The organism is Streptomyces sp. NPDC059443 (assembly GCF_042750105.1).
Taxonomy (GTDB): Bacteria; Actinomycetota; Actinomycetes; order Streptomycetales; family Streptomycetaceae; genus Streptomyces.
Map to the genome: position 1 here is coordinate 1 of NZ_JBHYVM010000006.1, position 52,518 is coordinate 52,518.

The 52,518-nt window shown below is 73.3% G+C and carries 47 protein-coding genes and 1 tRNA gene; 20 read left to right on the forward strand and 28 right to left on the reverse strand.

The window, feature by feature from the left end:
• Positions 1-255: 255 nt before the first annotated feature.
• From ACFXDJ_RS07490 to ACFXDJ_RS07505, 4 genes are all read right to left on the reverse strand, one after another.
• Positions 256-684, reverse strand: coding sequence for a GNAT family N-acetyltransferase (locus tag ACFXDJ_RS07490; protein ID WP_384662963.1), 429 nt, complete (start codon positions 682-684; stop codon positions 256-258).
• Between the two features lie 85 nt (positions 685-769).
• Positions 770-1,507, reverse strand: a complete 738-nt coding sequence (locus tag ACFXDJ_RS07495) for a 4'-phosphopantetheinyl transferase family protein (RefSeq protein WP_384848343.1) — start codon at positions 1,505-1,507, stop codon at positions 770-772.
• 129 nt (positions 1,508-1,636) lie between these two features.
• Entirely contained in the window at positions 1,637-2,161 is a 525-nt protein-coding gene (locus ACFXDJ_RS07500; protein WP_384649433.1) for a hypothetical protein, read from the reverse strand.
• Positions 2,162-2,359: 198 nt separating this feature from the next.
• A tRNA-Arg gene (locus ACFXDJ_RS07505) sits at positions 2,360-2,432 on the reverse strand.
• Positions 2,433-2,755: 323 nt separating this feature from the next.
• Between ACFXDJ_RS07505 and ACFXDJ_RS07510 the strand changes: the two genes are divergently transcribed.
• The 5 genes from ACFXDJ_RS07510 (at position 2,756) to ACFXDJ_RS07530 (ending at position 9,656) form a co-directional block, all read left to right on the forward strand.
• The gene (locus ACFXDJ_RS07510) at positions 2,756-4,381 is read left to right on the forward strand and encodes a dynamin family protein (RefSeq protein ID WP_384848346.1); all 1,626 of its coding nucleotides are present in this window, start codon (positions 2,756-2,758) and stop codon (positions 4,379-4,381) included.
• Positions 4,382-4,385: 4 nt separating this feature from the next.
• Entirely contained in the window at positions 4,386-6,212 is a 1,827-nt protein-coding gene (locus ACFXDJ_RS07515; RefSeq protein WP_384848349.1) for a GTPase, read from the forward strand.
• A gap of 137 nt (positions 6,213-6,349) precedes the next feature.
• Entirely contained in the window at positions 6,350-6,757 is a 408-nt protein-coding gene (locus ACFXDJ_RS07520; protein WP_384649427.1) for a single-stranded DNA-binding protein, read from the forward strand.
• Between the two features lie 248 nt (positions 6,758-7,005).
• Positions 7,006-8,220 (forward strand): thioester domain-containing protein, encoded by a 1,215-nt coding sequence (locus tag ACFXDJ_RS07525; protein WP_384848352.1) that lies wholly within the window; start codon positions 7,006-7,008, stop codon positions 8,218-8,220.
• A gap of 221 nt (positions 8,221-8,441) precedes the next feature.
• Positions 8,442-9,656: an ALF repeat-containing protein gene (locus ACFXDJ_RS07530; RefSeq protein ID WP_384848355.1), complete on the forward strand. Its 1,215-nt coding sequence runs from the start codon at positions 8,442-8,444 to the stop codon at positions 9,654-9,656.
• Positions 9,657-9,728: 72 nt separating this feature from the next.
• On the opposite strand, the gene ACFXDJ_RS07535 is transcribed toward ACFXDJ_RS07530, so the two are convergent.
• Both ACFXDJ_RS07535 and ACFXDJ_RS07540 read right to left on the reverse strand, forming a co-directional pair.
• Entirely contained in the window at positions 9,729-10,376 is a 648-nt protein-coding gene (locus tag ACFXDJ_RS07535) for a hypothetical protein (RefSeq protein WP_384848358.1), read from the reverse strand.
• Positions 10,377-10,446: 70 nt separating this feature from the next.
• Positions 10,447-10,893 (reverse strand): hypothetical protein, encoded by a 447-nt coding sequence (locus tag ACFXDJ_RS07540; protein ID WP_384649419.1) that lies wholly within the window; start codon positions 10,891-10,893, stop codon positions 10,447-10,449.
• Positions 10,894-11,108: 215 nt separating this feature from the next.
• Here ACFXDJ_RS07540 and ettA point away from each other — a divergent pair, with 215 nt between their 5' ends.
• From ettA to ACFXDJ_RS07555, 3 genes are read left to right on the forward strand one after another with little or no spacing between them, the layout of a single operon-like run.
• Positions 11,109-12,773: an energy-dependent translational throttle protein EttA gene (ettA, locus tag ACFXDJ_RS07545; protein WP_384649418.1), complete on the forward strand. Its 1,665-nt coding sequence runs from the start codon at positions 11,109-11,111 to the stop codon at positions 12,771-12,773.
• An 18-nt stretch (positions 12,774-12,791) separates the two neighbouring features.
• Positions 12,792-13,271 (forward strand): acyl-CoA thioesterase, encoded by a 480-nt coding sequence (locus tag ACFXDJ_RS07550; RefSeq protein ID WP_384848361.1) that lies wholly within the window; start codon positions 12,792-12,794, stop codon positions 13,269-13,271.
• Entirely contained in the window at positions 13,268-13,978 is a 711-nt protein-coding gene (locus ACFXDJ_RS07555) for a hypothetical protein (protein WP_384848364.1), read from the forward strand. Before ACFXDJ_RS07550 ends, ACFXDJ_RS07555 begins: the two co-directional genes overlap by 4 nt.
• Before the next feature lie 222 nt (positions 13,979-14,200).
• Here the strand turns inward: ACFXDJ_RS07555 and ACFXDJ_RS07560 are convergent, their stop codons facing one another.
• Complete coding sequence (locus ACFXDJ_RS07560; protein ID WP_384848367.1) at positions 14,201-14,605, reverse strand: globin; 405 nt, start codon at positions 14,603-14,605, stop codon at positions 14,201-14,203.
• Positions 14,606-14,719: 114 nt separating this feature from the next.
• Here ACFXDJ_RS07560 and ACFXDJ_RS07565 point away from each other — a divergent pair, with 114 nt between their 5' ends.
• A complete protein-coding gene (locus ACFXDJ_RS07565; RefSeq protein ID WP_384656485.1) occupies positions 14,720-15,700 on the forward strand; it encodes a methyltransferase domain-containing protein in 981 nt (326 codons plus the stop codon).
• A gap of 8 nt (positions 15,701-15,708) precedes the next feature.
• Here the strand turns inward: ACFXDJ_RS07565 and ACFXDJ_RS07570 are convergent, their stop codons facing one another.
• From ACFXDJ_RS07570 to ACFXDJ_RS07580, 3 genes are read right to left on the reverse strand one after another with little or no spacing between them, the layout of a single operon-like run.
• Positions 15,709-16,779, reverse strand: a complete 1,071-nt coding sequence (locus tag ACFXDJ_RS07570; protein WP_384848492.1) for an FHA domain-containing protein — start codon at positions 16,777-16,779, stop codon at positions 15,709-15,711.
• A 59-nt stretch (positions 16,780-16,838) separates the two neighbouring features.
• A complete protein-coding gene (locus ACFXDJ_RS07575; RefSeq protein ID WP_384656482.1) occupies positions 16,839-18,158 on the reverse strand; it encodes a VWA domain-containing protein in 1,320 nt (439 codons plus the stop codon).
• Between the two features lie 26 nt (positions 18,159-18,184).
• On the reverse strand, positions 18,185-19,567 hold the full coding sequence (locus ACFXDJ_RS07580; protein ID WP_384848495.1) for a protein phosphatase 2C domain-containing protein: 1,383 nt from the start codon (positions 19,565-19,567) through the stop codon (positions 18,185-18,187).
• 145 nt (positions 19,568-19,712) lie between these two features.
• Here ACFXDJ_RS07580 and ACFXDJ_RS07585 point away from each other — a divergent pair, with 145 nt between their 5' ends.
• Positions 19,713-20,066 (forward strand): hypothetical protein, encoded by a 354-nt coding sequence (locus ACFXDJ_RS07585; protein ID WP_384848370.1) that lies wholly within the window; start codon positions 19,713-19,715, stop codon positions 20,064-20,066.
• Positions 20,067-20,149: 83 nt separating this feature from the next.
• Here the strand turns inward: ACFXDJ_RS07585 and ACFXDJ_RS07590 are convergent, their stop codons facing one another.
• From ACFXDJ_RS07590 to ACFXDJ_RS07640, 11 genes are all read right to left on the reverse strand, one after another.
• Entirely contained in the window at positions 20,150-22,906 is a 2,757-nt protein-coding gene (locus ACFXDJ_RS07590; protein WP_384848498.1) for a tetratricopeptide repeat protein, read from the reverse strand.
• A gap of 5 nt (positions 22,907-22,911) precedes the next feature.
• Positions 22,912-24,246, reverse strand: a complete 1,335-nt coding sequence (locus tag ACFXDJ_RS07595) for a hypothetical protein (RefSeq protein WP_384656497.1) — start codon at positions 24,244-24,246, stop codon at positions 22,912-22,914.
• 98 nt (positions 24,247-24,344) lie between these two features.
• Entirely contained in the window at positions 24,345-25,277 is a 933-nt protein-coding gene (locus ACFXDJ_RS07600; protein WP_384656494.1) for a glutamate ABC transporter substrate-binding protein, read from the reverse strand.
• A gap of 104 nt (positions 25,278-25,381) precedes the next feature.
• Positions 25,382-26,788, reverse strand: a complete 1,407-nt coding sequence (locus tag ACFXDJ_RS07605; RefSeq protein ID WP_384656479.1) for a hypothetical protein — start codon at positions 26,786-26,788, stop codon at positions 25,382-25,384.
• Between the two features lie 227 nt (positions 26,789-27,015).
• On the reverse strand, positions 27,016-28,038 hold the full coding sequence (locus tag ACFXDJ_RS07610; protein WP_384656477.1) for an N-acetylglucosamine kinase: 1,023 nt from the start codon (positions 28,036-28,038) through the stop codon (positions 27,016-27,018).
• A complete protein-coding gene (locus ACFXDJ_RS07615) occupies positions 28,029-29,294 on the reverse strand; it encodes a 6-phospho-beta-glucosidase (RefSeq protein ID WP_384656474.1) in 1,266 nt (421 codons plus the stop codon). The genes ACFXDJ_RS07610 and ACFXDJ_RS07615 overlap by 10 nt, the downstream gene beginning before the upstream one ends.
• A gap of 5 nt (positions 29,295-29,299) precedes the next feature.
• Positions 29,300-30,223, reverse strand: coding sequence for a carbohydrate ABC transporter permease (locus ACFXDJ_RS07620; protein WP_384656472.1), 924 nt, complete (start codon positions 30,221-30,223; stop codon positions 29,300-29,302).
• A 5-nt stretch (positions 30,224-30,228) separates the two neighbouring features.
• A complete protein-coding gene (locus ACFXDJ_RS07625; RefSeq protein ID WP_384656491.1) occupies positions 30,229-31,110 on the reverse strand; it encodes a carbohydrate ABC transporter permease in 882 nt (293 codons plus the stop codon).
• Between the two features lie 121 nt (positions 31,111-31,231).
• Positions 31,232-32,566, reverse strand: coding sequence for an extracellular solute-binding protein (locus ACFXDJ_RS07630; protein ID WP_384656470.1), 1,335 nt, complete (start codon positions 32,564-32,566; stop codon positions 31,232-31,234).
• A gap of 92 nt (positions 32,567-32,658) precedes the next feature.
• The gene (locus ACFXDJ_RS07635; protein WP_384848373.1) at positions 32,659-33,900 is read right to left on the reverse strand and encodes an ROK family transcriptional regulator; all 1,242 of its coding nucleotides are present in this window, start codon (positions 33,898-33,900) and stop codon (positions 32,659-32,661) included.
• 185 nt (positions 33,901-34,085) lie between these two features.
• Positions 34,086-35,165: a mechanosensitive ion channel family protein gene (locus tag ACFXDJ_RS07640; protein WP_384659815.1), complete on the reverse strand. Its 1,080-nt coding sequence runs from the start codon at positions 35,163-35,165 to the stop codon at positions 34,086-34,088.
• A 276-nt stretch (positions 35,166-35,441) separates the two neighbouring features.
• Between ACFXDJ_RS07640 and ACFXDJ_RS07645 the strand changes: the two genes are divergently transcribed.
• Positions 35,442-35,984 (forward strand): HNH endonuclease, encoded by a 543-nt coding sequence (locus ACFXDJ_RS07645; protein WP_384659812.1) that lies wholly within the window; start codon positions 35,442-35,444, stop codon positions 35,982-35,984.
• A gap of 70 nt (positions 35,985-36,054) precedes the next feature.
• Here the strand turns inward: ACFXDJ_RS07645 and ACFXDJ_RS07650 are convergent, their stop codons facing one another.
• A complete protein-coding gene (locus ACFXDJ_RS07650; protein ID WP_384659809.1) occupies positions 36,055-39,108 on the reverse strand; it encodes a beta-N-acetylglucosaminidase domain-containing protein in 3,054 nt (1,017 codons plus the stop codon).
• A gap of 201 nt (positions 39,109-39,309) precedes the next feature.
• Between ACFXDJ_RS07650 and ACFXDJ_RS07655 the strand changes: the two genes are divergently transcribed.
• Genes ACFXDJ_RS07655 through ACFXDJ_RS07665 form a run of 3 tightly spaced genes read left to right on the forward strand, consistent with a single transcriptional unit; the run spans position 39,310 to position 41,846 of the window.
• Complete coding sequence (locus ACFXDJ_RS07655) at positions 39,310-39,534, forward strand: hypothetical protein (RefSeq protein WP_384659806.1); 225 nt, start codon at positions 39,310-39,312, stop codon at positions 39,532-39,534.
• 12 nt (positions 39,535-39,546) lie between these two features.
• Positions 39,547-41,586 carry a 4-alpha-glucanotransferase gene (locus ACFXDJ_RS07660; RefSeq protein ID WP_384659804.1) on the forward strand — a complete coding sequence of 680 codons (2,040 nt, stop codon included), beginning with the start codon at positions 39,547-39,549 and terminating at the stop codon, positions 41,584-41,586.
• A 20-nt stretch (positions 41,587-41,606) separates the two neighbouring features.
• Positions 41,607-41,846, forward strand: a complete 240-nt coding sequence (locus ACFXDJ_RS07665; RefSeq protein WP_384659801.1) for a hypothetical protein — start codon at positions 41,607-41,609, stop codon at positions 41,844-41,846.
• A gap of 123 nt (positions 41,847-41,969) precedes the next feature.
• On the opposite strand, the gene ACFXDJ_RS07670 is transcribed toward ACFXDJ_RS07665, so the two are convergent.
• Positions 41,970-42,491: a MarR family winged helix-turn-helix transcriptional regulator gene (locus ACFXDJ_RS07670; protein WP_384659799.1), complete on the reverse strand. Its 522-nt coding sequence runs from the start codon at positions 42,489-42,491 to the stop codon at positions 41,970-41,972.
• A 106-nt stretch (positions 42,492-42,597) separates the two neighbouring features.
• On the opposite strand from ACFXDJ_RS07670, the gene ACFXDJ_RS07675 reads away from it, so the two are divergent.
• The 3 genes from ACFXDJ_RS07675 to ACFXDJ_RS07685 are packed head-to-tail and all read left to right on the forward strand — an operon-like array spanning position 42,598 to position 45,484.
• Positions 42,598-43,539 carry an EamA family transporter gene (locus ACFXDJ_RS07675; protein ID WP_384659795.1) on the forward strand — a complete coding sequence of 314 codons (942 nt, stop codon included), beginning with the start codon at positions 42,598-42,600 and terminating at the stop codon, positions 43,537-43,539.
• A gap of 51 nt (positions 43,540-43,590) precedes the next feature.
• Positions 43,591-44,565, forward strand: coding sequence for a DMT family transporter (locus tag ACFXDJ_RS07680; RefSeq protein ID WP_384659820.1), 975 nt, complete (start codon positions 43,591-43,593; stop codon positions 44,563-44,565).
• Positions 44,566-44,575: 10 nt separating this feature from the next.
• Complete coding sequence (locus ACFXDJ_RS07685) at positions 44,576-45,484, forward strand: LysR family transcriptional regulator (protein WP_384659793.1); 909 nt, start codon at positions 44,576-44,578, stop codon at positions 45,482-45,484.
• Positions 45,485-45,615: 131 nt separating this feature from the next.
• Here the strand turns inward: ACFXDJ_RS07685 and ACFXDJ_RS07690 are convergent, their stop codons facing one another.
• Together ACFXDJ_RS07690 and ACFXDJ_RS07695 are read right to left on the reverse strand one after the other, a co-directional pair.
• The gene (locus ACFXDJ_RS07690; protein WP_384663352.1) at positions 45,616-46,197 is read right to left on the reverse strand and encodes a DNA-3-methyladenine glycosylase I; all 582 of its coding nucleotides are present in this window, start codon (positions 46,195-46,197) and stop codon (positions 45,616-45,618) included.
• Complete coding sequence (locus ACFXDJ_RS07695) at positions 46,194-46,535, reverse strand: DivIVA domain-containing protein (RefSeq protein WP_384663355.1); 342 nt, start codon at positions 46,533-46,535, stop codon at positions 46,194-46,196. The genes ACFXDJ_RS07690 and ACFXDJ_RS07695 overlap by 4 nt, the downstream gene beginning before the upstream one ends.
• Before the next feature lie 77 nt (positions 46,536-46,612).
• Between ACFXDJ_RS07695 and folP the strand changes: the two genes are divergently transcribed.
• Positions 46,613-47,473 carry a dihydropteroate synthase gene (folP, locus tag ACFXDJ_RS07700; RefSeq protein WP_384663351.1) on the forward strand — a complete coding sequence of 287 codons (861 nt, stop codon included), beginning with the start codon at positions 46,613-46,615 and terminating at the stop codon, positions 47,471-47,473.
• A 25-nt stretch (positions 47,474-47,498) separates the two neighbouring features.
• Here folP and ACFXDJ_RS07705 read toward each other — a convergent pair whose 3' ends face one another.
• Positions 47,499-48,257, reverse strand: coding sequence for a TIGR00730 family Rossman fold protein (locus tag ACFXDJ_RS07705; RefSeq protein ID WP_384663349.1), 759 nt, complete (start codon positions 48,255-48,257; stop codon positions 47,499-47,501).
• Between the two features lie 64 nt (positions 48,258-48,321).
• Positions 48,322-49,401 carry a succinyl-diaminopimelate desuccinylase gene (gene dapE / locus ACFXDJ_RS07710; protein ID WP_384663347.1) on the reverse strand — a complete coding sequence of 360 codons (1,080 nt, stop codon included), beginning with the start codon at positions 49,399-49,401 and terminating at the stop codon, positions 48,322-48,324.
• Between the two features lie 78 nt (positions 49,402-49,479).
• On the opposite strand from dapE, the gene ACFXDJ_RS07715 reads away from it, so the two are divergent.
• Entirely contained in the window at positions 49,480-50,472 is a 993-nt protein-coding gene (locus ACFXDJ_RS07715; protein WP_384663354.1) for a hypothetical protein, read from the forward strand.
• Positions 50,473-50,738: 266 nt separating this feature from the next.
• A complete protein-coding gene (locus tag ACFXDJ_RS07720; protein WP_384663345.1) occupies positions 50,739-51,095 on the forward strand; it encodes an ATP-binding protein in 357 nt (118 codons plus the stop codon).
• A gap of 87 nt (positions 51,096-51,182) precedes the next feature.
• Here the strand turns inward: ACFXDJ_RS07720 and dapC are convergent, their stop codons facing one another.
• Positions 51,183-52,283: a succinyldiaminopimelate transaminase gene (dapC, locus tag ACFXDJ_RS07725; RefSeq protein WP_384656774.1), complete on the reverse strand. Its 1,101-nt coding sequence runs from the start codon at positions 52,281-52,283 to the stop codon at positions 51,183-51,185.
• Positions 52,284-52,518: the final 235 nt, after the last annotated feature.

The following is a 52,518-nucleotide window of genomic DNA, read 5'->3' on the forward strand; positions in this document are numbered from 1 at the left end:
GGGGCGCGGCGCCGGACCACCCGCCCTCGGCCCCCGCGCGGGGGGGGGGGGGGGGGGGCGGCGGGGCGGGGCGCGCGGGGGGGCGGGGGGGGGGCCCCGGGGGGGGGGCCCCCCGCCAGCAGGGCGGCGGCCGGGAGGATCGCGGAGATCGGTCTCATGCGGCCGATGCTCGGCGAGGCACGGGCCGCCCGCGCGGAGGGTGCGCCGACTGGCCCCACGACACGCCGCCGCGGGAGCTAGGCCGTCTCTTTGGCGCTAGGCCGGAGTGTCCGACGGGGCGATGGGCCAGCCGCGCATGGCGAAGACGCCCTCGTCTACGGCGCCGGTCGCGGCGTAGGTGGCCAGCGCGGCCTCGTTGTCGGTGTCGACGGCCACCCACATGCCGTAACAGCCGCGCGCCTCGGCCTCGGCGGCGAGCGCCTGGATCAGGGCGCGGCCGATGCCGCGCCGCCGGTAGCCCTCGTCCACGGAGAGCTCGTACAGGCACATCTCGGTGCCCTTGTCGGGGTGGCTCATCTCGATGCCGGAGACCGTTCCGGCGGGCACGCCGTCCACGTAGGCGATGAGCATCAGGTGCCCGGGGGCGGCGAGGAAGCGCTCCGACCAGTCCGGGCGGACGGGCCCGTCGAAGAGGGGTTCTGCGGCTTGGAGTTCGGCGGGGGTGCGGGCGGCTCGGATGTCCATGGCGGTGACGATAATGGCCCGTACCCGGGTCCGAGGGGGAGCCGGATCCCGGTACGGCGTGGCGTGGCGCCGGAGCCGGTCCGGGTCAGGCGGAGGCGGGGTCCGCCGCGCGCAGCGCGAGGGCGGCGGCGAAGCCGGGCGGGGCGGGGAGATCCGCCAGGGTCCAGCCGGGGAACGGGGCCGGGGCGGTGGCGGAGCCGACGTAGGGCTCCACCAGACCGAGCGCGAGGCCCGTCCCGATGGCCTTGAGGCAGGCCTCCTTGCGGGACCACACCCGGGCCAGCGCCCGCGGCCGGTCCGGCTCGGCGAGCGCGGTGAGCTCGGCGGTCTCCGCCGGGTGCAGGGTGCCCACCACGTCGGCCACCGCGTCCGCGCCCGGGACGGCCTCCACGTCCACGCCGACGGGTACCCGCGCGAAGGCGAGGTAGGCCACGTCGCCGCTGTGCGAGAGGGAGAAGTGCGGTGCGCCGCCGTCGTCTTGGCGCTGGCCGTCGGCGAGCGCGGGCCGGCCGTGCGGGCCGCCGCAGCACGGGCACTCCTCACGGGTCAGGGCCACGTCCGCCGGAGCCAGCCCCAGGTAGGCGCCGAGCAGCGCCCGCAGGCCCAGGTGCGAGGCCACGTACCGGTGTCGGGCTTCCGGCCTCAGGAACCGCCCGGCGCGATCGAGCTCGGCCGCGTCCAGCACCGGCGAGGCCTCGTCGACACGGAGCCCGCCGACCATGTCCAGCGTGGTGTCCAGGGACCACACCGCGGGCAGCGCGCCGACGCGCGGCGCGTCGGCGCCGAGCCGGTTCACGCCGAGTTGGTTCGCATGCGTGGTCACCGCGAAATCCTAACCGCAAGCGGCTCCCACCTGGACTTCTCAACCGGGTCCAGGGGCCCAGGACTCGGCGTTGCGCGGACCGCGGCCCGGAGCGTGCGGTGTACGGAGGGCTGCGGTGCGGCGTGCGGATCAGTGGGTGCGGCTCGACGCCGGTTGGACCGGGGTGCCGTCGTGCGTCTTCGCGTCGGGGGACGGGGTGCCGTCGGTCCACGCGTAGACCTTCTTGCCGCGTACCGCGACCTGGTACTGGTAGTAGTCACGGCATTCGGGCCGCTCCTCGGCCCGGGTGTCGCCCGGCCACCACCTGGCCGCCAGCGCCGTCCGCGCGTGCTTCTTCGGCTTGCCCGCCGAGCACTGCGGGCCGTCGAGCGGGGTCGAGCCCAGCGTGAACCGGATCAGCCGGGCCCCGCCGTCGGTCCGTGCCTTTATTCGGACGTCGGTGGCGTCCTTCGGAACCCAACCGGGCAGCACCCACGTCGGCTCCCCGCGCGTGGGGGCATCGGCGGCCGTCGCGAAGCGCTTGCCCTTCTCCTTGAACACGTGGTCGTTGATCGTGTCGGTCAGGGGGTTGTTGGGGAGGTTGGGCAGGGCGATGGCGGCGGTGGCGAGTACTCCGACGGTTGCTGCGGCGATGACGAGAGGACGGCGGCTCATGTCTACGAGTATTCGCGGCGGGGCCCGTAACCCGCGTCCCTCCCGAGGACGAACCGGATCTATGCCGAAAGAGTGACATCGAGTCATACCTGAGTCCTGCCCCGGGGCTTACGCCGTCGCTACGGGGCTCTGGGTAAAGTGCGCTGACCTGCACGAAAGCCCTCCCCGGAGGGAGGGCTCGATGTGGGACGCGGGAAGTGCCCCCGGCAGGACTCGAACCTGCGGCCAAGTGCTTAGAAGGCACCTGCTCTATCCACTGAGCTACGGGGGCCGGAAGGTGGCCGTGTTGGCCTGGAGCCCCGGGGTGGGGGTGGGACTGTGGTCCGTGCCGGGTCAAGGATAGGGCTCCGGTTGCCTTGTCCCGGTTGCTTCACCCGCGTGCCACGATGTGTAGGTTCGGTGAAGCGGTCCCGATAATCGCAGGCAGGTGCGATTCTCGCATCGGTTTTGCGCCGTGGCGCCCTGGGTGTTGTGCACTCGTTATGCCTGCGCCCCACTAGTCCGCACTGTCCAGGATGTCCCACTGGAGTAGCGGTCGGCGCGCAGAGGACGTATAAGCTTCAAAAATGGTCCCAAATTGGGCATTCTTCGCATGTGGTGACCTTGGATGTTCGGCCTCAGCTGCTCGATGCCCTGTCCGCCCTGCGCGACCGGGTCGCGTCCGTGCGTCTGCCGCTGCCCCTGCCCGGCGCTCCGCGCGCCCGCCAGACCAGAGCCGAGCTGCTCGCGCAGCTCGACGACTACCTCGTACCCCGGCTGAAGGCGCCGGAGGCGCCGCTGCTCGCCGTCGTCGGCGGGTCCACCGGAGCCGGTAAGTCCACCCTCGTCAACTCCCTCGTAGGGCGCCAGGTGAGTGAAGCCGGAGTGCTCCGGCCCACGACCCGCACCCCCGTGCTCGTCTGCCATCCGGAGGACCATCACTGGTTCGCCGGGATGCGGGTGCTCCCCGACCTGATGCGGGTCTGGGCTCCGCAGACCGACGACGACCCCCTTCCGGCCATCCGGAAGACCCCCCACCGGCCGGGCGACAGGCACGGGCACGCCACCCGGGAAGTACGCATCGAGACCGTCTCCACCCTGCCCCGCGGTCTCGCCATCCTCGACGCCCCCGACATCGACTCCCTCGTGGTCGACAACCGGACGCTCGCCGCCGAACTCATCTGCGCCGCCGACGTCTGGGTCATGGTCACCACCGCCTCGCGCTACGCCGACGCCGTGCCCTGGCACCTGCTGCGCACCGCCAAGCAGTACAAGGCCACCCTGGTCACCGTCCTCGACCGGGTCCCGCACCAGGTGCTCACCGAGGTCTCCCGGCAGTACGGGGCCCTGCTCACCCGGGCCGGGCTGGGCGACGTACCGCGGTTCACCGTTCCCGAGCTGCCCGAATCGGCCGGCGGGGGCGGGCTGCTGCCCGCCAGCGCCGTCGCGCCGCTGTTCGCCTGGCTCGCCCACCACGCGCAGGATCCGGCCGCCCGGCAGTACGCCGTCGGGCGCACCGCGCTCGGCGCGCTCGACTCCCTCGCGCGCCGGATGCCCGAGCTCGCGTCGGCCGTCGCGGCCCAGCACGCCGCCGCCGTACGGCTGACCTCCGCCGTCGAGGACGCGTACAAGAGGGAGGGCAAGCGGGTCCGCAACCGGCTCGACCGGGGCGCCGTACTGGCCGGGGACGCGCTGACCCGGTGGCGCGGCTACCCGCTCGACACGAGCGCCGACGAACTCCTCGACTCGCTCGCGGAATCCCTCGCCGCGCTCCTCCAGTGCGCCGTCGCCGCCGCCGACGAGCGGATCGCCGACGCCTGGCGGCGCGAGCCCGCGGCCGGCGCCGTGGCGCTGCCGGCCCCCGACCACGAGGCGGCGGAACGTATCGGCATGGCCGTACGGCGCTGGCGGCGCGTGCTGGAGGAGCTCGCCGAGGAAGAAGTCGCCCGGCTCGACAAGCAGCCCGCGCCCGACCCCGACGGGATCGCCGCCCTGCTGGTCGCCGCCCTCCTCGGCGGCAAGCGGGCCCGCCCGGCGGGGGAGAAGCTCGCCGAACGGATCGGCGTACAGGCCGCCGTACGCCTGCGCGACCGGGGCGGGGAACTGGTCGGCGAACACCTCGACCAGGTGCTGCGCGCCGAACGCGACCGCCGCCTCGCCCCGATCGAGGCGCTCGAAGTGAGTCCCGAACCCCAGGCCGAGCTGATCGCCGCACTGTCCGTACTGCAGAAGGAGAGGTGACGCGGTGACCGCCTTGACCGACCGGACCGACGACCGCTGGGACGACGGACTCATCGCACGCTCGCGCCCCCGGGTCGCCGACGACGACTGGCCCGGGACCGGCGACGACGAGGGTGACGAAGCACTCGTACGGGCGGTTTCCGGCGCCGGAAGCGACGGCGGCAAGGCCCCCGCGCCCCCGCTCAGCCCCGAGGCGCAGGCGCTGCGCGTCCGCCTCGACGCGCTGCGCCAGCTCATCGGGCTGTCCCGGACCCGGATCCTCGACGGCAAGACCCTCGCCGAGGCCGGACGGATCCTGGACGAGGCGGCGGCGCGGCGCGGGCTCTCCCCGCAGCACACCGTCGTCGCCATCGCCGGGGCCACCGGAAGCGGCAAGTCGACTCTCTTCAATTCACTCGCCGGAGTGCAGATCTCCGAGACCGGGCTGCGCAGGCCGACCACCGCCGCACCCATCGCGTGCAGCTGGTCGGACGGCGCCGCCGGCCTGCTGGACCGCCTCGAAATCCCCGGCCGGCTGCGCCGCCGGCCCCGCGAGACCTCGGAGGCCGAGGCGCTGCGCGGCATGGTCCTCGTCGACCTCCCCGACCTGGACTCGGCGGTCGGCGCGCACCGCGACCACGTGGACCGGGTACTGGCCCTGGTCGACGCGGTGGTGTGGGTGGTGGACCCGGAGAAGTACGCGGACGCGGTGCTGCACGAGCGGTACCTGCGCCCGCTGGCCGGCCACGCCGAGGTGACGTTCGTCGTGCTCAACCAGGTGGACCGGCTGCCCGGCGAGTCCGCAGATCTCGTCCTGGACGACCTGCGCAGGCTGCTCGACGACGACGGGATCGCGCTCGGCGAGCACGGGGAGCCCGGGGCCACCGTCCTAGGGCTTTCCGCCCTTACGGGTGAAGGCGTGGGGGAACTGAGGGAGATGCTCGGACAGTTCACCCAGGAGAAGGGCGCCGCGACCCGGCGGATCTCCGCGGACGTCGATCGGGCCGCGGCACGCCTGCGGCCCCTCTACATCGCCGACGGCCACTCCGGGCCGGAGATCGGTGAGACGGCGCGCGCCGAGTTCGAGGACCGGCTCGCCGAGGCGGTCGGGGCCTATGCGGCCGGCCTCGCCGCCGAGCGGGCCTGGCGGCGCAATGCCGGAAGGGCGTGCGGAACCCCGTGGCTGCGGCTGTGGAGGTGGTACGAGAACCGGCGCGCCCCGCGCTCGCTGGTCGGCCTCGCCGCCCTGGCGGCGATCGGCCGCTCACCGGCGGGCCCCGAGGTGCCGGCCGAGGAGGAGGTGACGGCCCGCCAACGAGTGGAACAGGCCGTACGGACCGTCGCGGACGAGGCGGTCCGAGGCCTGCCCGACCCGTGGGCGCAGGCCGTACGGGAGACCGCGGTCCGCGGCGCCGAACGGCTCCCGGAGGCGCTGGACGAGATCGCGGTGACCCTCGGCGCGGCGGTCGCGGTGCCCAGCGCCAAGCCGCCGCGGCCCTCGTGGTGGCCGGCGGCGGTGCTCGCGCAGGCGGCCATGTCCCTGCTCCAGATCTACGGCGGGCTGTGGCTGGTCGGGCAGATCGTCGGAGTCCTGGAACCGCGGCTGATGCCGCCGGTGCTGCTGATGGTGGCGGGCATCATCGGCGGGCCGCTGGTGGAGTGGGCCTGCTCGATCGGGGCCCGGGGCCCGGCCAGGCGGTACGGGCAGGACGCGGAGCGCCGGCTGCGGCAGGCGGCGGCCGGCTGCGGACGGGCCCGGGTGCTGGAGCCGGTGGCGGCGGAGCTGCTGCGCTACCGGGAGGTGCGCGAGCAGTACGCGACGGTGGCGAAGTTTTCCACAGCGCGTCAGTAATCCACAGGCTCAAGCGGGTTCCGGCGGACCGGGCCAGCATGGTCGTACCTCGTGCGGATGGTCCGGGCGGGTACGGAATGCGGATCGGGGCGGCGCGTTGCCGAGCGCGCGGCCGCGACCCCGGGAGGACGGCCGGGATGAACGACACCCAGGTGACGCTGGTGGGCTATGTGGCCACCCAGATCGACTACAAGGAGACGGCGAGCGGTCCGGCGGCCAGGTTCCGCTTCGCCGTCACCCCCAGGTACTACGACCGGAAGAAGGAGGCCTGGGCGGACGCGCCCACCAGCTTCTACACGGTGTGGGCCCGGCGCGGGCTCGCCGTGAACCTCGCCGGATCCGTTTCCGTGGGAGAACCGCTGGTGGTCCACGGGCGGCTGAGGGTGCGCGACGCCCCGCCCGACGGGGAGGGGAACAGGTGGTTCTCGGCGGAGATCGACGCGACCGCCATCGGGCACGACCTGAACCGGGGCACGGCGGCTTTCCGGCGGGTGGTCAGGACGGACACACCGCTGATGGGTGCTCAGAAGGCGGCGGTGGTCTGAGTGTTCGAGACGGCTAGGATTCCCCGGTACTCACGGGCACCTGGGCCTTCGGCCCGAAGGGGAAGACTGTGTCGATTGCCGTTCCCGCATCCTCCACTCCTGCTGCTGCTCACGCTGTCGCTCCGCGATCCGCTCCGGAACCTGGTCCGGAACCTGGTCTGGAATCCGCTTCGGCCTCCGGTCCCGCCTCCGGTCGGGCTTCCGGTCGGGCTTCCGCCGTTCCTCCGGTTCCCGGTCCGGCCCGGGCCGTGGTCGGCGCGGCCAGACGGGGCTCCGCACGGCTGCCCATCGCGGGGGCGCTGCTCGCCGCGGCGCTGGCCGCGGCCCCGGGTGCACAGGCGGCCGCCGACACCGGCCCGCTCCCACCCAGGGCGCCGGAGGGCGCGAGCGCCGTGCTGGACGGGCTGAAGACCTACGGGCAGGCCGTGCTGCGCGGGGCGGACGGCTCGGTGCGGCAGATCCCGGCCGGACTGTACGAGATGCGGGTCGACGGCGGCGGAATGCTCCAGACGTACGGAGTCGGCATCGCTGGCAACGCGCAGCCCCAGGCCCGGTACACGGAGAGCGGCTGGAACGGCACCCCCCTCGCCGGAAGTGGAGAGGGGGGCCGGGTCCGCTGGGTCCTGGAGCACTCCTACCCCCAGTTGAACGATCTCGCCGGGCTGGCCAAGGCGGCCGGAGCGGCCGGGCTCACCGCGGAGAGCGCGGCGGCCGGGACCCAGGTGGCCATCTGGCGACTGGCCGACGGCGTGCGGGTGGAGGCAGCGGATCCGCAGGCACAGAAGCTGGCCGACTACCTCCAACGGGAGGCGGGGCGGCTGCCGGAGCCCCCGGCCTCGCTGGGGCTGGACCCCGGTGAGGTGTCGGGGCCGGCGGGCAGCAGGATCGGGCCCGTCACCGTGCGGACGGGTGCGCAGAGCGTGAGCGTGACTCCCGACGCGGCGGCCCTGGCCATGGGGGTGCGGGTTCTGGACGCCGAGGGGCGGCAGGTCGACACCGCCGCCAACGGGACGAAGCTGTTCTTCGAGGTGCCGGCGGGGACCCCGGACGGCAGCGCCTCGGTCACCGTGCACGGGTCCACCCGGGTTCCGGTGGGGCGGGTCTTCACCAGCGGGGTGCCCGCGCAGGCACAGATCGTGGCCGGCTCCAGCGAGTCCGCTCTCGGGGCCACGGCCACGGCGAAGTGGCCGCGGCCCACGGCGGTCCAGGCTGCGGACGCGGCGGCTTCGGGCGCCTCGGGCGCGGCGGTGGCGGCGCTGGGCACGCTGTCCGCGCCCGCCTCGGCGGCCATGTCGGACACCTCGGAGGAGCGGCTGGCCACGAGCGGCAGCTCGACGGCGACCCCGGTCATCGCCTCCCTGGCGGTCGGCCTGGTGGTCCTCGGCGGCCTCGTCGTCCTGCTCGTGCGCAAGCGGCCCCTGGAAGAGGGCCACGGCCCGGACCGGGAGACGGGCCGGGAGTAGGTGCTCCGGCGGGTGCTCGGGCAAATGCTCCGCTCGCTCGCGGCAGCGAACGCGGGTGGCCGCGAGGGGCCTCGCGCGGGGCGGGGTCCGCGCGGTGTGCGCGGAATGTCCGGTGCTTCGACGGTCATAACCGGACGAATTCCATCCACTTCAAACGGAGTGGATCATGCGGTTCTTCGTGGCTAAGGTGAACCGGCAAACATGATCGTTCCAATGTTGAGGTGCTGCTTGTGAAGTTGTCCCGGATAGCCGCGTCGGTCGTCACGGCGGCCATCGCCCCGGCCGTTCTGTTCGCCTCGCCGGCCTTCGCAGCCGACTCGGCGACTCCGGCACCCGCGTCCGCCCCGGACGAGGCCCCGGCCGGTGTCGCCAAGGGCGGCGAGCAGGCCGGGAAGAAGGCCGACGGCGATGGGAAGCGGGCCGAGGGCGACCGGGAGGCCATCCTGCGCCTGATGGCGGCGACGCCGGTGGGCTCCTCCATGCGCCTGCAGGGCAGCAAGGCCATCGACGGCGGCCCGGCGGCCATGCGCGCCTTCCTGGAGACCGGCCAGTACGTGGCCCGGGACCAGGACAACCGGGTGATGATCGTGCGGATCATGGACCAGGCCCAGATGGACTCCGAGGTCAGCGCCGGCGTGGTCGAAGCGGGTCAGGCTGCCCTCAAGGGCTCGGCGGCCGACCGCGTGGCCTTCCTGGAAATGGGCCAGTACGAGGCCCGGGACGACGACAACCGGGTCTGGATCTCGCGGATCATCGGCAAGGCCCAGGCGGGCACCGGCGTCAACCGAGGCGTGATCGAGGCGGGGAAGGCCGCCCTCAAGGGCTCGGCGGCCGACCGCGAGGCCTTCCTGAAGACCGGCCGTTTCAAGGCCCGCGCCGATGACATCAGGGTCGAGCTGGCCCGGATGGAGGGCGCGGCGGGCCCGATCCTCGCCAAGGGGATCGACAAGATGTTCAGTACCAGCCCGACCCTGGCCGAGCTGGAGCACTTCCTCGCGGTGACCCAGTTCGAGCTGCGCGACGAGGACAACCGCCTCGCCATCTCGAAGATCATCAACGCTGGTGGTCCCGAGGTGCAGAAGGCCGGCAAGGCCGCGCTCCAGGGCACCCCCGCCGACCGCGAGACCTTCCTGAAGACCGGGCAGGCCGAGGCCCGCGCGAAGGACGAGAAGGCCGCCGAAACCAAGCCGGGCACCGGCACCGGCACCGGAACGGGAACCGGTACCTCGGGGGTCGTGACCGCCGGCGCGAAGAGCGGCACCGGCTCCGGCACGGGCAACGTCAACGCGAGCCCGGCCGGTTCCACCGGAACCAGCGTGCTCGCCTCCACCGGTACCGACCCGCTGTGGGTGTCCACCGGAGCGGGCGCCGCGCTGGTCGCGGGCGCGGGCTTCGTGTTCGCCGCCCGCACGCGCCGCCAGGGCCCCAAGGCCTGACCCGGACCGGGCGCCGCCCTACGCGGCGGCGCCCGCTCCTCAGCCCGCCGCGGGCCCCGCGCCACCCGCTCCTCAGCCGGCCCCGCCCGGGCCGACCGCACCCGTACCCGGACCCGGGCCGACCGGACCAGGGCCGACGCCGCCCGGGCCGACGCCGCCAGGGCCGGCCGCACCCGGGCCGGCCACGCCGAGATCCGCGCGCATCGCGTCCCGCATGTTCTCCCAGAGCTCCCAGAGGCCGACCAGCTCGGCGTGGATCTCCTCGAAGGACCCGTCAGGCGCGGGATCGCCCTCCTCCAGCCGCAGCGTCCGGCGGTAGGTCTCGGCGAGGGTCCTCGTCATCAGGTCCAGTTCCCCGAGCACCGCCGCGGAAGCGATCATCTGGGCCTCCGCGAAGGCGGCGTGGTGCGCGTTGCGGGACTCCTCCAGCGCCGCCCGGTCCTCCGCGGTGGCCCGCGCCCTGTGGACGAGCCACAGGAAGGACATGAGGGCGATCCGGTACCTCCGGTACGCGGCGTTGGCCGCCGTATAGCAGTCGCGCCTGCGGGCCTGCTCCGCCAGCTCCTGTTCCCGCAGCCACCGCGCCTGCGCGACCCGCTGCTCGCGCTCGAACTGCGCCGCCTGCACCCCCGCCACCATCCGCTGCGACAGCACGGTCGCCAGCAGCGTCCCGGCCACGCCGACCACGGCGGCGCCCAGCGCGATCAGCCCGTTGTCCACGGTTCCACCGTTCCCCCCAACCTCGGCCGCGGCCCCCCGGCCGCCGCCCGTTCCGCGCCATCCTGCCGTGTTACCAGGCCGGGCGCGGGTCCCTCAGCTCCTCCGGGGTCTGCTCGGGCAGCCATGTGTGCCCGACGTCCGTGCGCCACAGGGAACCGGGGCTCGGGGCGTACTCCTGCGTCGGCGGGGCCGGCTCGTGGAAGCGCTCGGTGCCCGGCAGCGGCAGCTCCACCAGCTTCCCCTCGCGGAACATCCACAGACCGAAGCAGTCGTCGTCCTCGTCGTGGAGCATGACCTGCACGCACTCCGGCCTGTTCCACGGCAGCGCCTCCAGGTCCTTAAGGACCCCCGCGCGCTGCCCCTCCCGGAAGAACTCCAGGTGCCACCCGCCGACGAACCATCCGGGTATCGGCTCGAACCGGCCGAGCCACGTGCGCGACTCGTCGTCCCGCGTCAGCGGCTCCATCACCTCGTCCTCGTACCGGGCCAGCACCAGGACCTGCGCCATTCTGCTCATGACCGAAGGCCACCGCATGCGGTGGCCGGAGGCAAGCCGATTACCGGGGCAGCGGCGCCGGCCCGGCCCGTCGGACGCGCGGAAACAGCCGCCGGGGCCCCCTCCGCCCCGTGCCCAGGTCAGGGCCCCGGGACCATACGCGTTTCCCCCGGGGGATGGACGTCAGGCAAGATGGGGTGTATCTGCCCACCCATCGATCTGCCGGACGGTTTCTCTTGGCTGAGTTCATCTACACCATGCGCAAGACGCGCAAGGCGCACGGCGACAAGGTGATTCTTGATGACGTCACCCTGAACTTCCTGCCCGGCGCGAAGATCGGTGTGGTCGGCCCCAACGGCGCCGGTAAGTCCACCGTCCTCAAGATCATGGCGGGGCTGGAGCAGCCGTCCAACGGCGAGGCGTACCTGTCTCCCGGCTTCACCGTCGGCATCCTCATGCAGGAGCCCAAGCTCGACGAGGCCAAGACGGTCCTGGAGAACGTCCAGGACGGCGCGGCCGACATCATGGCCAAGCTGAAGCGCTTCAACGAGGTCGCCGAGGAAATGGCGACCGACTACACCGACGCGCTGCTGGACGAGATGGGCAAGCTCCAGGAAGTCCTGGACCACGCCAACGCCTGGGACCTCGACGCCCAGCTGGAGCAGGCCATGGACGCCCTGGGCTGCCCGCCCGGCGACTGGCCCGTCACCAACCTCTCCGGTGGCGAGAAGCGCCGCGTCGCGCTCTGCAAGCTGCTGATCGAGGCCCCGGACCTGCTCCTCCTCGACGAGCCCACCAACCACCTCGACGCCGAGTCGGTGAACTGGCTGGAGCAGCACCTTTCGCAGTACAAGGGTGCCGTCGTGGCCGTCACCCACGACCGTTACTTCCTGAACAACGTCGCCGAGTGGATCCTCGAACTCGACCGCGGCCGCGCCCACCCGTACGAGGGCAACTACTCCACCTACCTGGAGAAGAAGGCCACCCGTCTCAAGGTCGAGGGCCGCAAGGACGAGAAGCGCCAGAAGCGCCTCAAGGAAGAGCTGGAGTGGGTCCGCTCCAACGCCAAGGGCCGCCAGACCAAGTCCAAGGCCCGTCTCGCCCGCTACGAGGAGATGGCGGCCGAAGCGGACAAGATGCGGAAGCTGGACTTCGAGGAGATCCAGATCCCGCCGGGCCCGCGTCTGGGCTCGATCGTGGTCGAGGTCAACAACCTCTCCAAGGCGTTCGGTGACAAGGTCCTGGTCGACGACCTGTCCTTCACGCTGCCGCGCAACGGCATCGTCGGCATCATCGGCCCGAACGGCGCCGGCAAGACCACGCTCTTCAAGATGCTCCTGGGCCTGGAGGCGCCGGACTCCGGCTCCGTCAAGATCGGCGAGACCGTCAAGATCTCGTACGTCGACCAGAGCCGCGCCAACATCGACCCCAAGAAGTCCCTCTGGGCCGTCGTGTCGGACGAGCTGGACTACATCAACGTCGGCCAGGTCGAGATGCCGTCGCGCGCGTACGTCAGCGCCTTCGGCTTCAAGGGCCCGGACCAGCAGAAGGCAGCCGGCATCCTGTCCGGTGGTGAGCGCAACCGCCTGAACCTGGCGCTGACGCTCAAGGAGGGCGGCAACCTGCTGCTCCTCGACGAGCCCACCAACGACCTCGACGTCGAGACCCTGTCCTCGCTGGAGAACGCGCTCCTGGAGTTCCCGGGTGCGGCCGTGGTCATCTCCCACGACCGCTGGTTCCTGGACCGGGTCGCCACGCACATCCTGGCGTACGAGGGCGAGTCCAAGTGGTACTGGTTCGAGGGCAACTTCGAGTCGTACGAGAAGAACAAGGTCGAGCGGCTCGGCGCGGACGCCACCCGTCCGCACCGCGCCACCTACAAGAAGCTCACCCGAGGCTGAGGGCTGAGGTCACAGACCATGGCCAGACACCACTACCGGTGCCCCCTGCGCTGGGCAGACATGGACGCCTTCGGGCACGTCAACAACGTCGTCTTCCTCCGCTATCTGGAGGAGGCGCGGATCGACTTCATGTTCCGCCTCGCGCCGGGGGAGGGCAGTGAGTCCTTCACGGGCGGTTCCGTCGTGGCCCGCCACGAGATCGACTACAAGCTGCCCCTCGTGCACCGTCACGAGCCGGTCCTCATCGAGTCCTGGGTGACCCGGATAGGCGCCGCGTCCCTGACCATCCGCTACGAGGTCAAGGACGAGGCGACCGAGGACGCGCCCGAGACGGTCTACGTGCGCGCCGAGACCGTGGTCGTGCCCTACAACCTCGCCGAGGGGCGGCCCCGCCGCATCACGGCCGAGGAGAAGCTCTTCCTCCAGGAGTACCTGGACGAGCCGAAGGCGCAGCCGCAGACCGGCGCCGCTGCCGCTGCCGGGAGCATCGCGGCATGAACGAGCAGCTGCACTTCGCCGACTCCGGGGAGGCGGCCGACCTCGCCGCCTTCCTGGGCCGGCTGGTGCACTACGACCGCGCCGCCGCCGTCCGCCTGCAGGCGCAGGCCGGCGGCGGCGCGCTCGCCGTCTTCGGGCGGCCGCCGTCCTTCGACGTGCTGGCCATCCGTACGGTGCGCCTCGCCGCGCCCGTCGGGGCGCCGCTGGACGTCACCGTCTCGGCCGGCGAACTGCTGGAGTCGGTGGACGAGACCTCGGGCGGCGCCGTCGTGCCCGCGGCCGTCACCGGACCGCCCTGGGCCGGGGTGCTTCCGCCCCGCGGCGGCTGGACCCCGGTCGCCGGGCTGCCCGGCCCCGAGGCGATCCGCGCGGTCCTGGCGGCCTCCGTCGCCGAGTTCCGGGCCCGAGACGAGGCCCTGCCCCCGCAGCACCGGACCCGGTCCGAGCGCGACCGCATCGGCCGCGAGATCTGGTCCCGCACGCTGGGGGACACCGAACTTCCGCTGCGCGCCGTCCACGCCGCGCAGTCCCTGGGCTTCCTGCGGCCGGTGCGGTCCACCGTGCCCGCCGGACCCACCCCGCCCGGAGCCCCCGAACCGGTGGCCCTGCTGGCGTCCGGGGGCTGGCTGCGGCTGCGCACCCCGTACGGGTCGATCGCCACGCGCCGCCCCGGCGGCCTCGGCGCGCTGCTGGTGCGTCCGGTCTAGGCCGTCTCTTTCGGATCTTGCCTGGCCCGCGCCGCCCGGCACCGCACCTCGCCGCGCTGCCGGGGCACCCGAGTACGTCCAGTACGCGGGAGCCCCGGCAGCGCACCGAGGCACGGCACCGGACGACGCGGGCCTGACCGGCAAGATCCGAAAGAGACGGCCTAGCTCCGGCGCGGGCCGCACGAGGCCTCGTAGACGAGCTCGTACGGGTCCCCGCGCGGGCTAACCCGCCGTGTTGATCATCGACGCGGCGGCGTACGTCAGGTACCGCCACAGCTGCGCCTCGTGCTCCGGGGCGAGGGCGAGCTCGTCCACCGCCACCCGCATGTGCTTCAGCCACGCGTCGTGCGCCGTCGAGTCCACCTGGAACGGGGCGTGCCGCATGCGCAGGCGCGGGTGGCCGCGGTTCTCGCTGTAGGTGTTCGGGCCGCCCCAGTACTGCATCAGGAAGAGCGCGAACCGGTCCTCGGCGGGACCCAGGTCACCCTCCGGGTACATCGGCCGCAGCAGCGGGTCCTCGGCCACCCCCTGGTAGAAGCGGTGCACCAAGCGGCGGAAGGTGTCCTCGCCGCCCACCAGTTCGTAGAAGGTCTGCTCCTGGACCGTACCCCGCGGAATCTCGTTCACCCGACCATCGTCTCAGACGCCCGGACGGAGGACCCCGGTCCTAGGACTTCCGAGACGGACCGGCATGGACCTCCAGAGGTCGCCCGCGGGCCGCGTCCGCAGGAGAGTGGAGGCATGGGCGCACAAGCCGGTGTACGTGACATGCGGGAGACCGCGCACGCCGCCCAGGTACGGGAACTCACCGCCGCCGGGGTGCTGGGCGACCCGGCCTGGCGGGCGGCCTTCGCCGCCGTACCGCGGCACGTCTTCGTCCCGTACTACTTCACCGGCCGCGGGGCCGGCCACGAGCGGCTCTGGGCCGAGGACCCCGATCCCGAGCGGCGGGCCCGCTGGCTGCGCGGGGTCTACGCGGACGCCCCGCTCGCCACCCGGCTGCGAGACGGCGAGCTCGTCTCCTCCAGCAGCCAGCCCTCGCTGATGGCGAACATGCTGGAGGCCCTGGACGTGCGCGACGGGAACAACGTGCTGGAGATCGGCGCGGGCACCGGCTACAACGCGGCCCTGCTCTGCCACCGGCTCGGCGACGGCCTCGTCACCACCGTGGACCTGGACGAGGAGATCACCGAGTCGGCGCGCTCGCACCTGGCCCTGCTCGGCTACCGGCCCGAGGTGGTCACCGGCGACGGGGCGCGCGGCTGCCCCTCCCGCGGCCCCTTCGACCGGATCCTGGTGACCTGCACGCTCCCGCTGATCCCGCCCGCCTGGCTCGGCCAGTGCCGTCCCGGGGCGCGGATCCTGGCCCCGCTGTCCACCGGGCTGATCGCGCTGACGGTGCGGGACGAGGGGTTCGCGGAGGGCCGTTTCCTGCACACCCCGGCCTACTTCGTACCGCTGCGCGGGGCCACGGCGGCGCCGCCGGGCACCTACGGGACCCCGCAGGGGATCCCGTACGAGCTGGTGGAGAACGAGCGCTTCCAGTTCATGCTGGTGCTGACCTCCGGCGCGCTGCACCCGAGGGAGGCCCTGGACCTGTGGCGGCGCGAGGACCGGCCGGCGCGCGAGCGCTTCGGGGTGACGGTCACCGCCGAGGGGCAGTGGTCGTGGCTCGACGATCCCCAGGGGCCCTACGTGTGGCCCCTGGGGGAGGCGGCCTAGCGGCTGGCTCAGCCCTGGCGGATGGTGATCGTGGTCCAGGCGCCGACGTGGACGCGGTCGCCGTCACCGAGCGGGACCGGCACGTAGGGCTGGATCGATTCCTCGCCGCCGTTGATGGTGGTGCCGTTGGTGGAGTTCTGGTCCACCACGGCCCAGCTGCCGTCGGGCTGCTGCACGAGCACCGCGTGCTGGTGCGAGACGCCCGGGTCCTCCGGGGGCACCGAAAGGTCGATGTCGGGGGACTCGCCCGTCGAGGCGCGGCGGCGGCCGATGGTGATCTGGCCGCCGGAGAGCGGGAGGTGCTGCTCGGGGGAGTACGCGGGCAGGTTGAGGCCCGCCGCCTCGGGGCCGCTGCGGTGCATCATCGCCATGAAGTACGAGCGGTCCGGGCCGATGGTGGCGGTCCAGGGGCCGCCGCCCTGCCGGGTGGGCGGGAAGGGCTGCGGCGGCGACTGCTGCTCGTGGTGCTGCTGCGGCGGCTGGTACTGGCCCGTCGGGGGCTGCTGGTACTGCTGCTGCTGCGGGGGCGGCGGAGGCTGCTGCTGGTACTGGGGCTGCTGGTACTCCTGGTGCGCCGGAGGCGGCAGCATCCAGTCGTCGTCGCGCTGCAGCGGCTCGGCCGGGCGGTTGACCCGGGAGGGGCGCGAGCCCTGGTACTCGAAGTGGTCCTGGGAGTACGCGGGCGGGGCCGACGGCGCGCCCGGAGACGGGAGCGGGGGCGGCGGCAGCGGCGGACCGGGCGGGCCCTGGCGCTGCTGATCCTGGCCCTGGCCCTGGCCCTGGTTCTGGCCCTGGTTCTGACCCATGCCCTGGCCCAGGTCCGGGGCGAGTGGGGTGTACGAAGTCGCGGTACGCGTCAGGAAGTTGTACCGGCACTCCTCGCAGAACGGGGCCATGGCCTCACGCGGGGTCCGGCACTGCGGGCAGAGCTCGGCCTGGGCCGTCGGCTCGCCGGTCGGAGGGTAGCCGTAGCCGTAGGAGGGCGCCGCGGGGGTGCCCGTAGGGGCAGCCATGCGGTGACCGCAGACCTCGCACCAGTCGTCGGAGGCGGACTGGTGCCCGTTCGGGCAGGTCGGCATCGCGGCGCTTCCTCCTTCTTCCTGCGCCATCGCGGCAGGGTCTTGAGTGTCCTTGAGTGTCAGGCTTTTTTCACTCGAACGGTTTGGGTCGAACGCGTTTCAAGGGTCATCTCGTCCGCATCGGCGACCTTCGCCTTCAGCCGCACAGTACCCGCCGCCGCATCGACGACATCCACCACCTTGGCGAGGAGCTTCGCGGTGTCGGCGTTGCCCGAACTGCTCGCCAGTTGCACGGCGCGGCCGAGCTTCGCCGTCGCTCCGCCGACATCACCCAGTTTGCGGGCTTCGAGACCCTGCTGGATGGCTTGCGCGAGCTCCGCCTGCCCGGTGTAGTGGGCGACCTGGGCGTTGATGGCGGTCGACGCGGCGAGATCGTTCGTCCACACCGCGCGGACCAGGCCCTGGGCGAGGACGGCCGGGGCCTCGCCGGGCGCCCCCGGCATGACGAGCGTGGCGCGGGCGGCCAGCATCTCCTGTCCCACGGCCGCGCCCGGGACCCGTACGCACACGTGGTACTCGCGGGACTCGTCGCCCCAGGAGCCCGTCGGATAGTCCCCGGCGCGCGGGCCCGCCTCCGTACGGCGGTCGGTCAGGTCGTGGACGGCCGGCGCGACCTGCTTCACGTACTGGATCTCCACGCCCACCGGGGTCCACAGGCGCAGCGCGACGTCGGCGACCTCCTTGCCCATGACGTTCTCCATCATGTGCGTGAAGTCCTCGCTGAGGTGCGCCGGGTCGGCCACGATGTCGGCGGTGCCGAGCAGCGCGCTCGCGATGCCGGTGACCTCCTTGACCTCCCAGTCGGTCCCCACGCCGCGGGCGTCACAGGTGAACCGGCCCGCGCAGGCGTCGAGGGTGGCGCGGAGCACCTCCGGCTCCTCGTGCTCGTTGCGGCCGTCGGTGAGCAGGATGCCGTGCCGGATCGAGGCGGTGGACCGGCGCAGCAGGCCGTCGGCGAGGCGCAGCCAGGTGCCGATGGCGGTGCCGCCGCCGGAGGAGAGGCCGCGCAGGGCCTCCTTGGCCTGGGCGCGGGTGGCGGCGTCGGCGGTGGCGAGGCGGCCCTGGCCGGGGTAGACCTCCTTGGCCACGTGCGTACCGGCGATCACGGCGAAGGAGGTGCCGTCGCGGAGGGTGTCGATCGCGGCGGCGGTGGCCTCGCGGGCTCCGCGCATCTTCTCGGGCGGGTACTCCATGGAGCCGGAGCAGTCGACCATGATCACTACGGCGGCGTCCTGCGTGGACGTCCGGGTGGCGGTGGCCCCACCGCTGGACGTGACCGTGACGATGGCGTGGACGTCGCGGCCGCCCTCCGGGAGGTACTCGTTCTGGTACACCTCCACGCTGAAGCGCGGGGCGCTCGGCTTGGCGAAGTTCGCCATCGGTCGGTACTCCTCGCAGACGGGGATCAGGCCTGGACCGGGGCGGGGCCCTCGGGCGCGGCGGATTCGGGCCCGGCGGATTCGGGCGCGGTGAAGGGGACGACGGCCACGGTGACGTTGTCGTGCCCGCCGCCGTCGAGCGCGTGGCCCACCAGCACCTGCGCGCTGTGCAGGGGTCTGGCGGCCGCGTCGGCGGGGAGCACCTGGGCCATGTCCCCGGCGGATTCCGCGTAGTTCCACAGGCCGTCGGTACAGACCACGATCACACCGTCGTGGTCGGGCTTGAAGGTGGCGGTGTGCGGTTCCAGGTCGTACGCGTCGGCCCCGAGCCAGCCGGTGATGGCGTGCGCGCGGACATCGGCGTAGGCCTCGGCCTCGCCCATCAGGCCCGCCGCGACCATCTGGGCGGCCCAGGAGTCGTCCTCCGTGAGGCGGCGGGGGAGCGCGGCGCGGTCGTCGGGGACCCAGTAGGCACGGCTGTCGCCGACCCAGCCGATGGTCAGCAGGCCACCGCTGACGACGGCGCCGACCAGGGTGCAGGCGGGGGCGTTCTGGGCGCCGGGCACCTCCGGAGCGAGGGCGTTCACGGCCGCCGCGGCGGCCAGGATCGCCTCGTGCATGGCCTCCTGGGGGTGGGCGCCGCGGGGCAGGGCGTCGAGCAGCGCTTCGTTGGCGGCGGCCGCGGCGGCGGCCGAAGCCTCGTCGGGGCGGCTGGCGGAGGAGACGCCGTCGCAGACGATGGCCACGGTGGCGGCGGAGCCGTCGGGCAGCGCGGTGGCCGCCACGGCGAAGGAGTCCTCGTTGCGGTGGTGGCGCAGCCCGCGGTCACTGACGGCGGCGACGCTCCCGAGCTCCTCTTCGAGGTGGTCCCGCTCCCGGGGTTGGGCGTGCCCGCAGTGCTCGCAGTACCCGTCGGTGTCCACCCGCCCGGCCCGGCAGGCCACACAGGTCTTCCCCGCGGCGTCGGCTTCCGCCCGGCCGGCGGCGTACGGGGCCTCGCCCTGCGGGGCCGCGGCCTGCGGGGCGGGGCTCCCGTACGGGGCCTCGGGCTGCGGGGCCGCCGTCTGCGGGGCGGGGCTCCCGTACGGGGCTTCGCCGCCGGGGGTCTGCCCCTGCGGGGCGGGGGAGTCCTGGCGGGCCTGGCCGCCGGAACCGGGGCCTTGCGGGCCGGTGTTCCAGTCGGCTGCGCCCTGCGGGGCGGCGATGCCGTAGGAGGTGTCGGGCCCCGGGGCCGCCCCGGGGTTCCCCTGGGCCGGCTGCTGCCCGTGCCCCTGCGGGGTCGCGGCGCCGTACGGGGCTCCGGTCGTCGGGCCCTGCCCTTGCGGGGTCACGGCGCCGTACGGGGCTTCGGGCTGGAGGGGCTTCGGGGTGGCGGCCGTGCCGGACCAGCCCGCGGGGCCCTCGACCAGCGTCGGGGCGGCGGTGGACACGCTGCCCCAGCCGGGCGCGGCCTCGCCGGCGTACCCGGCGGCGGCCGGTCCGCCGTATCCGACGTGGGCGGTGGCGCCGGAGGGCCGGGCCACGGCGCCGTCTTCGCGCGACGGAGCTCCGCGCGTGGCCGGGACGGCGGCCGGAGCCGGGGCAACTGCCCCAGCGGCACCCGCCGGAGCCGCAGCCCCCGAGGCCGCCACCGCAGGGAGCACAGCAGCAGCCGAGGCCGCAGCCACAGCTGCGGACGGGTCCGTAGGGCCAGCCGCCAACACCGCAGCCGCAGCCGGGGTGGCCGAGGCCGTAGCCGCCGGGGCCACCGCCGGATCCGGAGCCGCGAAAGCGGCAGCCGCGGCCGGGGAACCGGCGGCCGAAGCCACCGCCGCGGTCGGGGCAGCCGTCCCCGGAGCCACGGCCGCAGCCGGAGCAGCAGACGGGTCCGCAGCAGCCGAGGCCACCGCCGCAGCCGTGAGGGCGTAGCCGCAGAAGCCGCAGAAACGGTCACCCTCCTCCAGGGGCTCCGCGCAGCTGGGGCAGCCCGACAGCCGATGCATCGACATCAATCACACCCACGTCCGGGGACGGAAACGGTTTGCCCGTTCCACCAGTTCGATCCTCTCCTCGCCCCGCTGCGCCAGCCGTGCCAGCACGCGGAACGAGCGCTCCAGGCCGAAGCGCAGCCCCCGCTCGTCCAGTTGGCAGCCGAGCAGCGAGGTCGGTCCGGGGTCGGAACCCCGGCTACCCGACAGTACCCAGTCGAGCGCCGACCCCAGAACTTCCGCCCTCAGCCGCTCGTGGCGCACCGAGTCCAGGCCGAACCTCCCCAGCGCCTCCACCTGCGCCGCGGCCGCCGCCAGATCGGGCAGCAGGGCGTCCTGCGGCGACCGGTCGCGCAAGCGTGCCCGTACGGCGGCCACCCGCGCGGCGGTGTGGTGGATCGACACCTCGGGTACGGACTCCAGCGTGCGCACCGCTCCGCCCCGGTCTCCGGCGGCCAGTTGCACCCGGGCCAGCCCGAACGCCGCGCCGACGAATCCGGGGTCGGTGGTCCACACCAGGCGGTAGTACTCGGCGGCGTTGTCCAACTGCCCGAGGACCTCGGCGCACAGCCCCAGCGCCAGCTTCGGCGCGGGTTCGCCGGGGAAGGCGTCGTAGACGGCGTCGAAGGACAGGGCCGCGGTCTCGTCCTCCCCGACGGCCAGGGAGGCGATGCCGCGGGCCCACACCACCCGCCAGTCGTCCGGATGTCGTTCTTCCAGCCGGGCCAGCGCTTCGGCGACCAAGGGAGCGTCGGTCTCGCCCAGTTCGAGCCGGGCCCGGAGTTCCCGCAGCCGCAGTTCGGCGGATTCGGCCGGCGCCGAGCTCAGCGCGCCCAGCAGGTCGGCGGGGGCGGAGGCCATCAGACCCGCCAGGAACCCGGCGTTGGGGTCCGTCGCGTCGACCAGCGGCACGGGCAGCGCCAGCGCGGCTTCGCGGGTGTTCAGCGTCGACAGCGCCGGCTGCCCAGGTGCGGAGCCGTCGCCGGACGGGGATGCGAAAGGAGACGCGGGCGACGAAGGCGAAGACAGGGGCAGCGGAGCCGACGGCGCCCGCCGCGGCGCGGGTACGGCGGCTCCGGCGGGCCCGGCGGCCTTGTGCGTGGCCGTGGTCACCAGCCCGCTCGTCCCGTACCCGGTGATCGGCGCCGCCGCGGGGGCGGCCGCCGGGACGGCGGGCAGGGAGGCCGGCCCCGCCGCGGACTCGGGGCCCGCGGGAAGGGAAGCCGGTGCGGCGCCCCGCCGCTTCACGGACCGCCGAGTCAGGGACCGTCCGCCCAGCCGGGAGACCTCCGCCCCCGGCTCGTCGGCGAACAGCCGGTCGTCCGGGACCCGGAGTTCCGGCCCGAACAGCGTGGAGACCTGCGGCCTCGGCCGGCCCGTCTGGAGCGCCACGACCTCCCGCAGCACGCCCGTCAGCTGGTCCGCCATCTCCTGCGCGGAGGCGAACCGCCGTCCCGGATCGGGGTCGGTGGCCCGTACGAGCAGCCGGTAGAAGGACTCGTACCGCCCGAACACCTCGATGTGTTCCGGGTCGGGCAGCGAGTCCACGAAGACGTTCGTGTACCCCTGGAAGTCGAAGGTCAGGACGGCCAGCGTGCGCGCCACCGTGTACAGGTCGGAGGCGACCGACGGGCCGACGTCCCCGACCTCCGGCGCCTGGTAGCCCACGGTGCCGTAGATGGCCGACTCCTCGTCGTCCATCCGCCGTACCGCGCCCATGTCGATCAGCTTCAGCTGGTCGGCCTGCTGGATGGCGTTGTCGACCTTGAAGTCGCAGTAGAGGAGGTTCCTGCTGTGCAGGTGGCCGAGCGCCTCCAGGGCCTCGATGCCGTACGCGCACGCCTGCTCGACCGGCAGCGGATCGCGCCGGCCGTCCGGCCGCCGCCGCTCGTTGGCGATCTCCTTGAGCGATTTGCCGCCGACGTACTCCATGACGATGTACCCGTCCAGCGAACCGGTCCGCTGGTCCAGGTGCTCCACGAAGTTGTAGATCCGCACGATGTTGGAGTGCTCGATCTCCGCGAGGAAGCGCCGCTCCGAGATCGCGGCGGCCATCGCGTCCTCGTCCCCGGTGTCGAGCAGGCCCTTGAGGACCACCCACCGCCGGGCCACGGCCCGGTCCACCGCCAGGTAGACCCAGCCGAGGCCGCCGTGCGCGAGACAGCCCGCGACCTCGTACTGGCCGTGGACGAGGTCACCCTCGCGGAGCTTGGGGACGAAGGAGTACGGATGCCCGCACTTGGTGCAGAAACCTTCCGTCCGTCCCGGCCGGTCGCCCCGGGCCCGTCCCACCGGAGCGCCGCAGTCCGAGCGCGAACAGAACCGCTTGCGCTCCGGGACCTCCGGATTCTCCAGCACCGCCTCCGAAGGATCCGGACGAGGCACCTCCGGTACGGCGACCAGCCCGGCCCCCAGGCGGCTGCGCCCCGAAACCGCGGCGCCCGAGCCCGAACTGCGCACCGACACCGACCGGGTGGACGCGGCCCCCGACAGGGCGCGCGAGAGCCGCCCCGACACCGAACGGCGCGAGGAGGAGGAGCGCGAGGAGCGGGAGGCCCGTGAGGACGAGGAGGAGGAAGCGGAGCGTCCGGACCCGTGGGAGCCCTGCGAGTCCCCGTGGCGCGCCGCGCTCGTCATCGCGGTCGGCACCGACACCAGCTGCTCGGCGCCCGCCGCGACGGCTCCGGCCGGCGCCAGCCCGCAGGTGTCGCAGTACAGCTCGCCGCCGCCCATGTCCTCGTACGACCCCGGGCAGCCGGGGCGCATGCACGCCGTTCCCATCAGACTCATGCGTCCCCCTCCCTCGGCCCCTCGGGCCATTCTCGATCCTGCGGCGACTGCGCCGACTGTGTTTGCTGCGGTGACTGCGGTTGCTGAAGTTGTGGTGGTTGTTGCGGCTGCGGTGGAGCCAGCGTCTCCGCCGCCGCCCACTGATAGCGCAGTACGGCCTGCTCGGCTGCGCGCAGATCGCACGGCGCGCTCCACAGCATCCGCCGGGCGGCGTCGTACCGCTCGATCAGCAGCGGGTCCTCCGCCATGCCGTGCCGGGCCACCTTCGCCTTGTAGGCGTCCAGCCGTCCGCGCAGCTCCGCCCGCATCGCCAGCGGAGCCGTCACCGCGGTCAACGATTCACGGGCCCGCAGCAGTTCCTCGTGGGCGCGTTCTTCCAGCGACTCCAGCAGCGGCGAGAGCCGGTGCCACTGCGACTGCCGCCGGTACTCGGCCGCCGCCGACAACTGCTCCTGCAGCGCCGTCGGCGGGCCGCTCACCGCGGGCACCTCGGACGCCGCGATCTTCGCCAGCACCTCGCCGCGCGCCACCCGGGCCTCCGCCAGGGTCCGGTCGGCCCGCGAGAGCACGTCCCGGAGACCGATCAGCCGCTGCTCGGAATCCTGCCGGACGGTCAGCACCGCCTCGACCTCACGGCGTACGTCTTCCAGCGCGAGCGCGGCCCGGTCGTAGCGCCCGGTGTCCGGACGGCCGCCCCCCGGGGCCGAACTCCCCGCCACCGCGACCCAGAACGCCAGTGGGTCCTCGATCACCCGGGCCCGCAGCTCCGCCAGCTCGGCGGTGATGGTCTCCAGGTCGTCGCCCGAGGGGTGTTCCCCCGGGCGGACCCCGACCGAGTGGGCCAGGGAGCGGGTGCGGTGCAGCTCGGCGGAGAGCAGGTCGATCCGGGCGGGCAGGGCCGACCACACCGAGTCGGCGGCGACCACCACGTCCAGGGAGCCCGCGTACAGCTCGTTCATCTTGGCCACCAGCTCGGCGAGCGAGAACCGCTCCGCCAGCGCCACGCCCTCCACCCCGGCCCCGGCGATCAGCACCCCGGGCCCGCGCAGCCGGTCCGTCAGCTCGACCAGGTCCTCGCGGGTCGGCCAGCGGCGCCGCTCCCGGATCTCCCGGGCGGCGGCCAGCGCCCCGCTGTAGGCGTCGAAGTACCGCCACAGCCGGGTGATGGACGCGTCGGCCGTGGCCCACCGCTCCTTGGTGACCCCGGTCAGCCCGGCGCCCTCCAGCAGCCGCCGTCCGGCGTGGTCCTGGAGCGCGAGCAGGGAGGTCTCGACGGCCTCGTGCTCCGCGCTCAGCCGGGCCAGCGCGCGGTCCACGTCGTCCCGGTCCATCACCGCGGGCTGCGCCCCGAACGGCCGTGCCTCCACGGGCTCCGCCTCCGCCTTCGTCTTCGGTCTCCTGGGATCGGGCTCCGAATCCGCCACGGGCCTCAGTCCCGGTACTTGGGCGCGGGCGGGCCGCTCACGCCGGGCAGCACGGGCTGGAGGTGGGTCTTGTAGGCGGTCATCCAGGGGCTGTTGTCACCGCCCGCGCGGTAGTCCTCCAGCACCTTGTTGACCCGGCGCACCAGATCGCCGGCGTCCTTGTTCATGGCCACCCCGTAGAACTCCTTGGTGAAGGGGGAGCCCACCAGCTGGACCGACGGGTCCTGCGCGGCCTGGCCGGCCGCGAGGGCGTTGTCCGTGATGATGCCGTCCACCTCGCCCAGCTGGAGCCGCACCAGGCAGTCCAGCTGGTTGGGCACGCTGACGGGAACGGCCCCGTACGACTTGGCGGCGAGCGCCGCCTCCGCAGTGGAACCGGCCGCCGTGCATATCCGCTGGTCCTTCAGCGAGGCGTCGTAGCCGGTGATCTTCGAGACCTTGGGTGCCAGCACCTGCTGGCCGGCCTCGAAGTAGGCCGTCGAGAAGGCGACGTCCTCCAGCCGCTTGCAGTTGATCGTCATGGTCCGCACGACGATGTCGACGGTGCCGTCCTTGAGCGCGGGGATGCGCTGGCTGGTGGGGATCGCCCGGTATATGACCTTGTTGGGGTCGCCCAGGATGTCCTTCGCTATGGCCTTGACCAGGGCGATGTCGAAGCCGTCGAGCTCGCCGGCCGGGTTGCGGTAACCCCATTTGAAGCTGTTCTGGTCCACGCCCGCGACGAGGTGGCCCGCGGCGCGGATCCGCTGGATGGCCGCTCCGTCCAGCCCGTTGGGGCGCAGGCTGGCTTCGGGGTCCTGGCAGGTGTCGCCGGGAGCCAGGGGAGCGACGGCCATCCTGGCCGGCTCGCGCACCAGCGGAGCGTGCCCGCTCCCCGGGGCCGCCTGGGCCAGCGGCAGCAGGACGGCGGCGGCCGTCAGCGCGCAGGCGACGGCCATCGCGCTGACCCCGCCCCAGCCGCGCAGCCGGCCCGCGAACCGCCGCACACCGCCGTGCGGGTGGCCCTCGCGCGCTTCGTGGCTCACTTGTCTCCGCATCGCTCTCACCTGTACTCCGAAAGCCTGCGCCCGATGCCGAGCAGCGCCGCCGCAGCGCCGACGACCGCCAGGGCCGCCGTGCCCGTCACCAGACCGTCGAGCGCGCCGAGACCGCCCTCGGCGGCCCGGGTGAACTGCTGCTGCTCGTGGGCTACGGCCTGTTCCAGCGAGGCGTCCACCGTGTCGAAGGCGGTGCCGCTGTACTCCTTGTGGTCCTTGTCCCCGATGACCTGGCCGAGGGCGCCCTGGTAGTCGCCCTTCAAGTCGGTCTGCCGGGCCGCCGCGTGCAGTTCCTTCCACCGCTTCACGCCGTCCGCCGCGCGGGTGACGGGCGCCCGGCCGGCCTGGTCGTCGGCGAGCTTGAGCGCCGTCGCGAGGCCCGCATCGAGGTCCTTCATGTCGTTCCCGAAGTCCACGTCGTACTTGTCGGACTTCTTGTCCTCGGCCAGTACGGCGCCGCGCGAGATCAGCGTCAGGTTCTCACTGGCCCGCGCCTGCAGCGAGGCGATCCGCGCGTCGTTGAGCACCTTGAGCGACTCCTGACCCTGGGAGCGGGCCTGGCTCAGCCCCGACCGGGCGACCGTGTGCCCCGCGGCCAGCCACAGCAGCACCACCAGCGAGGCGGCGGTCGCGGCGACCAGCCCGTGGTTGAAGACGCGGTGGGTCCGGAGGTAGTTGCGCCGCTGCGCCCACACCAGGGCGGCGAGCGCGAGCACGCCCGTCCCGAGCGAGGCCAGCGGCAGGGAGCGGGCGTCGTCGTAGTCGGTGTAGAGCCGGCCGGTCTCCGCCTCGTAGAGCCGCTGCGCGGCCGGCAGCAGCTGGGTGCTCATCTGCTCGTTGGCGTAGCGGAGGTAGGCGCCGCCGAGCGGCAGGCCCTGCTTGTTCGTGGCCCGCGCCTGCTCGATCAGGCCCGTGTAGCGGGGCAGCTGCTCGCTCAGCAGGGTGATCTGCTTGCGGGAGTCCTCGCCGGCCCCGGTGTTCGCGGCGGCGCTCACCAGCAGCCGCGAGGCGTTGGCTATGTCCTTCTCGTACCGCCCGCGGACCTCGCGCGGCTCGTCGCCGCCCGCGAGGAACCCGCTGGAGGAGACGGTGTCGGCATCCGCGAGGGAGCGGTAGATGCTGGCCGCGTCGGCGCTCAGCGGCTGGCTGCGGCCCACCACGTCGTCGGCCGCGGTGACCCGGCCGGAGATCTCCCAGACGGAGACCAGGCCGAACAGCAGGACCAGCGCGGCCAGTACCGCGCCGATGATCCGCAGCCGGCCGGGTTCGGTCGTGGCGGCGGCGCGCAGCTGCTCCACGCCCTCGGCCCAGGCGGTACTGCGCCCGGGCAGGCCGTCGGGTGGTGGCGCCGGCGGGCCGGAGGGCGCCGCGACGGCGCCGCCCGGCGCGGGCGCGCGTGATGTGATGGCCACCGTGACCTCCCCCTCGGTCCTTAGTGCTTCGCAGCAGTATGGCCTTAGTGACGGTGGACCACAGCACCCGGTGCTGGATCAGTCACGATCCGCCCCGGTCCGTCCCCCCTCGGCCGCGCCTCCGCGCCCCCTCCGTGTCCCTCGCGCCCCTTCGCGTCCCTCCGCCGTTCCTCCCCTTCACCGTGAATACGCCCCGCCGGCCGCCGTGGTTCCGCGCCGCCCCGCGTTCACCCGAAATGGGCACGGAGCTTCCCGTAGGCCTCGGGTCCGGCCCCGAGCGCGTCCAGCCCCAGCAGTCCGGCGCCCAGCACCGGCGGGGCCGTCACCACCGACACCCGGGCGTAGGGGGCCCGTTCGGCGAGCAGCGCCTCGATCCGCCCGTTCAGCTGCGGATGCCGGGCCGCCAGCACGCTGCCGCCCAGCAGTACGGGCGCCTCCTCGGCCAGCAGGCCGAGCCGCTCCAGCGCCACGGAGGCCAGCGCGACCACCTCGTCCGCCTGCCGTTCCACCAGCGCCGAGGCCACCGGATCCCCGGCCGCGGCCGTCGCGAACAGCACCGGCACCAGCTCGTGGACGCGGCCGGGCGCGATCGTCCCCAGGTGCACGGCTTCGATCAGCTCGTACATGGAGCCCAGCCCGAAGTGCCCGGGCAGCGCCGCCGCCAGCGCGGTCGGGCCGCCGCGGCCGTCCTCGGCCCGCGCCGCCCACCACATGGCCTCGGCGGCCAGTCCGCCGCCGCCGCCCCAGTCCCCGGAGATCTGCCCGAGCGCGGGGAACCGGGCAGTGCTCCCGTCGGGCAGCATGCCCACGCAGTTGATGCCGGCCCCGCACACCACCGCGACCCCGCGCGGCCCCCCGGCCGCGCCCAGGCCCGCCCGCAGGATGGCGAAGGTGTCGTTGCGGACCTCGGTGGCCGCGCCCCAGCCCCGCGCGCCGATGGCCTCCGCGAGCCGGCGCTCCTCCACGGGGAGGTCCGCGTTGGCCAGACAGGCCGCGACCTGGACGGCGTACGGGTTCCCGGGCGCGAGCCGGGACAGTCCGGCGGCCTCGGCCGCCTCCGCGACGGCCCGCCCGAGGACGTCCACCGCGGCTTCCACCCCGACGCGCGGGGGCTGGAAGCCCCCCGCGCGCCCGGTTCCGAGCACCGTGCCGTCCGCGGCGATCAGCGCCACGTCCGTCTTGCTGTTGCCCGCGTCCACGGCGAGGACCGCCGCGGGCGCGGGCTGGGGGGCGGGTCGGCTCACGCCCATGCCAGGTGCTCCTTGTTGTGCGCGAGGAGCCGGTCGGTCAGCCCTTCGGCGAGGTCGTACTGGCCGACCAGCGGGTGCGCCAGCAGGGCCTTGAAGACCCGCTCGCGGCCGCCGCGCAGCGCCGCGTCCAGCGCGAGGTCCTCGTACGCCGTCACGTGGGCGATCAGCCCGGCGTACAGGGGGTCGAGCCGGGGCACGGCCAGCGGGGTCGGTCCGGAGCGGTCCACCCGGGCCTGGACCTCGATGACCGCGTCGTCCGGGAGGAAGGGCAGGGTGCCGTTGTTGAGGGCGTTGACCACCTGGAGGGCGCTGCCGCCGTCGCCCAACAGGGCCGCGGCCAGGTCCACGGCGGCCTCGGAGTAGAAGGCGCCGCCGCGCTTGGCGAGCAGTTCCGGCTTCTCGTCGAGCGCGGGATCCCCGTACAGGCCGAGGAGTTCCTTCTCCATCGCGGCGACCTCGGCGGCGCGCGAGGGCTTGGTGCCGAGCTCGCGGACCACCTCGTCGTGCGCGTAGAAGTAGCGCAGGTAGTACGAGGGGACCACGCCGAGCCGGTCCAGGACCGCGCGCGGCAGCCGCAGGTCCGCGGCGATGGCCTCGCCGTGCGCGGCCAGCAGCTGCGGCAGCAGGTTCTCGCCCTCCGGGCCGCCCTTGCGCACCCCCAGCTCCCAGGTGAGGTGGTTGAGGCCCACGTGGTCGAGGTGGATGTCGGCCGGGGTCAGGTCCAGCATCGCGGCGAACCGGCGCTGGAAGCCGATGGCCACGTTGCACAGCCCGACGGCCTTGTGCCCGGCCCGGAGGAGGGCGCGGGTGACGATCCCGACCGGGTTGGTGAAGTCGATGATCCAGGCGTCAGGGTTGGAGCGCCGGACCCGCTCGGCGATGTCGAGGACCACCGGGACGGTGCGCAGCGCCTTGGCGAGGCCGCCCGCGCCGGTGGTCTCCTGGCCGACGCAGCCGCACTCCAGCGGCCAGGTCTCGTCCTGGAGCCGGGCGGCCTGTCCGCCGATGCGCAGCTGGAGCAGGACCGCGTCGGCGCCGGCCACGCCCGCGTCGAGGTCGGAGGTGGTGGTGATCAGGCCGGGGTGCCCCTGCTTGGCGAAGATCCGCCGGGCCAGGCCGCCGATCAGCTCCAGTCGTTCGGCGGCCGGGTCGATCAGCACCAGCTCGCTGATGGGCAGGGTGTCGCGCAGCCGCGCGAATCCGTCGATCAGCTCGGGGGTGTAGGTGGAACCGCCGCCCACCACTGCGAGTTTCATCGTGACTAGCCTTTCACTCCGGTCAGGGTGACGCCTTCGACGAACGCCTTCTGGGCGAAGAAGAAGAGGACGATCACCGGGGCCATGACCAGCACGGTCGCGGCCATGGTCAGGTTCCAGTTGGTGTGGTGGGCGCCCTTGAAGGACTCCAGTCCGTAACTGAGGGTCCAGGCGGCCGGGTTGTCGGAGGCGTAGATCTGCGGGCCGAAGTAGTCGTTCCAGGCGCAGAAGAACTGGAACAGCGCGATGGCCGCGATCCCGGGCCTGGCCATCGGCAGCACGATCCGCAGCAGGGTGCGCACCTCGCCGCAGCCGTCGACCTTGGCGGCGTCCAGGTACTCGTCGGGGATGGTCAGCAGGAACTGGCGCAGCAGGAAGATGGAGAAGGCGTCGCCGAAGGCCATCGGGATGATCAGCGGCCAGAGCGTGCCGGACAGGTCCAGCTGCTTGGCCCAGAACAGGTACATCGGGATGACGACCACCTGCGGCGGCAGCATCATCATGGCGATCACCAACAGCAGCGACAGCCGCCGGCCGCGGAAGCGGAACTTGGCGAGCGCGTAGGCGACGGGCACCGAGGAGACCACGGTCAGCACGGTGCCGACGCCCGCGTAGAGCAGGGTGTTGCGCCACCAGGTCAGGAACCCGGGGGTGTTCCACACCTTGGCGTAGTTGCCCCACTCCCAGGTCTGCGGCCACAAGTTGCGGGTCAGGGCCTGCTGGTCGCTCATGAGCGAGGTCAGGAAGAGGAAGACGAACGGCATGACGAAGAAGAGCGCCGCCGCGATGCCGAGGCTGTGCACGGCGACCCAGTGGAGCGCGGCCCTGCGGCGCGCGGTGCGCACGGCCCGGTCGGAATCCCCGCCGTCGGAATCCGCGCCGCCGGAACCCCGGGGCCGCGTCGTACTGCGGTCGATTACCTGAGTCATGATCCTCAGTCACCTGCTTCGATCAGCCCGCCGCGCCGACGCATGAGCAGCGCGGTGAAGGCCATGGAGAGGGCGAACAGCACCAGGGCCACCACGCACGCGGCGCCGTAGTCGAAGCGCTGGAAGCCGGCGTTGTAGATGATCTGGGGCAGGGTCAGCGTGGACTGGTCCGGGTATCCGGGCTCGATCTGCTGGCCCGAGCCGCCGATGTGGCCGGAGGCGACCTTCCCCGCCACCAGGGGCTGCGTATAGAACTGCATGGCCTGGATCACCCCGGTGACCACGGCGAACAGGATGATCGGGGAGATGTTCGGCAGGGTGATGTGGCGGAACCGCTGGAGCGCTCCGGCCCCGTCCAGCTCGGCTGCCTCGTACTGCTCCTTCGGTACGTCGAGCAGCGCGGCCATGAAGATGACCATGAGGTCGCCCACCCCCCACACCGCGAGCGCGGTCAGGGCCGGTTTGGACCAGGCGGGGTCCGTGAACCAGCCGGGCGCGGAGATCCCGACCGAGTCCAGCAGGGTGTTGACCGGGCCGGTGCCGGGGTTGAGCAGGAAGACGAAGGCGAGCGTCGCGGCGACCGGCGGGGCCAGGTAGGGCAGGTAGAACAGGGTGCGGAAGAGGCCCGTACCGAGCTTGATCTTGGTGATGAGCAGGCCGATGCCGAGCCCGAAGGCCACCCGGCAGGCGACCATCACCACGACCAGCCACAGGGTGTTGCGCATGGCCGGCCAGAACATCGGATAGTCGGTGAACACGTACGACCAGTTCTCCAGCCCGTTGAAGACCGGCGGGCGGAAGCCGTCGTACTTGGTGAAGGAGAAGTAGACGGTGGAGAGCAGTGGGTAGGCGAAGAAGACGCTGAACCCGATGAGCCAGGGCGACATGAAGGCCGCCGTGCGCAGCGCCGACCTACGGCGCTTCGCGCGGAGCTCGGGGGAGGGGGAGGTCGCGGGGGAGGAGGGAGCCGGGGCCGGGGAGGGGGCGGTGCCCGTCGCGTTCACGGGGCTACTTCGCCTTCGCGATGTCCGTGTCGATCTGCTGGTCGGTCTTGGCGAGACCGGCCGCGATGTCCGGGACGTCACCCTTCTCGACCGAGTACGCGAAGTCGGCGAAGGTCAGCTGGTAGGTGCCGCCGTCGGCCTGGGCCGGGGTGGTGGTCGACTTCGGGTGCCGGGCGATGTCGAGGAAGGTCTTGAACTCCGGGGTCACCTGGAGCTTGGGGGAGTCCAGCGCGGCCAGCGTGGAGGGCACGTTGTGGATGGCGTTGGCGAAGTCCACGACCGCGTCGGTGTCGGTCGTCATGTACTTGGTCAGCTCCCAGGCCGCGTTCTGCTTCTTGCTCGCCGAGGAGATGCCCATGATCGTGCCCGAGAGGTAGCCCTTGCCGTAGTCGGCGAGCTGGTCGTCGGGCACGGGCATCGGCGCGGTCGCGACCTCGAACTTCACGCCGGCCTCCTTGGCCATGGCCGCCCGCCACTCCCCGTCGATCTGCATGGCGACCAGGCCGAGGTGGAAGGGGTGCTCCGCGCTCCACTCGTCGCCGAAGGTGGTGCGGAACTTCTCCAGCTTCTCGTAGCCGCCGAGCTTGGTGACCAGGTCCTTCTGCGCGCCCAGCATCTTCGCGAAGCCGGGGTCCTTGGCCAGGTTCGACTTGCCCTGGGCGTCGAAGTAGGACGGGCTCCACTGGGCGGCCATGCGCTGGGGGGCGGTCTCGTAGCCGTGGAAGGTGGGCATGATGCCCAGCTGCTCGTACGAATCGCCCTTGGCCTTCGTCAGCAATTGCGCGTCCGCCACGAACTCGCTCCAGGTCTTGGGCGGTCCGGCGATGCCGGCGGCGTCGAAGGCGGTCTTGTTGTAGACGAGGCCGTACGCGTCGTTCAGCAGCGGGAGCGTGCACTGGTTGCCGTTGAACTGGGTGTACTGCATGAGGGTCTTGGGGAAGACCTTCTCCTTGTCGATCCCGGACTTCTTCAGGAAGGGGTTCAGGTCGGCGAAGGCGCCGGAGTTGCAGAACTTGCCGACGCTGTCGGTGGTGAAGGAGGAGACCACGTCGGGGGCCTTGTCCCCGCCCGCGCGCAGCGCCTGGTTGATCTTGTCGTCCGTCATGTTGCCCGTGACGTTCACCTTGATGTTCGGGTGCGCCTTCTGGAACCGGGCGATGTTGTCCTCGATGGCCTTGATCTCGCTCGGGGCGGACCAGCCGTGCCAGAAGTTGAGGGTGACCTCTTTGGCCGGGTCGTCGGAGGCCGTGTTCGCGGTGGACCCCGCACAGGCGGTGGCGAGTACGGATATCGCGGCGACGGCGACGGCTGCGGCTGTCAGGCGGCGGGTTCTGGGCATGACGGAGTCACTCTCTGCGCGGGGGGGACTTCCTGGAGGGGTGTTGCGGGTGGGGTTCGGTGAGGGTGGGGGGCGGTGCGGTTCGGTGCGGTTCAGCGGCGCGAGGTGTCGAAGACCTCGTCGCGGGTGGCGGCCAGGGCGCTCTCCAGCGCCCCGCGCAGTACGGGCCGTTCCCGTACCTCGCCGGTCACCAGCAGGGGCCGGGACGGGGCGAGATCGGCGAGCTCGGCTTCGATGAGCTCCCGCAGGGGCTCCCCGCCGGCGATGGTCAGCGCGCCCGAGAGGACCACGATCTCCGGGTCCAGTACGGCGACCAGCGAGGCGAGGCCGGTGGCGAGTGCGGTGGCGTACTCCCGCAGCAGCCGCAGGTGGGCGCCTTCGGGGGCGGCGGCCGCCTGGGCCAGCAGCGCGGCCGCCGCGGCGACCATCGCCCCGGACTCGGCGCCGTGCACCTCCCCGTGCACCGACCCGGACGGGGCCGGCGGCGCCTCGACGCCGAGGCGGGCCGCCATCGACGGCAGCACCTGCGCTCCGGCCAGTTCCTGGTAGCCGCCGGAGTTGACCCGGGTGACCTGGCGGACCAGAGGATGCCCGGGGACCGGCAGGAAGCCGACCTCGCCGGCGCCGCCGGTCCAGCCGCGGTGCAGCCGGCCGCCGAGCACCAGGGCGGCGCCCAGGCCCTCCTCGTTCCACAGCAGGACGAAGTCCTCGTGCCCGCGGGCGGCGCCCAGGCGCTGCTCGGCGATGGCGACGAGGTTCACGTCGTTCTCGTACTCGACCGGCATCGGCAGGGCGGCCGCCAGCTCTTCGAGGAGCGTGGGGGACTGCCAGCCCGCGAGGTGGTCGGCGTACCGGAGCACCCCGGTGCGGGGGTCGAAGGAGCCGGGGGTCGCGATGACCACCCGGTGGATGTCCCCGAGGTGCAGCCCGGCGTCCTTGACGGCCTCGGCGAGGGCGCGGCCGACCTGCTCGACCGGGCCGGTGCCCGGCGCGTACGGGAGCTCGTGGCTGCCGATCACCTCGCCGGTCAGGTCGGCGACGGAGGCGAGGATCCGGCCCGGGGTGACGTCGAGTCCGGCGACGTGCGCGGCCCGCGCGTTGACCGCGTAGAGCTGGGCGTTGGGGCCGGGGCGCCCGGTGGCGGTGCCGGTGGCGACGACCAGCCCGGCGGCCTCCAGGCGGGCCAGCAGCTGGGAGGCGGTGGGCTTGGAGAGCCCGGTGAGGTGCCCGATCCGGGTCCGTGACAGGGGACCGTGCGTCAGCAGGAGTTCGAGCGCGGCCCGGTCGTTCAGGGCGCGCAACAGGCTGGGCGTACCGGGGGTGGCGGCGGGCATGGGGTGTTTTCTCCCTCACCGAGGTGAACTGTTAGGTAAGTTTCCTATCAGCGTGTGAGTCGTGTCAATGGGAGTACCCATACCGTGCCCGCGCCGTTGTCGGCGCCGTGAACACGCCACTGCCCCCGCAGGTGAAACCTGCGGGGGCAGTGGCGTAGGTGCGACGGGTGGGGGACTGGTCGTGACTACTTGCTGATCCGGGGACCCGACCCCGGACCGCCGACGGCCGGCGGCGGAATCGGCACGGTGGCCAGGGACTGCGGGGAAGCCGGGTTCGCCAGCGCCGACGGCGGGGCGACGGCGGCCGCGGGATCGGCCGGAGCCTCGTCCTCGGCGGGAGCCGCCAGGCCCCCGATGATCCCGATGCCCGAGGTGTCGAAGGCGTCCTTGATCCGCCAGCGCAGCTCCCGCTCCACGGCGAACTGCTGGCCCGGCATCGTCTTCGCCGACACCTTCACCGTCATCGAGGCCAGCAGCACCTCGTCCAGACCCAGCACCTCCACCGGACCCCACAGCCGCTCGTCCCACGGGGTCTCCTTGGCCATGGTCTCGGCGATGCCCTGGACCACCTCGCGGATGTGGGAGAGGCTCTCGGACGGCTTGACCTGCACGGCCACGCCCGCCGTGGCCCAGCCCTGGCTGAGGTTGCCGATCCGCTTGATCTCGCCGTTGCGGACGTACCAGATCTCGCCGTTGTCCCCGCGCAGCTTGGTGACGCGCAGCCCCACCTCGACGACCTCGCCCGAGGCCACCCCGGCGTCGATCTTGTCGCCGACGCCGTACTGGTCCTCAAGGATCATGAACACGCCGGAGAGGAAGTCGGTGACCAGGTTGCGGGCGCCGAAACCGATCGCGACACCGGCCACACCGGCGGACGCGAGCAGCGGGCCCAGATTGATGTCGAGCGCGCCGAGCACCATCAGGCCGGCCGTGCCGAGGATCAGGAACGAGGCCACCGAACGCAGGACCGAACCGATCGCCTCGGACCGCTGGCGGCGCCGCTCGGCATTGACCAGCAGCCCGCCCAGCGCGGTCCCCTCGACGGCCTCTGCACCGCGGTTCATCCGGGTTATGAGCTTGGTCAGGGACTTGCGGACCACGGACCGCAGGGCGAAGGCGATGACCAGGATGAGGACGATCTTCAGGCCGAGGTACAGCCATCCGGCCCAGTTCTCCTCGATGAAACTGGCGGCCTGGGTGACGTTCTCGTGCGTCTCTCTGATCGTTTGGGAAGCGTCCGGGGTGTCGGCTGCGAGAGGGAGCAAGGCGGCAGGCCTGGGCACGGCGGGAACCTCCAGATATAGCGTCCTGCTCGCGGAAGGGGGGCGAGCAGACCATCCACCCTAACGGGGCACACGCCCTAGCTTGTTGCCGTGTTCGAGGGAGAGACCAGACTCACGCGGGGATGAAGCGGATGTGGTCGAAAACACCTCGGACCCGTTACGGGCGCGTGGTGGCGCTTCGACCAGCCGTAAGGGGAGACTGGAAAGCAGATCGTCCCGGCGCGAGCCACGCGCCGCCGGCGTACAAGGAGGCAGTCCGTGCCGCACGTCCTGGTCCTCAACGCGTCGTACGAGCCCCTCGGCGTCGTACCGCTCCGCCGCGCGCTCGTCCTCGTCCTGGAGAACAAAGCGATCTCCCTGGAGGAATCCGGCGCCTTTCTGCATAGCGCGACAAGGGCCGTCCCCGCTCCCAGCGTGGTCAGGCTCAAGCGCTTCGTGCGGGTCCCCTACCGGGGGCCCGTTCCGCTCACCCGGCGCGCGCTGTTCGCGCGGGACGGCGGCCGCTGCATGTACTGCGGAGCCGTCGCCACCAGCGTCGACCACGTCATCCCGCGCAGCCGGGGCGGACAGCACGCGTGGGACAACGTCGTCGCCGCGTGCCGCCGCTGCAACCACGTCAAGGCCGACCGCCACCTGGTGGACCTGGGCTGGCGCTTGCGACACCAGCCGGCTCCGCCGTCCGGACTGGCCTGGCGGATCATCGGCACGGGCCACCGGGACCCCTGCTGGATGCCGTACCTCCAGCCGTACGGAGCGGAAGACGCCCTCGACAGGATCGGCGTCACGGCGGCGGCGTCCTGACGGGCCGGCGCGGGCCCGACCGGCAAGATCCGGAAGAGGCGGCCTGGACGACCTGGACGACCTAGACGACCTAGGGGGCCGCTGCGAAGGCCTCCGCCTCGATGAGGCTGCAGCCGAAGCGGGTGGCCCGCGCGTCGCAGGTGACGCGCACGAACCGCGCGGGCTCCACCGCCGTCAGGTGGACCGGGTCCACCCCGCCCGTCGAGGTGACCGCCGCCGCCGGGGTCCAGGAGATTCCGTCCGCGGAGGTCTCCACCCGGAAGCGGGACGGGTACGCCTCCTGCCAGTGCAGGCGCAGGAGGCCGACGCGGGCCGCCGCCGGGAGTTCGGCCTGCCACCAGGCTCCGTCCACCGCCGGGGAGGACCAGCGGGTGGCCGGGGAGTCGTCCAGGGCGGCCGAGGCCGGGAAGTCCGGGGTCTCGTTCGCGGAGGACGTGGCCCGGGCGCCCCGCAGGAGGTTCGGGCCGGCCGTGCGCGGGACGGCCCGGACCTTCAGCGTGCGGGTCTCGGGCCCGGAAGCGGTCCCGGAGCCGGTCCCGGACCCGGTTGCGGAACCGAAGGTCACGGGGACCTCGTACGTCCCCGGGGCCGTGCCGGCCGCCACGGTGACCTCCACCGGGACGACCGCCCGAGTGCCGCGCGGTGCCACCGCGACCGCCGGGAGCCGGACTTCCATCCCTTGCGGCGGAGCCGCCGACAGGGGGCCGCGGACCTCGCCGGGGCGCAGCGCGGAGAGTTCCGCCGGGACCCGCACCGCGGCCCCGCCGATCTCGGCGTCCACGGTGTCAGCCAGTTCGAAGCGGGCCTCGGGTCCGTCCGCCGTCCAGGGGACCACGCTGTGCACGGCCGGCGCCGGGCCCGACCAGGTGAGCCGCACCGCGTCGGCCCGCAGGCCGCCGACGTCCGCCTGGGTCCAGCCGGACGCCGCCGCCTCCGCGACCTTGCGCCAGCCCTCGCCCGGTACGTGTGCCTCGATCGCGGCGCCCCGGCTCCCGGCCGGCAGCGGGTCGGTCATGACGGTCACCGTGGACACCGGCCGGGCGGCGGACAGCTGGACCGTCCAGGAGTCCGCCGCCTTGGAGACGCTCCCGGTGGAACGGGCCGCGCCGGTCCACGCGTCGGCCTCGGCCGCCGCCCTGGAGAGGAAGGGGTCCAGTACCGCCTTGTCCACCCGCACTTCGCCCGCCGCCGTCTCCGAGAGCGCCTTGCGGGCGGCCGAGAGGGCCTGCGAGGACTGCCAGGCCGCCGCCCCGTCCCCGCGGGCCTGCGCCTGGAGGACGTCCAGGGCCAGTTCGCCGGCCGCCCCGTAGCGCGCGAGCCGGGACAGCCACGGACCGGCCTCCGCGGCCAGACCCGGCAGCCGGTCCGGCGCTTCGCGCAGCACGCGGAACGCGGCCCGCAGGCGTTCCCCCGGCGCCGGATCGCCGGCGGAGCGCGTCCGCCAGAACTCCTCCACCAGCGGCGCCAGATAAGCCGACTCCGGCTGTGCGAGCCCGGAGGAGGCGGTGTTCCCGGCCAGCGCGGCCAGCGCCTCCCGGGCCTTCGGGTCCGGGCCGGCCAGTTCGGCGACGGCCGCCGCCCACGACGCGGCGGCCCGGTAGCCGCGCGGGTTCCACGTGAAGTCCGCCACCGTGAACAGGGGGACGCGGGACAGGGCGGCCTGGGGCATCGCGTTGGCCAGGACGGCCGCCGAACCGCCCGCCACCGCCGGGTCCCGCCCCGCGTACGGGCCGAGGAAGATCCGGTCCGGATCCCAGTCGTTGACCGGGTAGTTGTCCATGGTGACCAGCGGATGCCCGAGCGCGGAGCGCGCCCCGGCCAGTTCGCGCCCGGTGATCGTGCGCGGCACCACGCCGACGCCCGTCCAGGCGACCTCCACCCGGCCGTCCAGGGCTCCGGCCAGCGCGGTCCGGTAGGCCGTCGCGCCGTCCTGGTAGTACTCGGTGGGCAGCAGCGACAGCGCGGGAGCCCCCGGATACCGTGCGGCCAGGTGCGCCGCCAGTTCGCCGGCGACCGCGGCGTGCGCCTTCGCGGCCGCCGCCGGGCCCTTCCCGTAGCGCTCCCGGTCGGCCCGGCAGCCCCACTCCGTGTAGCTGACGTCCTGGAACTGCAGCTGGAACGCCCGGAACCCGAGGTCCCACATGGCGTCCACCTTGCGGGCGAGCGCGGCCCGGTCGGCCGCCGAAGACAGGCACATGGACTGTCCGGGCGCGACGGCCCACGCCAGCACGACCTTGTTGGCGCGGGCCCGTTCGGCGAGCGCGCGCAGCTCCGCCGCCCGCTCCGCCGGGTAGTCCCGGCGCCAGTCCGTGGTCCGGTAGGTGTCGTCGCCGGGTGCGAGCAGCAGTCGGTTCTGCTTGGTCCGGCCCATGAACTCGACCTGCGCGAGCCGCTGCGCGGCCGTCCACGGGGTCCCGTAGAACCCCTCGGTGATCCCGCGTACGGGCGCGGTCGGCCAGTCCCGCACGAGCACCCCGGGAACCTTTCCGCCGCCCGAGGCGATCAGCTGACGCAGGGTCTGCGCGGCGTGGAACAGCCCGTCGTCCCCCACGCCCGCCAGCGCGACCGTGTCCCGCCCGCCGGCCCGGCCCACCGCCAGCCGGTACCCGCCGGCCGGCAGGTCCCCCGCCCCGGCCGCGCCCAGCTCGGTCAACGCCCTTTCCGCATCCGGTCCTTGGAACCGCACGACGGGAATCCCCCCGGGCAGCGGCTGCCCGTCGGCCCGCTCGTGCAGGGTCCGTACGCCCGCCCCGCGCAAGGCCTCACGGACCACCTGGACGGCGTACGGGTCCACGTCGGTGGGCAGCACCAGTACGGCCTCGGTGCCCAGCGCCACCGACCGGGCCGGATCGGCGGCCATGGACTGCGGGCGCGGCCACACCGCGGGCCCCTCGGCGGCGGCCCGCGCCGGATCGGAGCCGGGTTCCAATACGGGTGCGGGCTGCGCGGGGGCGGGGTCGAGCGCGGGTGCGGCTATGGAAACGGTCGAGGGGTCGAGGGCGGGAGAAGGTGTCGAGGGCGCCGCGAAGGCGCCGGGCGGACCCACGGCCACCGACCCGCCCAGTAGCGTCCCGATCACGGCGACGGCCGCGGCCGTGGCCCGCTTGCTGCCCCTGAGCTGCACGCAGTCTCCTCGTCCCGAGTCTTCCCCCGCTCGTACGAATGGTCCCGAGCCCACCATCCGTACGGCCGGGGTGTCAACGCCCACGGGTGATCTGACCTGGATACGCCAGGAATGCGATGCGTCCGACTGGGTATGGCTGCGTTGTTCTCCGGCGGTGTTCCATGGTTCTGACAGATCCTCACGCACAAAGGAGTGCCTGCCGTGAACGCCGTCGATGTCCGGATAGCCCGCCCGCCGCTCGCCCACCTGCCCGCGCAGGGCGGACCCGCCGAGGGGCTCTCCCCCGCCGAAGGACCGCTCACCAGCGAGCCCCCGCTCACCGGTTCCGCGCACGCGCCGCTGACCAGCGAGCCCCCGCTCACCGACGAGGCCCCGCTGACCAGCGAGCCGACCACCTCCGCCGCGGCCGCCGCGGCGGGTGACTAGACAAGGATCCAGATGGACGACCTCGCCCGGCTCGCGGCCCTGTACGGCGTCGCCACCACCTACCAGCCCGCCGAGGACGTCACGGTCCGGGTCCCCGAGGCCACCATCGCCGCCGTGCTGCGGCAGTTGGGCGTGGACACCGACACCCCGGAGTCGGTACGGGCCCGGCTGGCCGGGGTCGAACGCGAGGCAGCGCAACGGCTGTTGCCGCGGATGCTGGTGTGGTGGGCCGGGTCGAGGCCGCCCGTGGAACTGGGCGCGCTGCCGCCCGGCACCGTACTCCGGCTGGAGGCGGAGGAGGACGCGGGGGAGGAAGCGGCGGAGCCGGGGCCGCTGCTGGCGCCCGGGGGGGCGCTGCCGGAGCCGCCGCCCGGCGTGTACCGGCTCCGGGCCGAGGCCCCCGACGGGCGCACCGCGTCCGCCACCCTGATCGTGGCCCCCGACCGGGCCCCGGCCGCGCCGGAGCGCACCCACGGGCTCCTCGTCCAGCTGTACTCCCTGCTCTCCGAGCGCTCCTGGGGCATGGGCGACCTCGGCGACCTGGCGGCCCTGGCGGACTGGGCGGGCCGGGTCCACGGAGCCGGGTTCATCCAGGTCAACCCGCTGCACGCGGCCGTGCCCGGCACCCCGACCGACCCCTCCCCGTACCGGCCGTCCTCGCGCCGCTTCCCCGACCCGGTGCACCTGCGGATCGAGGACGTCCCGGAGTACGCCGACTGCCCGGACCGCGAGGCCCTCGCCGAACTGGCCGCCCGGGGCGGGGAGCTGCGCCGAGAGGTGCTGGAGAAGGGGGCGCTGATCGACCGGGACGCCGTCTGGGCCCTCAAGCGGGCCGCCCTGGAGCTGCTCTACACCGTCCCGCGCTCACCCGAACGGGAGGCGGATTACGGGAACTTCCGCGCCGAGCAGGGCGCGGAGCTCGACCTGCACGCTGCCTGGTGCGCCGGGCACGCCGGGGACGACCCGAAGACCCGGGCCGACTTCCACCGCTGGCTGGTCTGGCTGACGGACGCCCAGCTCGCCGCCGCCCAGCGGGCCGCGAAGGACGCCGGGATGGCGGTCGGCATCATCCACGACCTGGCCGTCGGGGTGCATCCGCAGGGCTCCGACGCCGTCGGGGCTCCAACGGGGACGCCCTTTTACGCCAAGGGCTGCTCCGTGGGCGCCCCGCCGGACGCCTTCAACGCGCGCGGTCAGGACTGGGGGCTGCCGCCCTGGCGCCCCGACCGGCTGGCCGCCACCGGGTACGCGCCCTTCCGGGCCCTGCTGCGCGGGGTGTTCCGGTACGCGGGCGCCCTGCGCATCGACCACGTCATGGGACTCTTCCGGCTCTGGTGGATCCCCGAAGGGACCCCGCCGGCCGAAGGTGCGTACGTCGGCTACGACGGGGAGGCGATGCTCGCGCTGCTGGTCCTGGAGGCCCGCCGGGCCGGGGCCCTGGTCATCGGCGAGGACCTCGGCACCGTGCAGCCGGGGGTCCGTCAGGCGCTGGCCCGGCGCGGGGTGCTGGGCACCTCGGTGCTCTGGTTCGAGCGGGACTGGGGCGGCGACGGGGAGCCGCTGGAGCCGGCGCGCTGGCGCTCCGACTGCCTGGCCACCGCCACCACCCACGATCTGCCGCCCACGGCCGCCAAACTCGCCGGATCCCATGTGGAACTGCGCGACCGGCTGGGCCTGCTGACCCGCCCGCTGGAGCGGGAGCGCGCCGAGGACGCCGCCGACACCGCGCGCTGGCTGGACGTACTGGAGGACCTCGGCCTGGACACCAAGGGCGAGGAGGCCGCCGTACGGTCGCTGTACGCCTTCCTGCTGCGCACCCCGGCCCGGCTGGTCGGGGTCTGGCTCCCCGACGCGGTGGGGGACCGGCGGCCGCAGAACCTGCCCGGCACCTGGGACCAGTACCCCAATTGGCGGCTGCCGCTCGCCGACGCGGAGGGCCGGCCGCTGACCTTGGAGGCGCTGGCCGCCTCGCCGCGCGCGAACGCCCTGCTGAGCGCGGTGCGGGACGGGGTGGAACCCCGTACGGCACCCCCGGGCGCGCGCGTCGTTTAGGTGTTCGCTACGTTTGCACCGTGGACAAGAAGAACGCTCTGCGCGCCGGCGCCGTCACGGCCGGAACGACGCTGATGATGCTGCTGATGACGTCTCCCGCCCTCGCGCTCACCCGCGACGACGGTGACGACCCGGGTAAGGGCCTGAGCATTGCCCAGACGCTCGGCCTGTACGTGGCCGCGCCGATCGTGCTGTTCCTGGTGATCGCCGGTCTGGTGATGGTCGGCGACAAGTCGCGCAAGGGGCAGAAGGAGAGCTGACCCCACCAGGGGTCTTCGCTCCACTCGACACTTCCGGGGCGCCGGGGGTCCGTAAGGACCTCCGGCGCTCAGTCGTACCCGGGCCCGGTTACGGACCTCCCGGTTCACGGGGGGCCTACCGCTTTACGGGGCCTCCGCCATCAGCTTGCGCAGCAGCCCGGTGAGCGCCGCGACCTCCGTGTCGTCGAGCCCCGCGAGCGCGGCGCGCTGTACCTCCAGGCCCGCCGCGACCGCCTGGTCGACGACCGCGAGACCGCGGTCGGTGATCGTCACCTGGATCCCCCGCCGGTCGTGCGGATCGGGGTTGCGGCAGAGCAGCCCGGCCTTCTCCAGCTTGTCCAGCCGTCCCGTCATCCCGCCCGTGGTGAGCATGAGGGTGGCCGAGAGCTGCCGCGGGGAGAGCGTGTAGGGGGCTCCGCTCCGGCGCAGGGTGGCCACGACGTCGAACTCCCCGCGCCCGATCCCGTAGCGGCCGAAGGCCCGTTCCGTGGCGTCGCCGATGGCCTTGCCGATCCGGTGGATCCGGCCGAATACGGCCATGGGGGCGGTGTCCAGGTCGGGTCGCACGGCGAACCACTGGGCGGTGATCACGTCTACGGCGTCGGCGGCGTCGGCGCCGCCGGTCGTGGGGGTGTGCTCGGTCATGGGCGCAGTATCCGGCTTCCGCTTGATCGTTCGCAAGAAAGTTACTTGACGATAAGTAGCTTAGCGGTAAGCTACTTGCGAGCGACCTACTCGGGAGGGACCCGCAATGAAGCGCATCGCCACCATCGCCCTGACCGCCCTCGCCCCGATCTCCTGGGGCTCCACCTACGCCGTGGCCTCCGAACTGCTGCCGCCCGACCGGCCGCTGTTCACCGGGGTGATGCGGGCCCTGCCCGCCGGGCTGCTGCTCACGGCCCTCGCGCGGACCCTGCCCAAGGGGCAGTGGTGGTGGAAGTCCGCGGTCCTGGGCGGCCTCAACATCGGCGCCTTCTTCCCACTGCTGTTCCTCTCGGCCTACCGGCTGCCCGGCGGCGTCGCGGCCGTCCTGGGCTCCGCCGGACCGCTGTTCGTCGTAGGGCTGTCCGCGCTGCTGCTGGGGGAGCGGGCCCGGCTGCGGACCGTGCTCGCCGCCATCGTGGCGGCCCTCGGGGTGAGCATGGTGGTGCTGACCGCGGGGGCGGAGCTCGACCTGATCGGGATCGCGGCCGGAGTCGTCTCCTCGCTCTCGATGGGCGCCGGAACCGTCATGACCAAGCGCTGGGGGCGCCCCGAGGGGGTCGGCCCGCTGGCCATGACCGGCTGGCAGCTGACCGCGGGCGGTCTGATCATCATTCCCATCGCCGCGCTGGTGGAGGGGGCGCCGCCGGCCCTCGACGGCAAGGCCTTCCTCGGCTACGGCTACATGATGCTGATCAACACCGGCATCGCGTACTGGCTCTGGTTCCGCGGCATCGGGCAGCTCAGCGCCACCTCGGTCACCCTGCTCGGCCCGCTCTCCCCGCTGACCGCGGCCGTCATCGGCTGGGCCGTCCTGGGGCAGGCGCTGTCGCCCGTGCAGCTGCTGGGCATGGCGGTCGCCTTCGGCGCCACCGTCGCGGGGCAGCTGGCCGCCGGGGCGACGCGGCCCGGGAAGGAATCGTTCACTTCTGCTGAAGAAACTGATCAAAATGATTCGATGGACCTGACCGGTGACTCGGTGCGACGGTAGAGCGACGAATCGACAGAACCGACCCCGAGGGGGAGACGCGCAGTGGCCGTCATGGACCGCGACCAGACCGTTCCGCAAGCAGAGCAGGCAGAGCAGGCGGAGCGAGCAGAGCAGCACGGTGACGAGGGTGCCCCGGCCGCCGCCAAGGCCGGGAACAAGAAGGGGGTCGCCGGTCTCGGCGTGCTCCTCGCCCTCCTCGCGACGGTCATCTGGTCCGGCAGCTTCGTCGCCACCCGCGGCATGGCGGACAGCATCCCGCCCGTCCAGGCCGTCTTCTGGCGCTGGACGATCGCCACCGTCGCCGTCGCCCCCTTCGCCGCCCGCCAGGCCTGGCAGCAGCGGGCCCTGATCCGCAAGCACTTCGGCTACACGGCCCTCGCGACCCTCTTCGGCGTCACCCTCTACAACACGCTCGTGCACCAGGCAGGACTGACCACCTCCGCCTCCAACATGGGCATGATCATGGCCGCCTCGCCGGTCATCATGGCCCTCTACGCCCGCCTCGGCGGCGAACGGCTCGGCGCGCGGCGCACCTTCGGCCTCGCCCTCGCGGCCCTCGGCGTCCTGCTCCTGGTCGGCAAGGGTTCGATCCGCTTCGACTTCTCGGCGGGCGACCTGTGGATGTTCGCCGCCGCCCTGTCCTTCGCGACCTACAGCGCGCTGCTCAAGCGCAAGCCCGCCGAACTGGGCGGCCTCGCCTTCCTGATCACCACCTTCGTCCTCGGCGCCCTCATGCTGGCCCCCGCCTACGCCGTGTCCGTCAGCGTCCAGGGAGGCTTCGAGGTCACCCCCTCCGCCGCCGGGATGCTCCTCTACGTCGGCGTCTTCTCCTCCGCCGTCGCCTTCTTCGCCTGGAACAAGGCCGTCTCGATCATCGGCGCGGCCCGCGCGGGAGTCGTCTACTACCTCCAGCCCGTCTGCGTCGCGATCCTCGGCTTCCTCCTCATCGGAGAGCAGACCGGCCCCGCGCAGCTGCTGTGCATGGCGCTGATCCTGGGCGGCGTGAGCCTGGGTGCCCGGCGGTAGGTTCGGTCCCATGATCGAGTGGGACATCAAGAAGCTGCGGATCCTGCGGACCCTCGCCGACCGGGGGACCGTCACCGCCACGGCCGAGGCCCTGCACATGACGCCCTCGGCCGTTTCGCAGCAGCTGACCAACCTGGCCAAGCTGCTGGGGGTCCCGCTGCTGGAGGCCCAGGGCCGCCGGGTCCGCCTCACGGACGCCGCGCACCTCGTGCTGCGCCACGCCGAAGCGGTGTTCGCGCAGCTGGAGCGGGCCGACGCCGAACTCACCGGGTACCTGGCCGGGGAGGCGGGGGAGGTGCGGATCGGGGCCTTCTCCACCGCCGTACCGGTCCTCGTGGTCCCCGCGGTGGCGGCCCTGCGGCGCTCGCACCCCGGCGTGGAGGTCCGCGTACGGGAAACCGAGGCGGCCGAGTCCTACGAGCTGCTCTCGGCCGGGGTCGTCGACCTGGCGCTTTCCCTCGCGGCCCACTCCCCGAGCGCGCGCGACCCGCGGTTCACCCGTCTGACGCTGCTGGAGGACCCCCTCGACGTGGCCCTGCCCCCCGGACATCCGCTGGCCGGAGCCCCGGAACTGCGCCTCGCGGACCTGTCCGGTGATCCGTGGATCTACGGAGGCAGCGGGCCCTGGTCGGAGATCACCCGAGGTGCATGCGAGGCGGCGGGCTTCGTGCCGGAGCAGGCGCACTCGGCGTCGGGCTGGACGGCGATCCTGGCCATGGTCGAGGCGGGGATGGGGGTGGCCCTGGTTCCCAGGATGGTGTCGAGCCGGGCGTCGGGGCCCGTGGTGCGGGTGTTGTCCCACGACCGGCCGACGCGGCACGTCGTGGCGGCGGTGCGCCGAGGCGCGGAATCCGCGCCGGCGGTGGCGCATGCGCTGGCTGCGCTGAGGAGCGTGGCCGGCGGCCAGTCGCAGCCGTAGCTGCCGAGGGGCGGGGGCGCCGCTGCGCAGGGCCTGTCCCCGACCCGCCCTTCGCCCGTTCCCCGGGCTCCGCCCGGACCCGGTCCTCAAACGCCGGACGGGCTGGATTTTCCAGCCCGTCGGCGGGAGGCTCAGGCGGCGGTGGCCTTGCGGGTCACGCAGCGGGCCAGGTGGTCGTTGACCAGGCCGCAGGCTTGCATCAGGGCGTACGCCGTCGTCGGGCCGACGAAGCGGATGCCCGCCTTCTTCAGCGCCTTCGCCAGCGCCGTCGACTCCGCCGTCACCGCCGGCACGTCCTCCGTGGTCTTCGGCGCCGCGCGCCGCCGGGGGGCGTGGGACCAGATCAGCGCGTCCAGTTCGCCCGCACCCCACCCGGCCAGGGTCCTCGCGTTGGCGAGGGTCGCCTCGATCTTCGCCCGGTTGCGGATGATCCCCTCGTCCGCGAGCAGCCGTTCCACATCCGCCTCGCCGAACTCCGCGACCTTCCCGATCTCGAAGCCCGCGAACGCCGCCCGGAACCCTTCCCGCCGCCGCAGGATCGTCAGCCACGACAGCCCCGACTGGAAGGCTTCCAGGCACAGCCGCTCGTAGAGCGCGTCGTCCCCGTGGACCGGACGGCCCCACTCCGTGTCGTGGTACGCGACGTACTCCTCCGTGGCCAGCCCCCACGGGCAGCGCAGCCCCCCGTCGGGCCCGGCGACGACCCCGCTCACTGCCCGTCGGCCTTGCTCAGGTCCACCGGCGCGTCAGGAGCGACCCCCGCCGCCGCCCCGCTGAGCTCCGCGATCCTCGCGTCCCGCTCCGCCAGCTCCGCCGCCAGCCGTTCCAGTACGTCGTCCACCTCGGCCATCCGGTACCCCCGCGGAGCCACCGGCAGGCGCAGTTCGTCGATGTCCGCCCGGACGACCGGGCGGTTCTCCGGCAGGCCGTCGGACACCCGGTCCGGCTCGGCTTCCGGCAGGACGGCCTCGGATCCTCCGCCGGCCACGGCCAGGGTGACCGCGGCGACGACCACGACCAGCGCGATGAGCAAGAACGCGAACACGATCAACTCCCCTGAGAAGACTCCGGCCACCAGGTTAAGGTCGCAGACGAGGCGCAAGGGCCGCCGAAGGAGGAAAGAGCGGGATGCTGCGACTGGGCAGGCGCGAGTTCGAGACGCACGAGCCGGTGATCATGGCCATCGTGAACCGGACCCCTGACTCCTTCTACGACCAGGGCGCGACCTTCCGCGACGAGCCCGCCCTGGACCGCGTCGAGCAGGCGGTCGCCGAGGGCGCCGCGATCATCGACATCGGCGGGGTCAAGGCGGGGCCGGGCGAGCACGTGGACGCCGTGGAGGAGGCCCGGCGGACGGTCGGCTTCGTCGCCGAGGTGCGCCGCCGCCACCCGGACGTGGTGATCAGCGTCGACACCTGGCGGCACGAGGTCGGCGAGGCGGTCTGCGAGGCCGGGGCCGACCTGCTGAACGACGCGTGGGGCGGGGTGGACCCGAAGCTCGCCGAGGTCGCCGCGCGCTACGGCGCCGGAATCGTCTGCACCCACGCGGGCGGGGTCGAGCCGCGCACCCGGCCGCACCGGACCGAGTACGAGGACGTGATGGCCGACATCCTGCGGGTCACCGTCGGCCTCGCCGAACGCGCGGCGGCGCTCGGCGTCCCCCGGGAGTCGATCATGATCGACCCGGGCCACGACTTCGGGAAGAACACCCGCCACTCGCTGGAGGCCACCCGCCGCCTGGCGGAGATGACCGACACGGGCTGGCCGGTGCTGGTCTCCCTGTCCAACAAGGACTTCGTCGGCGAGACCCTCGACAAGCCGGTCAAGGAGCGCCTGCTCGGCACCCTGGCCACCACGGCCGTCTCGGCCTGGCTCGGCGCCCAGGTCTACCGCGTCCACGAGGTCGCGGAGACCAAGCAGATCCTGGACATGGTCGCCGCCATCCAGGGCCACCGGCCCCCGGCGGTCGCCCGCCGGGGACTCGCGTAGCCCCGTAGGACCACTTGCCGACGGGCTACTTGCCGACTTCCTTCGTCACGAGCGAGATCGCCTCGTCCACGTCGTCCGTGACGTGGAAGAGGTACAGGTCGCGCTCCGAGGCCTTGCCCTGCGCGATGACCGTGTTCTTCAGCCACTCGATGAGCCCGCTCCAGTACTCCGTGCCGAACAGCACGATCGGGAAGCGGGTGATCTTCTGGGTCTGGACCAGGGTCAGGGCCTCGAAGAGCTCGTCGAGCGTGCCCAGTCCGCCCGGCAGGACCACGAAGCCCTGGCTGTACTTCACGAACATCGTCTTGCGGACGAAGAAGTAACGGAAGTTCAGCCCCAGGTCCACGTGCTGGTTGAGCCCCTGCTCGAAGGGGAGCTCGATGCCCAGGCCCACCGAGATGCCGTTGGCCTCCCGGGCGCCCTTGTTGGCCGCTTCCATCGCGCCCGGACCGCCGCCAGTGATGACCGCGAAGCCGGCGTCCACCAGCGCTCCGCCGATCCGCACGCCCGCTTCGTACTCTGCCGATCCCACCGGGGTCCGCGCCGAGCCGAACACGCTGATCGCCGGCGGCAGCTCCGCCAGCGTGCCGAAGCCCTCGATGAATTCGGACTGGATGCGCAGGACCCTCCAGGGATCGGTGTGCACCCACTCGGAGGGCCCGGCCGAATCCAGCAGCCGCTGGTCCGTCGTACTGCCCGCCTGCACCTGGCCCCGCCTCCTCAGCACCGGCCCGAGCTGCTGCTCCTCGGGCCGACGGCGAGCGGAACTTTCGGGGTTGCCCATGATGTGCTCCCTCCTGCTGATCGTTGGATCAGGGTAGGCGCACAAAGGTGACGAGAAGGGGAATTCAGGAGGTCAGCCAGGCACGGAGTCGTTCCTCGCAGTGCAGGATCGCCTTCGTCTCGACGCGCTCGTCGACCTTGTGGGCCAGCAGGGCGTCCCCCGGCCCGTAGTTGACCGCCGGTACGCCGAGCGCGCTGAAGCGGGAGACGTCCGTCCAGCCGAACTTCGGCATGGCGTGGCCTCCGACGGCCTCCATGAAGGCCGCGGCGGCCGGGTGGGAGAGGCCGGGCAGGGCGCCGGGAGAGGTGTCGTCGACCACGAACTCGGCGATGTCGCAGTCCGCGAACACCTCCCGTACGTGGGCCAGGGCGTCGGCCTCGCTGCGGTCCGGTGCGTAGCGGAAGTTGACCGTGACCGTGCACGCGTCGGGGATGACGTTGTTGGCGACGCCGCCCTCGATGCGGACCGCGTTGAGGCCCTCGTGGTACTCCAGGCCGTCGATGACGGGCTTACGGGGCTCGTACGCGGCCAGCTTCGCCAGGATCGGGCTCGCCGCGTGGATGGCGTTGGAGCCCATCCAGCTGCGCGCGGAGTGGGCGCGCTCGCCGGCCGTGCGGAGCAGGACCCGCAGGGTGCCCTGACAGCCGCCCTCGACCTCGGCGTTGGAGGGCTCCAGCAGGACCGCGAAGTCGCCGGTCAGCCAGTCGGGGTGGGCTGCGGCGACCTTGCCGAGGCCGTTGAGGTCGGCGGCGACCTCCTCCTGGTCGTAGAAGACGAAGGTGAGGTCGCGATTGGGCTCCGGCACGGTCGCGGCGATGCGCAGCTGCACGGCGACGCCCGACTTCATGTCGGTGGTGCCGCAGCCCCACAGGACGTCGTTCTCGTCGAGCCGCGAAGGCACGTTGTCCGCGATGGGCACGGTGTCGAGGTGGCCCGCGAGCACGACGCGTTCGGCGCGGCCCAGGTTCGTGCGCGCGACGACGTTGTTGCCGTAGCGGTCCACGGTCAGGTGCGCGAGGCCGCGCAGCGCGTGCTCCACGAGGTCGGCGATTACCTTCTCGTCGCCGCTCACGGAAGGGATGTCGACGAGCCGGGCGGTCAGCTCGGCGGCGTCCAGGGTGAGGTCCAGCTCGGATTCGGGCATGGTGCTGACCCTAGCTCCCAGCACCGGGCCGAAGCCTTGTCCGTCCGGCCGATGGACGCGTCGCACGGCTCAAGTACGGTGGGCGGCGTGTCGCAGACCGATCATCCCCGCCCCCGCCGTCGCCGCCGTCCGCTCCGCTGGACCGCCGGCCTGCTCGTGCTGGTCGCGGTCGTCGGCTACTTCATCGTGCAGCGCGAGTCCAACGGCGGTGGCGGCGCCCCGTACTGCACGGCCTCCGCGGACATCGGCGCCGCCGATGGCAGCGGGAGCGGCCCCGCCGGGTCCTACGAGATGTCCCCGGAGCAGGCCGCGAACGCGGCGACGATAGCGGCCGTCGGGGTCTCCAAGGGAATGCCGGACCGGGCCGTGACGATCGCGCTGGCGACGGCCATGCAGGAGTCGGCGCTGCGCAACCTCGATCACGGCGACCGGGATTCGCTCGGGCTGTTCCAGCAGCGGCCCTCGCAGGGCTGGGGCACGCCGGAGCAGATCATGGACCCGGTCTACTCGGCCGGGATCTTCTACGACCGGCTGGCCGAGATCAAGGGGTACTCGCGGCTCCCGCTGACGGTGGCGGCGCAGAAGGTCCAGCTCAGCGCCTTCCCGCAGGCGTACGCGAAACACGAGCCCGACGCGACCGTCCTGACGACGGCCTTCACCGGCGGCGGCCACCTGACCTGTACCGGTCTCGCGCCCACCGCGCCGGGCGATCCGGCGAAGGTCCGGGCGGAGCTGACCCGGCTCCTGGGCAAGAACGGGCCGCACACCATGCCCGCGGAACCGAGCCGGACGGAGGACGGCCGCGGGGCGATCGCGGAGTCCGAGGTCACCCTCGTGGAGAAGCGGGACGGCGGCGAGGCGGCGACCCGCGGCAGCCGGGTGCTCGCGCAGTGGGCGGTGGCCCACTCCCGCGAGCTGGGGATCGCCCGGGTCTCGTACTTCCCCCAGGCCTGGATCGCGGGCAAGGACGGCGGCCGCTGGCAGGACAAGGGCGGCTCGGGGGCGAAGGACGGCGACGGGGACCCGCACAACGCCTCGCCGGGCGAGGTACGGATCTTCGTGCACGGCTGAGCCGGAGCCGACGGCCCGGCACCCCTCGGCACCGCGCAGGGCCCAACGCTCGGGCGTGCGAGGCGTCCCCCGTACGGGGGTGACCCGAACGGCGGACACGAAGGCCCCGGCGGGCACACAAGCGCAGGTCGACGCGTGTCCGGTGCGGTTGTCGCGGAAGCCGATTAAACGATGCGTTACTGATCCTTTACCCACCGGCTCCGCAACTCACCGCCCCCTGCGAGCGGTTGTACCGGCGTATTCAGCCGCTACCGCTTAGGAGCATCATGTCCCTCCCCCTGACCCGCCGGATCGCCCGTACCGCGCTGCTCCTCGCAGCCGGGGCAGCGCCCGTGGTCGGTGCGGCCGGCGTGGCCAGCGCCGCGGGCCTGGAGTCCGTGCCGAAGCTGGGCGCGCTCACCTCGCCGGACGCGACGGTCGCCGCCGCCGGTGACACCGCCACGGAGACGGCCACCAAGGCCGCGCCGGCCGCCGCCCACGCGGTCCCGGCCGCGCCGGCCGATGCCGCCGCCGGCCTGCTCGGCGGGCTCCCGACGAGCGGGCTGACCGCGGGCGGGCTCCCCGGCGGGCTCCCCACGGGCGCGCTGGGCGGCCTCCCCGGCGGCCTGCCCGGCCTCGGCTAGCCGCCGTCCGCAGGAACGCCGAAGGGCCCGGGAGCACGAACTCCCGGGCCCTTCGGGCCGTCGGCAAACGGAGACCCGACCGGCGGGCTAGCCGGCCAGTCGCTTGACCGCCGCCTCGACGCGTTCGTCCGTGGCCGTGAAGGCGACGCGGACGAAGTTCGCGCCCGCCTCGCCGTAGAAGTCGCCCGGCGCGACCAGGATGCCCAGGGACGCGAGGTGGGCGACCGTGTCCCAGCAGGGCTCGTCGCGGGTCACCCACAGGTAGAGGCTGGCCTCGCTGTGCTCGACGCGGAAGCCGTGCGCCTCCAGGGCCGCGCGCAGCGCCGCGCGGCGGGCCGCGTAGCGCACCCGCTGCTCCTCGACGTGCGCGTGGTCGCCGAGCGCCGCGACCGTGGCCGCCTGCACCGGGGCCGGGGTCATCATGCCGCCGTGCTTGCGGATCAGCAGCAGCTCGGCGAGGACCTCGGCGTCACCGGCGATGAAGGCCGCCCGGTAGCCGGCCAGGTTGGAGCGCTTGGAGAGCGAGTGGACGGCGACGAGGCCCTCGTACGAGCCCCCGCAGACCTCGTCGTCCAGGACGGAGACGGGCTCGGCCTCCCAGCCCAGCTCCAGGTAGCACTCGTCGCTGAAGAGCAGGATCCCGTGCTCGCGCGCCCAGGCCACGATCCGGACGAGCTCCTCCTTGGAGAGGACCTTGCCGGTGGGGTTGGACGGGGAGTTGAGCCACAGCAGCTTCACGCGGGCCGGGTCGAGATCGGCGGTCGGGTCGTCGTAGACCACGGGTTCGGCCCCGCACAGCCGCGCGCCGACCTCGTAGGTCGGGTAGGCGAGCCGGGGGTAGGCGACCTGGTCACCGGCGCCGAGGCCGAGCTGTGTCGGCAGCCAGGCCACCAGCTCCTTGGAGCCGACGACCGGCAGGACGTTGTGGTGCCCGGCGGCGCTCGCGCCGAGGCGGCTCCGCACCCAGCCGGTGATCGCGTCGCGCAGGGCGGCCGTGCCCCACACCGTGGGATAGCCCGGGGAGTCGGCGGCCTCGACCAGGGCGCGCTGGATCAGCTGCGGCACCGGGTCGACGGGGGTGCCGACGGACAGGTCGACGATTCCGTCCGCGTGGGCCGCCGCCGTCGCCTTGTAGGGCTCCAGCTTGTCCCAGGGGAAGACGGGGAGACGGGCTGAGACTGCGGCCACGATGCGCTCTCGCTTTCCGGGTGTTCCGTGCGTTCCAGAAATCCCGCGGGTCCTGCTGATCCTGCGGGTCTTACGAGTCCTACGGGTCCTACGTGTCCTGCGGGTTCCGCAGGGTGAAACACCTCGGTCCCGGGGGGGGGGGGCGCCCGGAGGGGGCCCCGGGGGTGGGGGCGGGGGGGGGCCGCGAGGGGATAGGGGTGGTTTAGGCCGGAGAGCCGGCGGGGTGGGGGGGGGT

What these genes read in the sequence shown, in the direction of transcription:
- ACFXDJ_RS07630 (WP_384656470.1), bottom strand. Translation starts at nt 32,566, where the DNA reads ATGCCCAGAACCCGCCGCCTGACAGCCGCAGCCGTCGCCGTCGCCGCG.
- ACFXDJ_RS07625 (WP_384656491.1), bottom strand. Translation starts at nt 31,110, where the DNA reads ATGTCGCCCTGGCTCATCGGGTTCAGCGTCTTCTTCGCCTACCCACTG.
- ACFXDJ_RS07670 (WP_384659799.1), bottom strand. Translation starts at nt 42,491, where the DNA reads ATGACCGAGCACACCCCCACGACCGGCGGCGCCGACGCCGCCGACGCC.
- ACFXDJ_RS07615 (WP_384656474.1), bottom strand. Translation starts at nt 29,294, where the DNA reads ATGAAACTCGCAGTGGTGGGCGGCGGTTCCACCTACACCCCCGAGCTG.
- ACFXDJ_RS07705 (WP_384663349.1), bottom strand. Translation starts at nt 48,257, where the DNA reads ATGGGCAACCCCGAAAGTTCCGCTCGCCGTCGGCCCGAGGAGCAGCAG.
- ACFXDJ_RS07595 (WP_384656497.1), bottom strand. Translation starts at nt 24,246, where the DNA reads ATGGACCGGGACGACGTGGACCGCGCGCTGGCCCGGCTGAGCGCGGAG.
- ACFXDJ_RS07675 (WP_384659795.1), top strand. Translation starts at nt 42,598, where the DNA reads ATGAAGCGCATCGCCACCATCGCCCTGACCGCCCTCGCCCCGATCTCC.
- ACFXDJ_RS07590 (WP_384848498.1), bottom strand. Translation starts at nt 22,906, where the DNA reads ATGGGAACGGCGTGCATGCGCCCCGGCTGCCCGGGGTCGTACGAGGAC.
- ACFXDJ_RS07635 (WP_384848373.1), bottom strand. Translation starts at nt 33,900, where the DNA reads ATGCCCGCCGCCACCCCCGGTACGCCCAGCCTGTTGCGCGCCCTGAAC.
- ACFXDJ_RS07555 (WP_384848364.1), top strand. Translation starts at nt 13,268, where the DNA reads ATGAACGAGCAGCTGCACTTCGCCGACTCCGGGGAGGCGGCCGACCTC.
- dapE (WP_384663347.1), bottom strand. Translation starts at nt 49,401, where the DNA reads ATGCCCGAATCCGAGCTGGACCTCACCCTGGACGCCGCCGAGCTGACC.
- ACFXDJ_RS07570 (WP_384848492.1), bottom strand. Translation starts at nt 16,779, where the DNA reads ATGCCGACCTGCCCGAACGGGCACCAGTCCGCCTCCGACGACTGGTGC.
- ACFXDJ_RS07680 (WP_384659820.1), top strand. Translation starts at nt 43,591, where the DNA reads ATGGACCGCGACCAGACCGTTCCGCAAGCAGAGCAGGCAGAGCAGGCG.
- folP (WP_384663351.1), top strand. Translation starts at nt 46,613, where the DNA reads ATGCTGCGACTGGGCAGGCGCGAGTTCGAGACGCACGAGCCGGTGATC.
- ACFXDJ_RS07720 (WP_384663345.1), top strand. Translation starts at nt 50,739, where the DNA reads ATGTCCCTCCCCCTGACCCGCCGGATCGCCCGTACCGCGCTGCTCCTC.
- ACFXDJ_RS07620 (WP_384656472.1), bottom strand. Translation starts at nt 30,223, where the DNA reads ATGACTCAGGTAATCGACCGCAGTACGACGCGGCCCCGGGGTTCCGGC.
- ACFXDJ_RS07600 (WP_384656494.1), bottom strand. Translation starts at nt 25,277, where the DNA reads ATGGCCGTCGCCTGCGCGCTGACGGCCGCCGCCGTCCTGCTGCCGCTG.
- ACFXDJ_RS07490 (WP_384662963.1), bottom strand. Translation starts at nt 684, where the DNA reads ATGGACATCCGAGCCGCCCGCACCCCCGCCGAACTCCAAGCCGCAGAA.
- ACFXDJ_RS07660 (WP_384659804.1), top strand. Translation starts at nt 39,547, where the DNA reads ATGGACGACCTCGCCCGGCTCGCGGCCCTGTACGGCGTCGCCACCACC.
- ACFXDJ_RS07550 (WP_384848361.1), top strand. Translation starts at nt 12,792, where the DNA reads ATGGCCAGACACCACTACCGGTGCCCCCTGCGCTGGGCAGACATGGAC.
- ACFXDJ_RS07575 (WP_384656482.1), bottom strand. Translation starts at nt 18,158, where the DNA reads ATGGCGAACTTCGCCAAGCCGAGCGCCCCGCGCTTCAGCGTGGAGGTG.
- ACFXDJ_RS07520 (WP_384649427.1), top strand. Translation starts at nt 6,350, where the DNA reads ATGAACGACACCCAGGTGACGCTGGTGGGCTATGTGGCCACCCAGATC.
- ACFXDJ_RS07540 (WP_384649419.1), bottom strand. Translation starts at nt 10,893, where the DNA reads ATGAGCAGAATGGCGCAGGTCCTGGTGCTGGCCCGGTACGAGGACGAG.
- ACFXDJ_RS07610 (WP_384656477.1), bottom strand. Translation starts at nt 28,038, where the DNA reads ATGGGCGTGAGCCGACCCGCCCCCCAGCCCGCGCCCGCGGCGGTCCTC.
- ACFXDJ_RS07685 (WP_384659793.1), top strand. Translation starts at nt 44,576, where the DNA reads ATGATCGAGTGGGACATCAAGAAGCTGCGGATCCTGCGGACCCTCGCC.
- ACFXDJ_RS07500 (WP_384649433.1), bottom strand. Translation starts at nt 2,161, where the DNA reads ATGAGCCGCCGTCCTCTCGTCATCGCCGCAGCAACCGTCGGAGTACTC.
- ACFXDJ_RS07565 (WP_384656485.1), top strand. Translation starts at nt 14,720, where the DNA reads ATGGGCGCACAAGCCGGTGTACGTGACATGCGGGAGACCGCGCACGCC.